This is a genomic window from Laspinema sp. D2d (genome assembly GCF_025370755.1).
GTDB lineage: Bacteria > Cyanobacteriota > Cyanobacteriia > Cyanobacteriales > Laspinemataceae > Laspinema.
In genome coordinates this window covers 1-57,671 of sequence record NZ_JAMXFC010000022.1, presented here as the reverse complement: position 1 = coordinate 57,671, position 57,671 = coordinate 1, and the positions used below count along the sequence as shown (strand labels likewise).

Annotated in this window: 44 protein-coding genes (1 of these 44 running past the window's edge); 20 read left to right on the top strand and 24 right to left on the bottom strand. The window is 47.5% G+C overall.

Annotated elements, in window-relative coordinates; all coding sequences use genetic code 11:
* The 4 genes from NG796_RS15620 to NG796_RS15605 form a co-directional block, all read right to left on the bottom strand.
* Positions 1 to 1,887: the 5' portion of a serine/threonine-protein kinase gene (locus NG796_RS15620; protein ID WP_261207780.1), read on the bottom strand. Its footprint begins 258 nt before the window's first position; only the first 1,887 of its 2,145 coding nucleotides appear in the window; its start codon is at positions 1,885 to 1,887; its stop codon lies off the left edge, out of view.
* Between the two features lie 136 nt (positions 1,888 to 2,023).
* A complete protein-coding gene (locus NG796_RS15615) occupies positions 2,024 to 4,780 on the bottom strand; it encodes a putative bifunctional diguanylate cyclase/phosphodiesterase (RefSeq protein ID WP_261207779.1) in 2,757 nt (918 codons plus the stop codon).
* Positions 4,765 to 5,571: an alpha/beta fold hydrolase gene (locus NG796_RS15610; protein ID WP_261207778.1), complete on the bottom strand. Its 807-nt coding sequence runs from the start codon at positions 5,569 to 5,571 to the stop codon at positions 4,765 to 4,767. Before NG796_RS15610 ends, NG796_RS15615 begins: the two co-directional genes overlap by 16 nt.
* Before the next feature lie 388 nt (positions 5,572 to 5,959).
* Positions 5,960 to 6,226: a DUF6737 family protein gene (locus tag NG796_RS15605; protein WP_261207777.1), complete on the bottom strand. Its 267-nt coding sequence runs from the start codon at positions 6,224 to 6,226 to the stop codon at positions 5,960 to 5,962.
* A 45-nt stretch (positions 6,227 to 6,271) separates the two neighbouring features.
* Between NG796_RS15605 and NG796_RS15600 the strand changes: the two genes are divergently transcribed.
* Together NG796_RS15600 and NG796_RS15595 are read left to right on the top strand one after the other, a co-directional pair.
* Positions 6,272 to 6,634 (top strand): VOC family protein, encoded by a 363-nt coding sequence (locus tag NG796_RS15600; protein WP_261207776.1) that lies wholly within the window; start codon positions 6,272 to 6,274, stop codon positions 6,632 to 6,634.
* The gene (locus NG796_RS15595) at positions 6,635 to 7,930 is read left to right on the top strand and encodes a recombinase family protein (protein ID WP_261207775.1); all 1,296 of its coding nucleotides are present in this window, start codon (positions 6,635 to 6,637) and stop codon (positions 7,928 to 7,930) included.
* Positions 7,931 to 8,025: 95 nt separating this feature from the next.
* Here the strand turns inward: NG796_RS15595 and NG796_RS15590 are convergent, their stop codons facing one another.
* The gene (locus tag NG796_RS15590; protein WP_261207774.1) at positions 8,026 to 9,036 is read right to left on the bottom strand and encodes a sensor histidine kinase; all 1,011 of its coding nucleotides are present in this window, start codon (positions 9,034 to 9,036) and stop codon (positions 8,026 to 8,028) included.
* Between the two features lie 332 nt (positions 9,037 to 9,368).
* Positions 9,369 to 10,883, bottom strand: a complete 1,515-nt coding sequence (locus tag NG796_RS15585) for a hypothetical protein (RefSeq protein WP_261207773.1) — start codon at positions 10,881 to 10,883, stop codon at positions 9,369 to 9,371.
* Between NG796_RS15585 and NG796_RS15580 the strand changes: the two genes are divergently transcribed.
* Together NG796_RS15580 and NG796_RS15575 are read left to right on the top strand one after the other, a co-directional pair.
* Positions 10,882 to 11,313 carry a hypothetical protein gene (locus NG796_RS15580; RefSeq protein WP_261207772.1) on the top strand — a complete coding sequence of 144 codons (432 nt, stop codon included), beginning with the start codon at positions 10,882 to 10,884 and terminating at the stop codon, positions 11,311 to 11,313. The two genes, NG796_RS15585 and NG796_RS15580, sit on opposite strands and share 2 nt — an antisense overlap.
* Positions 11,314 to 11,674: 361 nt before the next feature.
* Entirely contained in the window at positions 11,675 to 13,303 is a 1,629-nt protein-coding gene (locus NG796_RS15575) for an ArnT family glycosyltransferase (protein WP_261207771.1), read from the top strand.
* A gap of 137 nt (positions 13,304 to 13,440) precedes the next feature.
* On the opposite strand, the gene NG796_RS15570 is transcribed toward NG796_RS15575, so the two are convergent.
* The 3 genes from NG796_RS15570 to NG796_RS15560 form a co-directional block, all read right to left on the bottom strand.
* Positions 13,441 to 13,842, bottom strand: coding sequence for a transposase (locus NG796_RS15570; protein ID WP_261207770.1), 402 nt, complete (start codon positions 13,840 to 13,842; stop codon positions 13,441 to 13,443).
* 474 nt (positions 13,843 to 14,316) lie between these two features.
* Positions 14,317 to 15,114 carry a 5'/3'-nucleotidase SurE gene (surE, locus tag NG796_RS15565; RefSeq protein WP_261207769.1) on the bottom strand — a complete coding sequence of 266 codons (798 nt, stop codon included), beginning with the start codon at positions 15,112 to 15,114 and terminating at the stop codon, positions 14,317 to 14,319.
* Between the two features lie 182 nt (positions 15,115 to 15,296).
* The gene (locus tag NG796_RS15560; protein ID WP_261207768.1) at positions 15,297 to 15,683 is read right to left on the bottom strand and encodes a hypothetical protein; all 387 of its coding nucleotides are present in this window, start codon (positions 15,681 to 15,683) and stop codon (positions 15,297 to 15,299) included.
* A gap of 546 nt (positions 15,684 to 16,229) precedes the next feature.
* On the opposite strand from NG796_RS15560, the gene pheS reads away from it, so the two are divergent.
* Positions 16,230 to 17,234, top strand: a complete 1,005-nt coding sequence (gene pheS / locus NG796_RS15555) for a phenylalanine--tRNA ligase subunit alpha (protein ID WP_261207767.1) — start codon at positions 16,230 to 16,232, stop codon at positions 17,232 to 17,234.
* A gap of 101 nt (positions 17,235 to 17,335) precedes the next feature.
* On the opposite strand, the gene NG796_RS15550 is transcribed toward pheS, so the two are convergent.
* Positions 17,336 to 18,349 carry a hypothetical protein gene (locus tag NG796_RS15550; RefSeq protein ID WP_261207766.1) on the bottom strand — a complete coding sequence of 338 codons (1,014 nt, stop codon included), beginning with the start codon at positions 18,347 to 18,349 and terminating at the stop codon, positions 17,336 to 17,338.
* 78 nt (positions 18,350 to 18,427) lie between these two features.
* Here NG796_RS15550 and NG796_RS15545 point away from each other — a divergent pair, with 78 nt between their 5' ends.
* Positions 18,428 to 19,693, top strand: coding sequence for a hypothetical protein (locus NG796_RS15545; RefSeq protein WP_261207765.1), 1,266 nt, complete (start codon positions 18,428 to 18,430; stop codon positions 19,691 to 19,693).
* Between the two features lie 11 nt (positions 19,694 to 19,704).
* On the opposite strand, the gene NG796_RS15540 is transcribed toward NG796_RS15545, so the two are convergent.
* Complete coding sequence (locus NG796_RS15540; protein WP_261207764.1) at positions 19,705 to 19,944, bottom strand: hypothetical protein; 240 nt, start codon at positions 19,942 to 19,944, stop codon at positions 19,705 to 19,707.
* Positions 19,904 to 24,415, bottom strand: a complete 4,512-nt coding sequence (locus NG796_RS15535) for an EAL domain-containing protein (protein ID WP_261207763.1) — start codon at positions 24,413 to 24,415, stop codon at positions 19,904 to 19,906. The genes NG796_RS15540 and NG796_RS15535 overlap by 41 nt, the downstream gene beginning before the upstream one ends.
* Positions 24,416 to 25,384: 969 nt before the next feature.
* On the opposite strand from NG796_RS15535, the gene NG796_RS15530 reads away from it, so the two are divergent.
* Together NG796_RS15530 and moaA are read left to right on the top strand one after the other, a co-directional pair.
* Complete coding sequence (locus tag NG796_RS15530; protein WP_261207762.1) at positions 25,385 to 25,966, top strand: Npun_F5749 family FMN-dependent PPOX-type flavoprotein; 582 nt, start codon at positions 25,385 to 25,387, stop codon at positions 25,964 to 25,966.
* Between the two features lie 159 nt (positions 25,967 to 26,125).
* A complete protein-coding gene (moaA, locus tag NG796_RS15525; RefSeq protein WP_261207761.1) occupies positions 26,126 to 27,202 on the top strand; it encodes a GTP 3',8-cyclase MoaA in 1,077 nt (358 codons plus the stop codon).
* Positions 27,203 to 27,517: 315 nt separating this feature from the next.
* On the opposite strand, the gene rpsD is transcribed toward moaA, so the two are convergent.
* Positions 27,518 to 28,126, bottom strand: a complete 609-nt coding sequence (rpsD, locus tag NG796_RS15520) for a 30S ribosomal protein S4 (protein WP_261207760.1) — start codon at positions 28,124 to 28,126, stop codon at positions 27,518 to 27,520.
* 153 nt (positions 28,127 to 28,279) lie between these two features.
* Here rpsD and NG796_RS15515 point away from each other — a divergent pair, with 153 nt between their 5' ends.
* Positions 28,280 to 28,900 carry a hypothetical protein gene (locus NG796_RS15515; protein ID WP_261207759.1) on the top strand — a complete coding sequence of 207 codons (621 nt, stop codon included), beginning with the start codon at positions 28,280 to 28,282 and terminating at the stop codon, positions 28,898 to 28,900.
* A gap of 168 nt (positions 28,901 to 29,068) precedes the next feature.
* Here NG796_RS15515 and NG796_RS15510 read toward each other — a convergent pair whose 3' ends face one another.
* A complete protein-coding gene (locus NG796_RS15510; protein WP_015148782.1) occupies positions 29,069 to 29,236 on the bottom strand; it encodes a metallothionein in 168 nt (55 codons plus the stop codon).
* Between the two features lie 749 nt (positions 29,237 to 29,985).
* On the opposite strand from NG796_RS15510, the gene NG796_RS15505 reads away from it, so the two are divergent.
* A complete protein-coding gene (locus NG796_RS15505; protein WP_261207758.1) occupies positions 29,986 to 31,524 on the top strand; it encodes a YcjF family protein in 1,539 nt (512 codons plus the stop codon).
* 64 nt (positions 31,525 to 31,588) lie between these two features.
* On the top strand, positions 31,589 to 32,986 hold the full coding sequence (locus tag NG796_RS15500; protein ID WP_261207757.1) for a GTP-binding protein: 1,398 nt from the start codon (positions 31,589 to 31,591) through the stop codon (positions 32,984 to 32,986).
* 291 nt (positions 32,987 to 33,277) lie between these two features.
* Here the strand turns inward: NG796_RS15500 and NG796_RS15495 are convergent, their stop codons facing one another.
* Positions 33,278 to 36,634 (bottom strand): glycoside hydrolase family 15 protein, encoded by a 3,357-nt coding sequence (locus NG796_RS15495; RefSeq protein ID WP_261207756.1) that lies wholly within the window; start codon positions 36,632 to 36,634, stop codon positions 33,278 to 33,280.
* 264 nt (positions 36,635 to 36,898) lie between these two features.
* On the opposite strand from NG796_RS15495, the gene NG796_RS15490 reads away from it, so the two are divergent.
* Complete coding sequence (locus NG796_RS15490) at positions 36,899 to 37,636, top strand: WecB/TagA/CpsF family glycosyltransferase (protein WP_261207755.1); 738 nt, start codon at positions 36,899 to 36,901, stop codon at positions 37,634 to 37,636.
* Positions 37,637 to 37,760: 124 nt separating this feature from the next.
* On the opposite strand, the gene NG796_RS15485 is transcribed toward NG796_RS15490, so the two are convergent.
* A complete protein-coding gene (locus NG796_RS15485) occupies positions 37,761 to 39,659 on the bottom strand; it encodes an ABC transporter ATP-binding protein (protein WP_261207754.1) in 1,899 nt (632 codons plus the stop codon).
* A gap of 335 nt (positions 39,660 to 39,994) precedes the next feature.
* On the opposite strand from NG796_RS15485, the gene NG796_RS15480 reads away from it, so the two are divergent.
* Positions 39,995 to 40,741 (top strand): pentapeptide repeat-containing protein, encoded by a 747-nt coding sequence (locus NG796_RS15480; protein ID WP_261207753.1) that lies wholly within the window; start codon positions 39,995 to 39,997, stop codon positions 40,739 to 40,741.
* A 307-nt stretch (positions 40,742 to 41,048) separates the two neighbouring features.
* Here NG796_RS15480 and NG796_RS15475 read toward each other — a convergent pair whose 3' ends face one another.
* Together NG796_RS15475 and cysK are read right to left on the bottom strand one after the other, a co-directional pair.
* Positions 41,049 to 41,360, bottom strand: coding sequence for a hypothetical protein (locus NG796_RS15475; protein WP_261207752.1), 312 nt, complete (start codon positions 41,358 to 41,360; stop codon positions 41,049 to 41,051).
* 250 nt (positions 41,361 to 41,610) lie between these two features.
* Positions 41,611 to 42,573, bottom strand: coding sequence for a cysteine synthase A (gene cysK / locus NG796_RS15470; RefSeq protein WP_261207751.1), 963 nt, complete (start codon positions 42,571 to 42,573; stop codon positions 41,611 to 41,613).
* A gap of 595 nt (positions 42,574 to 43,168) precedes the next feature.
* On the opposite strand from cysK, the gene NG796_RS15465 reads away from it, so the two are divergent.
* Both NG796_RS15465 and NG796_RS15460 read left to right on the top strand, forming a co-directional pair.
* A complete protein-coding gene (locus tag NG796_RS15465; RefSeq protein WP_261207750.1) occupies positions 43,169 to 44,185 on the top strand; it encodes an AAA family ATPase in 1,017 nt (338 codons plus the stop codon).
* A complete protein-coding gene (locus NG796_RS15460) occupies positions 44,182 to 44,700 on the top strand; it encodes a hypothetical protein (RefSeq protein ID WP_261207749.1) in 519 nt (172 codons plus the stop codon). Before NG796_RS15465 ends, NG796_RS15460 begins: the two co-directional genes overlap by 4 nt.
* Positions 44,701 to 44,843: 143 nt before the next feature.
* Here the strand turns inward: NG796_RS15460 and NG796_RS15455 are convergent, their stop codons facing one another.
* Positions 44,844 to 46,049, bottom strand: coding sequence for a phosphoglycerate kinase (locus NG796_RS15455; protein WP_261207748.1), 1,206 nt, complete (start codon positions 46,047 to 46,049; stop codon positions 44,844 to 44,846).
* Positions 46,050 to 46,242: 193 nt separating this feature from the next.
* Here NG796_RS15455 and NG796_RS15450 point away from each other — a divergent pair, with 193 nt between their 5' ends.
* Together NG796_RS15450 and ylqF are read left to right on the top strand one after the other, a co-directional pair.
* Positions 46,243 to 46,656, top strand: coding sequence for a universal stress protein (locus tag NG796_RS15450; RefSeq protein WP_261207747.1), 414 nt, complete (start codon positions 46,243 to 46,245; stop codon positions 46,654 to 46,656).
* A gap of 256 nt (positions 46,657 to 46,912) precedes the next feature.
* Complete coding sequence (gene ylqF / locus NG796_RS15445) at positions 46,913 to 47,776, top strand: ribosome biogenesis GTPase YlqF (RefSeq protein ID WP_261207746.1); 864 nt, start codon at positions 46,913 to 46,915, stop codon at positions 47,774 to 47,776.
* Between the two features lie 27 nt (positions 47,777 to 47,803).
* Here the strand turns inward: ylqF and NG796_RS15440 are convergent, their stop codons facing one another.
* Complete coding sequence (locus NG796_RS15440; protein WP_261207745.1) at positions 47,804 to 48,709, bottom strand: calcium-binding protein; 906 nt, start codon at positions 48,707 to 48,709, stop codon at positions 47,804 to 47,806.
* A gap of 130 nt (positions 48,710 to 48,839) precedes the next feature.
* Positions 48,840 to 50,054: a glycosyltransferase gene (locus NG796_RS15435; protein WP_261207744.1), complete on the bottom strand. Its 1,215-nt coding sequence runs from the start codon at positions 50,052 to 50,054 to the stop codon at positions 48,840 to 48,842.
* 176 nt (positions 50,055 to 50,230) lie between these two features.
* Between NG796_RS15435 and NG796_RS15430 the strand changes: the two genes are divergently transcribed.
* Together NG796_RS15430 and NG796_RS15425 are read left to right on the top strand one after the other, a co-directional pair.
* Positions 50,231 to 50,530, top strand: coding sequence for a hypothetical protein (locus tag NG796_RS15430; protein WP_261207743.1), 300 nt, complete (start codon positions 50,231 to 50,233; stop codon positions 50,528 to 50,530).
* A 68-nt stretch (positions 50,531 to 50,598) separates the two neighbouring features.
* Positions 50,599 to 51,168 carry a GNAT family N-acetyltransferase gene (locus NG796_RS15425; RefSeq protein WP_261207741.1) on the top strand — a complete coding sequence of 190 codons (570 nt, stop codon included), beginning with the start codon at positions 50,599 to 50,601 and terminating at the stop codon, positions 51,166 to 51,168.
* Between the two features lie 126 nt (positions 51,169 to 51,294).
* Here the strand turns inward: NG796_RS15425 and NG796_RS15420 are convergent, their stop codons facing one another.
* Entirely contained in the window at positions 51,295 to 51,897 is a 603-nt protein-coding gene (locus NG796_RS15420; protein ID WP_261207740.1) for a fasciclin domain-containing protein, read from the bottom strand.
* Between the two features lie 59 nt (positions 51,898 to 51,956).
* On the opposite strand from NG796_RS15420, the gene NG796_RS15415 reads away from it, so the two are divergent.
* Positions 51,957 to 52,229, top strand: coding sequence for a hypothetical protein (locus tag NG796_RS15415; RefSeq protein WP_261207738.1), 273 nt, complete (start codon positions 51,957 to 51,959; stop codon positions 52,227 to 52,229).
* Positions 52,230 to 52,649: 420 nt separating this feature from the next.
* On the opposite strand, the gene adhE is transcribed toward NG796_RS15415, so the two are convergent.
* Both adhE and NG796_RS15405 read right to left on the bottom strand, forming a co-directional pair.
* Entirely contained in the window at positions 52,650 to 55,352 is a 2,703-nt protein-coding gene (adhE, locus tag NG796_RS15410; protein ID WP_261207737.1) for a bifunctional acetaldehyde-CoA/alcohol dehydrogenase, read from the bottom strand.
* An 869-nt stretch (positions 55,353 to 56,221) separates the two neighbouring features.
* Entirely contained in the window at positions 56,222 to 57,583 is a 1,362-nt protein-coding gene (locus tag NG796_RS15405) for an NB-ARC domain-containing protein (protein WP_261207820.1), read from the bottom strand.
* Positions 57,584 to 57,671 lie beyond the last annotated feature (88 nt).

Sequence of the window (57,671 nt, the reverse complement as noted above, 5' to 3'; positions counted from 1 at the left end):
AGGGGCGAGGGTTCCTGTAACCTGATGCCGAAATTGACCGTGGGAGAATTGAATGGTTTCTAAGGTTTTTCCTTCTTGTAAGGCGGTGAGTTGATCGGCAACGATCGCGTGCCAAATTTGGCCGACGGGTTGATTAATAAACTCGACCCCTTGCTGTTCAGGAAATTGATGAAAAAATTGAGCATCGGCTAAATCATAAAGTGCGCGGCTACTTAGTTGTAATCGATTCACCGCCATTGATACCCGATCGCGCTGTTGGTGATCATAAGTCCCCAAACCCCGGCGCGCTTGGTCACTTAACGTCGCTAAATAATCCAACAGTTCAGCGGCTAATTCATCCCAACGCGATCGCCACAGTTCATCTACGGGTTCATAACTTAAAATAACCTCCCGTTGGCTGGGATATCGTTCATAAAAGGCTTCATTAACCAGATTCACATAAAATTGATAGGAAATCCCCAGTTGCTCTCGGCGATCGCGTAGGGCTTCTTTTCGCTTAAATTCCTCGGGAGAATAACGGGAGGAAAATTCCGCTAAATCTGGATCAACATCTTCAAATAAATCCGGTTTCTCAGCAGAGCCCGTCGGTTGCATCGGATTATATTTCACCCACTGTCTGCCACCCCACCAACCCAGACTCCCGGCACCCACAACTAACATCATCACCAATAAGAGCGTACCCCACCAAGGCAGTCGCCCGAGGCGAGACTGGGGAATTGCAGTAATGGCCGCAGTCCCCGTCATTTCTGCCACCGATGCGGGGAAGGGAGATAATGACCCCGAATTGATATTTTTAGCCAAAGAAAGGTTCTCCGGGGGGAATTCCGTGGGAAACACCGTCCCGGGTGGGACAGAAGTGGGCCGGGTCGGGGGGGCCGGAGGTTGAGACTGGGGCCCTAGAGTGCCTGGGGATTGGACCTCAGCGATCGCCTGTAAAACCTGAATTGCGCTTTGGAAGCGATCGCCCACCCGACGGGCCAACATTTTTTTCAGGACCTGTTGCAAACCCCGTGGCATCTCCCCAAGTCCACCCTCTCCCCAATTCAACTCCTGGGGATCAAAAAAGGGCTGGGGTTCTTCCCCGGTCAACAAGACCAAAACCGTTACCCCAAGGGCATATAAATCACTGTGGGGATAGACTTGTCCCAACATCATCTGTTCTTCCGGTGCATATCCCACCTTACCCAGACGGGTGGCAACCGGCATGGGAGGACTCGTCACTGAGGGACTCATGACTTGGGACTCCACCTGGGCCGCTACTTGCTTGACCCCACCAAAATCAATCAAAACCGGCAACTGATCCAAATTCCTGAAAATCAGATTATCGGGGGAGATATCCCGATGAATCACCCGGCGCGAGTGGATGTAATCCAAAACAGGTAACAGTTGTTGGAGTAACTGCGTCACCTCGGCAACGGTGAATTTCTGCCCTTGCTGACGGCGTTGGGAGAGCAATACCCGGTAGTTTTGACCCGGAACGTAATCTTGCACCAAAAACAACCGACTGCGACCCTCAATGGGCGATCGGCACAGTTCCCGGAATTTCGGAATCTGCGGGTGTTGGAGTTGGTAGAGAACACCGGCTTCCCTGGCGAAGAGTTCCTCGGCTTTTTGTTGGGCGTAAGTGCCTTGAACCTTGGGGGCAAATTCTTTAAGAACGCACCGTTCGTTAAAACGATTGATATCTTCAGCCAGATAAGTGCGTCCGAAGCCCCCATGACCGAGTTCTCGCACCAGTCGGTAGCGATCGCCCACAATGGTTCCCGCAGAAATGGCTCCTATGGAGATTCCCTCCGCGCCTAGCACCTTTAAAGGTTCGCCACAGGACTGGCAAAAGCGACTTCCGGGGAAATTATCATGTCCTTTACTGCAAAAGAGGGGCTTCATCTGGATTTCGCTCTCCCACAGGGGGTCCGTATTGCTATAACAACTCACCCTTGATTGTACAAAGTGTTTCCTTCTAGAAGCTACCCAGATTCAATTCTTTTTTAGACTTGTTTTTTCTTCTGTACTCCCCTCCCATTTATCCTCCGTTAGGGGATTGACAAAAAGGTAGAGATATGCAGTTTAAACTCGGGGGGGTAACATTTTCTGCCAGAAGGGCATAGGCGGCGTTAGGGTCTAGGGGTTTAGAGAACAAATATCCCTGCCCAAATTCGCAGTTTAGATTTTGTAACTGTTCGAGTTGGGCAATGGTTTCGATGCCTTCAGAAATGATAGAAATCTGGGTATGTTGCGCTAAAATAACGATCGCTTCTACAATCGCTAATCCCTTGGGATTTCGGCTCATTTGGTGGATAAAAGAGCGGTCAATTTTTAAAGTGTCAATGGGAAACTGATGCAGACGACTCAGGGAAGAATATCCCGTTCCAAAATCATCGATCGCCAACTGAAATCCCATCGCCTTAAGCTGGTTGAGAAGGGTCATTAAAGCCGGGGTTTCCTTTAAGGAAGTTTCCGTAATTTCCAGCTTAATCGAAGTAGCCTCGACTCCGACTTCTTTCAAAATTCGGTCCAAACGCTCCACCATCCCCAATTGTTCGAGCTGCTTCCCAGAGAGATTAATACTCATGGTCAAACGGTGATAATAAGGGAAGCGCAATTGCCACTCCCGTAACTGGCAGCAAGCCGCCTGGAAAATCCACCAACTCATTGAGGTAATTAGGCCCGTTTGTTCAGCGATGGGAATAAATTCGGCAGGAGAAACTAGGCCCCGTTCCGGATGATTCCACCGGATTAATGCCTCAAAGCCGACAATTTCTCCATTAATCAGGGAGACGATCGGCTGGTAGTGTAAGCAAAATTCTTCGCGCTCAATGGCAAGGCGTAAATCCTTTTCCACTTGGATGATCGCCAGCGATCGATCTTGCATTTTGCGATCAAACACAACATAGCGATCGCGACCTCGATTTTTGGCGTAATACAACGCTTCATCCGCAGCGGCAATCAGTTCATCAGCGCTGGTATTCAGTCGCGGGATCAAAGTAGCAATTCCCTGGCTCAGACTGACGATTTCTCGTACCGTAGAGGTCTTATGTTCCAGATTAGCTTCTGCCACCGCTACTCGAATTTCTTCCGCCACTCGCACTGCCCCCGGTCCATCGGTTGCCGGTAAGATCACTACAAATTCTTCCCCGCCATAGCGGGCCACTAAATCCCCTTGACGTTTCACCACTGAAGCGATAGCCTGGGCAATTTTCTTTAGACATTCATCCCCAGCTTGATGTCCGTAAGTATCGTTATACCGTTTGAAAAAGTCTACATCAATCAAAATCACAGAGAGGGGAGATTGCGATCGCATTAATCGCTTCCATTCCTGTGCCAATACCGTATCAAAAATGCGCCGATTAGCAATTTGAGTTAATCCGTCAGTTGTCGCTAACTTTTCCAGTTCCGCATTGGCGATCCGCAGTTGTCGATATAACAAAGATTGTTGGATTGCTGCTTCATGAAGGTCTTCATTAGCTTGCGCTAAATCCTGAGAGCGGTCTAACAATGCCTGCTGTAACCAATAGCGATCGGTGATATCATCAATCACCCATAGCCGACCGGGAACATTACGAATCCGAGTCGCCGTAATGGATATGCTCAACACTTTACGTTCTGGTTTTGTAAAAACCCACTGCCAATTCCGAATCTCCATCCCCGGTTCTTGGAACAGTTTGGCCGCTTGTGCGCATAGGGCTTCCTGATTCTCCGCATTGGCTCGTAACTTCGCCATTGCGAGGGCGATTTCTAACGGTTTAACCTCTCCAGACTGCAAATTTAGGTGTTGCGCTGCACTCGGATTCAACCAACTCTGTTCCCCGCGATCATCGACAAAAATCACCCCTTGGGGAATCGTTTCCAGAATCGCCCCGAGGCGGATGGTCGTCCGTTCCAATCGCCAAGTTGTGTCTTGAAACTGGAGTAACATTCGCAGTTCCCCACGCAGGGATTCCAGACAGCGTTGTAGATCCGGTGTGAGGGTAACGTTGCGAGACCAAATGATTAAAATGCCCCCGCAGAGGCCCTCTGCCCCCTCCCTCACGGTAGGTTGCAAGGGCAAAACGGCCAAAGATTTTGTACCGGCAGCAATTAAACCGCGAATTGCCCCCGGGTGGTGGGGATAGTTCTGATAATACAAGCAGCGATTCAAGGCGATCGCCTCGGCAAACAGTTGGGGAGAGGTAAATTTATCGGCTAACACCGTTTGCGGCAGACAGACAACCGCCTCAGCGGTGACTTCATCCACTTGTCGCAAGGCGATCGCCCCATCGGCATCGACGAGAGTCATCAGCAAGCTTAAAGTCTGACTCAAAACCGTTTCCGGAGTCCCTACCGCCTGATCTTCAGCCAACTGGAGTTGCATCGATTGCAACGCCAATTGCCACTCCACCTGGCGCAAAAATTTCCCCAGTCCTACCCCCAGAAAAGCCACCCCCACCAAGGCTACACCGTAGCTATAGGCAAACACCCCCTCACCGGGTTGGAGGTCTAAAAAAGACACTAAACTGATTCCTAGAATTGAGACCGGAACAGCCAATAGGGGGCGAAAAATTCCCACCGTCAAGAGGGCTAAGGCGACGGGCCAAACCGGAGTCCATCCGAGTAGCCATCCCAGCACCAACAAAACCAGAATCGACGCCCAAACCCTGGACGTAAATCGGGGCAAGCGGTCTGGACGTAGTTGTTCCGGATAAGTAAGCTGAGTTAACTGAGTCAACCGAGAAAACTGAGTTAACTCAGTCCACTGAGTCAACCGAGAAAACTGAGAAAACCGAGTCAATTGGACAAACATGATGCGATCGCCCTCGATACGGTCTCTGGTGTGCTTAAGTGGGGGAAGTGTCCCTCTGACTTGATAGGAATCAGTCGGCTATTGGGAATTTTTTCGGACAGGTACTCCCCCACGACTGCCGGTACTGCCGGATCATGGGTAGACTGGAGAATCACCGTGGGAACTTGCACCCGCGATAAGTCCCCCCGGTGGTCCGACTGAAAAATTGTTTTGGCAATGCTTAAAGCAATATCCGGACGCATCGCTAAGAGGTTTTGGGCAAAATTGATTGCCAGTTCCGGTTTGTCTCTGTTCCCCATCATCAATTCCGCAAACCCACTGGCCCACGCGTGATAATTTGAGGACATCGCCCCATACACCCCATCGAGATCCGCTTGCTCAAATCCCCCCCTATATCCCTGATCGTTCAAATAGCGGGGAGATGGATTTAATAAAATCAATTGTTTAAAGCGTTTCGGTTCTGATAAGGCCGCCAGTATCCCCACCATCCCACTGACGGAATGACCCACAAAAATACAGTTTTGGAGTTTGAGCTCGTGGCACAAATCCAGTAAGTCCTCAGCATAGCTGTGCAAACTGCTGTAGCGACGCGGACTATAGGCGGATAAATCCGAGTTGCCACAGCCCACTAAATCAAATAAGACAATTCGATAATTGGGTTCAAATACCTTGACTTGCTTACCCCACGCGGTTTGATCCGTTCCAAAACCGTGGGCAAAAATCATCGTTTCAGTACCCTGACCCACCAGATTCACGTTATTTCGAGCAAGGATGCTAGTCGTAAGCAACATATATCTGTTTCCTTCACTGTTCTGACCTTTGAGGGAGTCCCCGTAGATGCACTCTTCGCGTTCTCCAAGCCACTCGGCTGGGAAATCAGACTCCTACACTCACTGCGACGAAATCGCTCTATAAATTATTAAAACAAAATTAAGACCGCTAGAAAGTTAAGATAAATGTATTGTAGGCGACTGCACTTGCTCAGAACTCCTTAGATAATTTTTCCCTTTTTTTTAGAGCAAATCACTTCGGCGATGAAGAGATAGGGGCAATTTCTCAAAAGTGCCTATCTCTCCATCAAGGACCGTCCCCCACCGAGGGCGATCGGCCCACCTAACCCTATCAAAAACTTGACAAAATTCCTGAGTTATGATAGAGAGTTAAAACCAATGACCCTCCCTATCCCTCCTTCTCACCTGTTCCCCCTGCTCTGAATTGAGCTTCGTAACGCTCCAAAATCCCACTTTCAATCATCAATCTCGGCCAAATTAATAAGAAAAACCCCATCCACGCCACCAAAGGGACCGCCACGATCGCCGTTACCCAAAGTTTGTGAAACACCAGCCAACTGCCCACAATCAACGTAACTCCCGTTAACAAAATTGACCAAGGCTGACACCACCAGGGTTTATAATTCCAAGGATTCAAAGTCGGTTCTTGTGACATAAAACTCTAAAATAAAGGACAAACTCACTTTGTTTTATCATAAATATGGAAATTACCCCTTATCTGCATACTGCTATCTTAGTTTCTGACCTACATCGGGCTGAACAGTTTTATAGTAACGTCCTTGGACTCAAAAAAGTCGATCGCCCTTTTAGCTATGCCGGAGTCTGGTATCAAATTGGGCCGATTCAACTGCATTTAATTGTCGATGAAACCCTCAATTTGGTCCCAAATAACCGGGAAAAACTGGGTCGGAATCCTCATTTTGCCTTGGGAGTCACTAACTTAGAAGCCGCCAAAACTCATCTACTCGCCCATAACTGTTTAATTCAAATGAGTGCCTCTGGACGGGCGGCATTATTTACCCAAGACCCTGATGGGAACGTGATTGAATTGACTCAGGTGTAAATGAAAATTATTGCCTATTTATATAGTGACCCCCTATTAGAATCGCCCAGTGATCCAGCAATTTGGGGATGGGAAGTCGATCGCGTGTATCGAGATTTAGGAACTCGTTCTCACCTGCAACAACTCCTGAAAGATTGCCAAGAAGAAACCGCCGATTATTTGTTAATTCGGCGCATCGAAGAACTGGGAGACTCCGTTCGAGAAGTCTGCGATCGCATGGCAGAATTGGAAGAACGCCACATCCAAATTGTAGCCACTGAAAATGCCACATCTACCCTAGATACCCCCCTCACCCGCAGCGAACTATTGAAACTGCTATCAGAAATTGAAAGCGTCCAACGATCGCGCCAAATTCGCAAAGGACACGCTAAAAATCGCCTGCAATCGATTCCCCCACCGGGAAAAGCACCCTTTGGATATCGACGCGGTAAGGACCGCTATGCCCTCGATCGCGCTGCTGCGGCTATGGTTAAAGACTTTTTTGAACAATTTCTTCTCTACGGGTCTTTGCGCGGTGCTGTGCGCTATTTAGAGCGAAAACACAGCAAAAAAATTTCGGTCACAACCGGGAGGCGATGGTTAACCAATCCCACCTATCGGGGAGATTTAGCGTATAAAAATGGGTTAGTGCTGTCTAATACTCATGTAGCGATCGTCTCCCGAGAGGAAGCGGCACAAGTGGATCGTCTCCTGCGCCGGAATCAACGAATGCCGCCTCGAACCGCCAGTGCCTCCCGTTCTTTAGCGGGTTTAGTTGTCTGTGGGGAATGCTATTGCTCAATGGCTATTTCTCAAGCGAAGGCGCATCAGGGGAAGCGGGAGTATTTATATTTGCGTCCGACAAACTGTGTGCGACACCCGAAATGTAGGGCGATTCCTTATGAAGCGATTTTACAGCAGGCGATCGCTCAAGTGTGTCAGGAGTTGCCGCGCGCCGTTGCGGGATTAGAAATGGGTCAAATTGGCAGCGTTAAACAGCAGATTCAAGAGGCGATCGCAACCAAGCAACAAATTCTCACCCAACTCCCACAACTGCGCCAAGACGGGATTTTAGATCCCGAAACTGCCGATCTGCGCCGTTACAAACTCAGTACAGAAATTTCTGAACTCCAAAGTCAACTCGCACAACTCCCCCCCGTCAACTTGCGCGAAACCGCCCAAGCTGTTTCTCTCCCTCAATTTTGGCTGGATTTATCCGAAACCGAACGGCGATTTTACTTTCGGGAATTCATTCGCCAAATCGAAATCCACCGCCAAGGTAAAGCATGGCAGTTGAAAATCATCTTTATTTTCTAGGGGTTAGGGTTAGATGAAATAGGACAAACAACTGGGTTCAAAAACTCCATATTTCCTCAACAAAGCCGGTTTCTAACGCTTCCTAAACCCAGAGCTTAAACCTGAACTGCCGGTTTTTCTGACTCCGCTCCTTCTTCAGCTTCCTTGGGTTGAGACACCGGTAGTTCTATCCGAAAGGTACTGCCTTCGTTGGGTTGGGAAGTACAGATAATCTGGCCGTGATGGTTTTCTTCAATAATTTTCTTAGAAATCGATAAACCTAATCCCGTTCCCACTCCCATTGCTTTTGTGGTAAAAAATGGTTCAAAAACCCGATTTTCGACATCCGGGACCATTCCGGGACCATTATCGGAAATGGTAATAGCAACTCGATTATTTTCTAAAGTTTCCGTGGTAATAATAATTTTTCGTTTTCCCGGTTTTCGTTCGAGCTTCTCTCCCCCAGAACTTCCTGAATTTTCTGGTTCTTCCAGGGCGTCGATCGCATTATTAATCAAATTCATAAAAACCTGATTAAGCTGATTAATATAACATTCTATTTTGGGAAGTTTTCCAAATTCACAAACTACCTCAATATTTTGTTTATATCGATTATTCAGCAGGACTAAGGTACTTTCCAATCCTTCTTGGATATCCGCAACTTTCATATCCGGTTCATCCAAACGATAGAAATTCCGCAGGGTCAGGACCAAATCCCGAATCCGTTCTGCACCCACTTTGAGGGAACCCATAATTCGAGGCAAATCTTCCAGAACGTAATCGAGTTCTACCTCTTCTAAGATTTCCTCTACCGCTTCCGCATTGTCCGGGTATCCTTCTTGATACGCTTCCAAAACTTTAAATAAATCTTCTACGTGTTCCTCAACGTAGGGTAAGTTGCCATAAATAAAGTTAATTGGATTATTAATTTCATGGGAAATTCCCGATACCATTTGGCCTAGCATCGACATTTTTTCCATTTGTAGCAAATGTTGTTGCAGTCGATGCAGTTCTTGTACACTATCTTGGAGCTGTTGATCTTGATCCGTTAATTGTTGAGTCAGTTGAGCAACTTTTTGCTCCAATTCACGATTTTGGTCTTCCAGTTCTTGAATGCGATCGGTCATTATGGACAGCCCCCTGTCACCTCAACACTCCAAATTATATCAATTTTTACCCTTCTATTTTATTCCCAAGGGAGATTGAAGGGGTCTGGAACGGGTTTCCCGTTGTCGAACCTTGTCCCCTCATGGGGATCTGGATAGTCCAGATCCCCACACCCCTGGTTCCAAAAGGGGGGATCAATCCCAAGTCTCTCTCTTTTTATGGGAAAGAGACGGCGGGTGAGGGTTGCAGCGATGCACCCTGGGTTGAATTCCCCCAGATGAGACTTGGGGATGCTGTCAGCGCAAAAAAAGAGCGGAGGTTGTGAAACCTCCGCTCTTTTGCACCGATGCCCTTACACCGATCGCGACGAGTGCTCATCCCTGGAATCCGACCCTTTCCCCGCATTGCGAACATTCACAATCTTACCCATGAGATCAAACCAAAAACTTGACCCCATTGAAATTGCAATCCCACTGATTAACCATCCTGCCAATTGCTTGACAAAGGGAACGCGCCAGTGGCGATTTTGAATCCGTTGTTCTTTAACGGTAATTTCACTCCACCCAATGGGTAAAGAGATATCCTGAAGGGATTTTCTGAGTTCTGCTTTGACCCCCTCTAATTCTCGGGGGTCTCGAATCGGTTGAGCATTGACAATACTCTGAGCATTTTGAGTCACAGTTGCCCGTAAAACTGGGTCTTTTGATAAGCTACTCACAATATAGATAGTATCAGCATTAGCGATCGCAGCCACCAGACATCCGATGAGAATTGCAATCCCTCTGGCATTGCGTTTGTACACACCCGAGGACCGTTCCATCGAGCGATCGAACCATGTTTCGATTTCTTGCTGAAACGTATTGAGCGTATCTTGAACCCCTTCGTTCTTCTGTTGAGCGCGTTTCGCTAAGACTCGTAAACTCTCCTTGAGAGATTCGGGCAATAAATCGATGACTTTCTCTAACTCTTTGAAGGCTGCTTCAATCCCTTGATAAGCCGGACTATTTTTATCTTCAAAGATTTCTTGAATTTCCAGATAAACTTCTCGATACCGGGGCAAACTCGCCATAATTTCTCGCGGCTCAGGCTTCAAATTTTTTAACAAAACCTTCTTGCCCGCCTCTCCATAAATTCGCTTGGCGATCGCACTGATTCGCTCCAGCAAAAACTCCAGACTTTCCCCTTCCCCTTCGGCGGCAAAAGCCAGCCGAGAGTTATCCACAAATAATCTAAACCGTTCTTCCATTAATTCAACGAACATGGCTAACGTAATTTCTTCTTGAGAATATTGGGTCACCAGTTCATTAAAATTCTGCCCGCAGCGCCTTAATTCTTTCGTGAAAATACCCGCATTAACTTCACTTAAGCTGGCAGTTTTACTTAAACTTACAATTTCCTTTAACTGCTCTTGCTTAAACTTTTCGACTCGGGCAATACTCAGAGCATGAGAGATTTTATCAATCCCTAAAATATCCAAAAGAGTCACCGCGAAAAAGTCGGGACGAATGTAAGAAGGTCCTCCTTCATTCTCTCCAAACACATTCTCGGTATTGGTCATTTTTTGATAAATTTTAAACAAGCCAGAACTGATTTTTCGGAATCCTTGGGCTAAAGCTCCTTTAGCCTCTTGATTGAGGTCTTTGATTAAGGGGTGAGCATACAGTGCATTGGCAAGAAGTCGAGCTTTTCGGCTTTCTTCACTTTCTTTAGTGCCGCCCATCATCACTTCAATCGATTTTTTTAAATGTTCGGCTCTCCACTGAAGCAGGGTGGTGATCAGTTCTTGAATTTCTGACGCCAGTAAGCTCAGAATCAAATAAACAAAAATTAGCCCGATGGCAAGGTCTAAAATAAAAGGAATGTTCATGATGAATTATCATTCAGGTAAATGCAGGACTGACTCAACTTGTTTAAAGTTTGTCATCGATTACTATACGGACCGACTCTTAAAAAATCGGACAAATTACAAAAATAGCAAGGCATTTGATGGGGAGGATGGGGGAGATGGGGGAGATGGGGTGGATGGGGGAGATGGGGAGGATGGGGGAGATGGGGTGGATGGGGAGGATGGTGATTTAGCTGAGATTAACAGCACTTCCGGTCCCCTCCCCTTGGCAAGGGGAGGGTTAGGGTGGGGTCCTCGTGACGTGGCGCAAGCCACGTCACGTCCTCTTTTTAAGGGCCTGTATGGAGGCTGGAGAAACCTCTTCTTCGTGAACAGCGATCGCACCTCACGAGGACCCTCTACCCACCCATTCCTCTTGCAGGGGATCGCCTGCAAGAGGACCCCACCCTAACCCTCCCCTTGCCAAGGGGAGGGGACCGGAAGCGCTGTTAATCTCCCCCATCCTCCCCATCCTCCCCATCCTCCCCATCTCCCCCATCCTCCCCATCCCCCCATCTCCCCCTCGGGACTGTTGACAATTTTAAAAAATCCAGTTTGGAATGTTAGATTTGCGAGTAGGGATGGGGAACTCTGAAACCAGTTGACCCGGAACTTCGGGGTCCAATCAAAATCCGTTAAAATTCTTTAAACCTTGCACGGTTTGGAGAGGGTCCGCTTCTGAAGGGTTTGAACCGCTCAAGGGGATTGCTCCCAGTTGCCACTACCCCCAACTGCCGAAACGCCGTCTTTGCTCTGGTTGCTCTTAAAACACCATGTACCAGGAAATTTTCACCCTGCACGAGTCAAATGAGAAAACAATTCGGACCCGCCATTGGGGCGAACAGCTCTGGGTCCTCCTGCTCCTGATCGCTGCGATTCTCCTCTATCAGATGGATCTCGGCATTCTCCCGTTACGAGACTGGGATGAAGGGATTGTTGCTGGGGTCGCTCGGGATATTTACCAAGGGTCGTTAGATTGGCTCTATCCGACGAGTGCAGGAGAACCCTATTTTAATAAACCACCCCTCATGCATTTGCTGATTGCATGGGCGTATCTTTTCGGGGGGGTGAATGAATGGACGACGCGGTTACCTGGGGCGATGCTTTCGGCGTTATCGGTGCCGTTGCTGTATGGCATTGCGCGGGAAGTGTTTCGGTTGCGATCGCCTGCTATTTTTTCGGCCCTCGTCTATCTCACCCTCTTGCCGGTGGTCCGTCACGGACGTCTCGCGATGCTGGATGGGGGGGTGCAATGCTTTTTCTTATTAATGCTCTGGTGTCTGCTGCGATCGCGTCGGAATTTGCGCTGGGGTCTAGGAGTCGGCATCGGTTTAGGTTTGATTTGCATGACTAAAGGCATGATGGGAGTCTTACTCGGCACGATCGCCTTTGCCTTTACCCTCTGGGATACCCCTCGCCTCCTCCGTTCTTGGTATCTGTGGATTGGTATCGCCCTGGGAATGACCCCGGTTACCCTCTGGTATGTGGCGCAATGGCAGCATTATGGGGATGCCTTTCTCTCCGCCCATTTTGGCATCCAGTCTTTACAACGGGTTTGGCAACCTGTGGAAAGCAATGCGGGTCCGCCCTGGTACTATGTCTTAGAAGTGTTGAAATATTCCTGGCCTTGGTTGTTGTTTTTACCCCAAGGGTTACAGTTAGCTTGGGAAAATCGCACCTTAAGTTGGGCCAAATTAATTGGGGTTTGGACCAGTGTCTATTTTGTGGCGATCACGGTAATGGGGACTAAATTGCCTTGGTATGTCTTACCCCTTTATCCGGCAATTGCCCTTGCTTGTGGTGCAAAACTGGCTCAAGTTTGGGCCGATCGCAAGACGGCGGAACCCTTCACCCGGGACCCTCTGTATCCCGTGGCTTGGATTGGGATTCTCGGTACGATCGCAGTCCTTTTGTGGGGCGGTAGCTTTTATTTGGGGGTGATGGAACCCAGCTATGGGACCTATTTGCCGGTGTTGTTAATTGCTGTAGCGTTAACCCTGAGTCTGGCAGCATTGCTGATTTATCACCAGGACCGACAATTTGTGCTGATTTTGTTCTGGGGGATGTTCGTTTCTCTCTGTTTATTCGTGGTGTCTCCCCATTGGATTTGGGAACTGAATGAAGCCTATCCGGTGAAACCTGTCGCTGAAGCGATCGCTCAACAGACTCCCCCCGGTCAAAAGATTTACACCTCGTTCCCCTATAATCGGCCTTCGTTAAATTTTTATAGCGATCGCCTAGTCATTCCCGCTACCCCAGACGAACTGCAACAGTATTGGCGGGAACAGAAGCAGCCCTATTTCCTGGTGGATCGCCCGACCCTAGAGGCCCTTGACCTCGGTCCGAGTTTGATTCAAAATGCCAATGAAGGTTGGCTGCTGGTCACTCGGCAGTCACCGTAAGTAAATCATGAGAAAATAGTCGCCCCAAACTCTCAAACTTGGGGCGATCGCAGTGAATGACCAATGACTAATGACTAATGACCAATGACTGTAGTGAAGTCGGGGAGTTGTGCTGGACCCATCCCCAGAATTAGGAGTCATTCCCCAGACTCGGGCAATGATTCCCGAACCTCCCCACTTTCTTCCATAAACTGCCCCGGCAATTGAAACTCGCCATTCCAATTTTCTATCGTCACAAAGGTTAAACCTGCCACCACTAGGCCCGCCAACACCGCCCAAACTGAAGGGCGTTTTTTAATTCCCACATCCCTGAGAATACGAGCCACTGGGCTGCTCTGACGTCGCAACAGCCGCGACACGGACAATTGTTTAAAGGTGAAGGGGTCTCTAACGTAATGACCGCTCCAACTAATCACTAATCGAGCTTGACAATGCGGGCAGGTATAGAGTCCGCCTAAAATCTCTCCTGGATTTCTGTGTCCAGAGCGATTGCATACGGGGCATAAGACAGAGTGACTCTCGAAGATATGCGCGTTCATTCGACTTTCCCGTTTTCCCAAAACCGTAATGGATCAATTGTGGTCAACACAACACCAGTGGCGTCGCTTTGGTGGTCAAGGCAAGCTCTGGGCTTGCCGGAGTTATCCCGCTCTTTTGCTACTCCCTTCACCGCTTCGGATGGGCGAGAAGAGGAATGGAGTGGGATAGCTTTGGTTCTTTAATTCTTAGTCTACTGTGCTTTTCTTTGTCGCGTAAATCTGCTGTCATATATCTCAATACATCAGCACGCGATCGCTGCCCTATTTTCAAAGAAATTTAGCCTTAACCATCAGGGATCAACCGGATGTTCGTCCAGGGATTACAAAACTTTACAATCAATCGGGTTTTACCTAACTTCATAAAGTTGACGCAGCTTCCACAGGGATAGCGATCGCCTCTCTAACAGCATTCCCTTATTCCATAACCGGCTATCACGTCCGGCATTCACCCCCACAACTCCCGACTCACCCCCGTTATTTCAACGGAAATTTCCATCCCTGCAACAACTCCACCCCCACCGGAGAGGTCAAATTGTAATGGAGGGGTGTCAGGGTAATGTAATTTTTACGAATGGCATCCACATCCGTGGGTAATGTCACCCCGAATTCCGGGTCCAGAGTCTGTTCCACCTCTTCTAACACTTCCCCGGCTAACCAATAATAGGTTTTCCCCCGAGGGTCAATCCGCTTTTCAAAAATATCCACATAGCGGCGAATCCCTTGACGAGTCAGGGCCACCCCTGCAAATTTCTCTGCGGGTCCTGGGGGAATATTGACATTGAGTAACATAGACGCCGGTAACGGGTTTTTTTCCAAAAATCCTATCAAAGACACGGCAAATTCTGCCGCCGGTTGGAAATCGTGGGACCCATAACTCGCCAGACTAAAGGCAATACTGGGAATGCCTTCGATAGTGCCTTCCATTGCCGCAGAGACGGTCCCGGAGTAGAGAATATCCGTCCCCAAATTTTGCCCTCGGTTAATTCCAGAGAGGACAAAATCCGGGGGACTGTCTAATAAAGCCCACAGCGCCAATTTCACGCAATCTGCCGGGGTCCCTGAACAAGCCCAGGCTTTGATTCGGGGGTCAAACACCGATTCCACCACCTCAGCGCGGATGGGATGGTGCATGGTTAATCCATGTCCTGTAGCAGAACGTTCGCGATCGGGACAAACTACCGTCACCTCATGGTTCGCACCCTGAAGAGCCTGGGCCAAAGCATAAACCCCAGGGGCATAAATGCCATCGTCATTACTAATTAAAAGTTTCATTCCGGAAAAGAAAACCAACAACAACCTATCTGTATCATCTTGCCTCAATTTCAAGATCAATGGGTAGGATGGGAAGTTTCGGGGTGAATTGGGCCAGTCCCCGAATCAGTTTTGAACAATTCAATCCTAGAAAAAATCGATTCAATTCTGATAAAATATTCCCCAAGAAAACTCCTATTTTTCTACTCCGATGAGAGTTTATAATTCAGGGGTTCACAAAAGGTTTCTACCCCCGTTTCCAACACGAAAATAATCACAGGGGTTGCTAAGATGGGCGGACAGAGACGAGATTGGGTCAGGGATTCCATGATTTGATTGAGGTTACCCGCCTCTAACGCGGCGCTGTTCTCAGCTTCACACAGAAAAGCGCGGCATCGTTTGGCAACCCCCTCTAACCACCGTTCCGAGGTATCCGGTTCTTGTCCGGCCTGAATCGCCAGCCCGATCGCCGCATCCTCTATATCGCCCTCACAATCCTCGATCGCATCTAAGGCAACGAGTGCATCAGGATAATTGGCTAATTCAGACCGATACCGGGCAATGTCTGCAAAGGATAGGACGATGGTCATCAGTTCATTGAACGCAAGTGGACATCTTTCATTGTGCCAGATCCCACGAAGTGCAATTGGGAACGGTTCAGGGTGCAGTCCATCAGCTTGATTTCAGCCCTGGCCCCAACTGCACCTCCCTCCGGTCCCCTCGCCTGTGTCTTGGGGAGGGCTAGGGTGGGGTTTCCGTGATATGGCGATCGCTCCACCTCCGGTCCCCTCCCCTTGGCAAGGGGAGGGTTAGGGTGGGGTCCTCTTGCAGGCGATCGCTACACCTCCGGTCCCCTCCCCTTAGCAAGGGGAGGGCTAGGGTGGGGTTCTTCTGACCTGGCGATCGCCACCTCAAGCACTCATAAGGAGGCGATCGCGCCTGTATGGAAGTTGGGAAACCTTTTTCTTCGTGACGCGCGATCGCCTAAGAGGGACCTCACCCTAACCCTCCCCTTGCCAAGGGGAGGGGACCGGAAGTGAGGACATCCTCCGGTACTGCTGCTCTCGGCTGATTCGGGGTAACCCTTTGCGCTAAACTCGTCATGGCGGGAACTATGGATTAACACTCGTTGCAGCATGACTACTCAGCTTAGTGATTTAGAGAACCAACTAGAAAACCTGCGTCAGGACGCAGTGGGGGCAGTCGCCTCGGTGAATACCCTGGATGAACTCGAACAACTGCGAGTCAACTATCTGGGCAAAAAAGGGCAGCTTTCTCAAATCTTGCGAGGCATGGGAAAACTAGATGCCGCAGACCGACCCCGAATTGGTTCTCTTGCCAATGAGGTCAAGGAAGCGCTGCAAGGCCAACTGGAAGGGCGGAATCAGGATTTACTCAAAGCCCAAATTCAACAGCAACTCGCGGCAGAAACGCTGGATGTGACGATGCCGGGAGTCTATCGTCCCCAGGGTCGGATTCACCCTTTGAATGCGGTGATTGACCGGGCGATCGATATTTTTGTGGGGATGGGGTACACCGTCGCCACGGGACCGGAAATGGAAACGGACTATTATAATTTCGAGGCCCTGAATACGCCTCAAGACCATCCGGCGCGGGATATGCAGGATACGTTCTATCTCCCCGATGGGAACCTGCTGCGGACTCATACCTCGCCGGTGCAGATTCGCTACATGGAAAACCATGAGCCTCCGGTGCGGATTGTGGCCCCTGGGCGGGTGTATCGCCGGGATACGGTGGATGCCACTCATGCGGCAGTGTTCCATCAGATTGAAATTTTGGCTATAGATAAGGGAATTACCTTCACGGACCTCAAAGGGACGTTGAAAGAGTTTGTCCGCCAAATGTTTGGGGAAGATTTACCCTTGCGCTTCCGTCCCAGTTATTTCCCGTTTACGGAACCTTCTGCTGAGGTGGATGTGCAGTGGAAAGGGAAATGGTTGGAAGTGTTAGGATGCGGCACCGTTGACCCAAATGTGTTAAAAGCGGTGGGTTATGATCCGGAGGTTTATACAGGATTTGCCGCTGGATTTGGGGTGGAACGGTTCGCGATGGTGTTGTATCAAATTGATGATATTCGCCGAGTTTATAGCAGTGATTTACGCTTTTTGCGGCAATTGTAGGGCGTCTAAATCATTGGGATAGGAAGTGCGGAGTGGGAGCAAGATGCTCCCACTCCGCAAAGAATTATCTAAATCTTATATCGCATTTACCAGGCAATTCTCTAAGCCAGAATTGCTTCTATACCCTGTCGGACCTCCTGGATTTTCTGGCGTTGTTCATTGATCCATGCCTTTTCCGCCTCCCGTTGTTCCGGGGTTTCCTGCTGGTATCGTTCCTGCTTTTCGAGCAATTCGTTATAGAAGGCCATACGTTCTTCGATCGCCTCAAGCGCGACTTGGATGCGATCGCTAAACACGGCTTTAATCATTTCTTCCAAAACGGGAAAAAACTTTTCGCAAAATTTTTCTAACCCGTCCAAATTCATGCCAAGCCTATTTTGGTTGCCGAAATTATTTAACTCTTCATTATAAATCTCGGTAAAATCGCGAAGACCATTTGGTAAATCTTTCGTGGGTTCGCTGAACTTCTGTTCAACCTTGCTCTCCGTTGAGTTAATCTGCGCTTGCCATTTTTCTTTACTGCGTTGGTCTAGGCGAGTGATACAATCATTTAGAGTATCAGCCGTAATGGATTCCACTTGTTGAAAAATTAGCTTTAACCCCGCTTGGGTAATTTCTATAAAATTTGCGTTCAAGCCTTCTAGGTCCAAACGCAGCTCCTTAAGCAAACTATCTTTTTCAAAGACATTAATTGATTTTTTGAATTCCTTCTTTTTGTCATCAAAAAACCATTTATTACGGAGTTGAGTCGCCTTTTTACTCCAAATTTCGTGAATTTTTGTAACAACTTCAAGTCTGGATTGCTCACCTAAGTGACGAATTCTGAAATTGCATCCACTGAGTTCGCCCACTTGTTCCCAAATTTCCGGTCTAGGTGCTTGACTAATCCAGGGTTTGCTCAACCAAACATCATTAGCACCTTCCAAATCCGTGACACAAACTTGGGTCAAGCCTTGGAGTCTCGCTGCCGATTGCCGTAACTCCTCAAAACAGGGCTGTAGCGATTCAGATAGCTGTTTTGCTGAGTTCTTGATCTCTAACGAACGTGACTGATCGCTCCCAATCTGATCGATAGCCTCGTTAGTAGCATGAAAGGTCGCCAAGTATTCATTCATATCAGAGCTTTTCCTTATTACTCATAACGATTATAATAAAACAATGATCACTAAATCTACCCCAATTTGGTAAAAATTATGATATTCGTCTTTCCTCCCAGCGTTCAGGCAGCGATCGCCTCTGGAGCCTATGAAGTCGTCAAGAATGGTGCAGGGGTTGCACTTGGGATGGCACGAGACACGGCAACGGGTCAATTTGTTGCTCATGCCGTTGGGGTGACAGCGCAGCCATTTTTATCATTCGCACCCCTACAAATAGGATTAACTGGGATGCAAATGGCTCAAACCCATCTCGGTTTTCAGAAAACCTACAGTATGCTTAATGATGTGCTAAACACTGTAGCCCTATTGCAAGCGAGTACAGCTTTGATTGGAGTGGGTACGGTAGCCGGAGTAGGATTGTCAGCGTTTAACATTTGGCAAACTTTGAAGTTGCGGGAAGATATTAAGCAACTCCGGTTAGAAGTCAAAGACGGTTTTATTGACATAAAACGCGCATTGCATGACCAGAGTCAAGAAATTCTTCAACGCATTGACCGAATGTCTGAAGATATTGAATTTAAACATCATCAGACGATTTTATCCGTGTCTTATGGAAAATTTATCGAAGGAATCAAAAGGCTAGAATATGCCTTAAAGTTAGAAGACTCCAATTCAAGAAGAGAAGCTCTTTTTGGGGTGGAAAATACGTTATATGATGCTCTAGCAAATTATAACAATCCGGCTTTATACCAACAGACTTCGGCGGCGGGACAACTGCGCCGGATGGAATGTAGTTGGGTGATTGACCAAACAATTACTACAATTTACCAGATCCGAGAGGAGCATCAAGTGGTGAGTGCTCGCCTATCTGATTTACGCAAAAAAATCCGAGACAGTTCTCTCCAAATTATCGATCGCTGCGAATGTGACAATGAACTCGATTTTCTGTTTCCGGAAGTCATGCGGATTCATACCCAAGATTTACCCTTATTAGAATCTTGGCAAAACCAAGTGGATTGGATGAAAAGTCTATCGCCCTCGGAACTCCAAGAATTAGCCAGCCTAGAATTACCCGCTGAGGAGAGTTCAGCCGCGACAGAAAATATCAATAATCCGGCTGAACCGCCTGTGGAATTGTCCCTCTATGAAACATTAAAGCAAAAATCTCATTATGATTCCCTGCGGGATCAACTTCGCTTTATTGTGAAACCGGAATTGCGTCAACATCATGAATCTTATGTGTTCCAGCGCGCCAATGCTACGGGATATCCGGCTTTAGCACCCTCAAATTGGCAAGAAGTACCCGATTTGACAGTGGCGAATCTTTATCACTATTTTAAACAACAAGAGCGTTACGCATAATAGGCAATGCGCTAATAACGTAACGAGCGATCGCAATTTTTGGGGTGCAAGTTAAGTGGCGATCGCTTAATGCTTAGGATACCATTGATGTTCCCGGGGTAGGACACAGTATTGAGACTTTGAAGCAGGAGGGCAACTGTATTAATTGCTCCTACAGGGGGATTTAGAGAATCCCAATGTAAGCTCAAAGCGATCGCCCTCGTTGGTCTTTTATAGCAGTCCGTGGGATTGTTCCAGCAGTTGGGTAGCATCTTCCGCACCTAGGGGAGGACTAAACAAGTATCCCTGCATTTCATAGCAGTTGAGATTCATTAAACAATCTCGCTGAACTGTCGTTTCGACTCCTTCCGCAACTACACTCATATTCAGCTTTTGTCCTAGGGTAATAATCGCTGAGACGATCGCCGCTTCTTTGGCATTAAGGGCGATATCCCAGACAAAAGACTTGTCAATTTTTAGAGTTTGGAAGCAAAATTTTTTCAGATAATTTAGAGAACCATATCCAATCCCAAAATCATCGATCGCCGTGGAAATTCCCATTGTGCGAAACTGCCGTAAGATGCTATCGGTTAAGTTCGGATCATGCATAGCGGTGGTTTCGGTGATTTCTAATCCTAACCAATGGGGGTCTAGCTTCGCCTCTGCGAGCATTTGGGAGACGATTTCGACTAAATCAGGATGGTGGAATTCCCGAGTGGAGAGATTCACCATCATCCGAATCGGAGGTAATCCGCTATCCTGCCATGCTTTATTTTGGACGATCGCCCGTTGCAATACCCACCAGCCTAATTTGATAATCTCACAATTGTCTTCGGCGATCGGAATAAAGGTATGGGGAGGAACTAATCCCAAGTGAGGGTGTTGCCACCTTACTAAGGCTTCCATCCCGACAACTGCGCCAGTTTTGAAATTTACCTGGGGTTGGAATTCCAAAAAAAACTCTTCTCGTTTTAAAGCTTCATGGAGTGAATTGTCCAGAACCAGTAACTCGGAAGCTTCAGAAGTCATGGCGGGAGAGTAAATCTGGTAGTTATTTCGGCCCTGTTCTTTGACCCGATAAAGGGCTGTATCAGCATTTTTAATTAAGGTTTCGGGGTCGCTTCCATCCTGGGGATAAAGCGCCATCCCAATACTACCTGTAATATAGAGTTGATTGCCTTCAATTTCAAAAGCCGGACGTAGACATTCCAGCAGCCTTTGGGCAATCTGCGCGGCATCTTCTGTACTGGTAATTCCTTCTAATAATAGGATAAATTCATCCCCGCCCCAGCGGACAATGATATCACTATCACGCAGACAACTTCGCAGGCGTAAGGCAGCGGTTTGGAGGAGTTCATCGCCGACAGCATGACCCAGGGTATCGTTAATGATTTTAAATCGATCGAGGTCCAGAAACATCACGGCCAGTTGCTCTTGTTCCTGTTTGGCAATTTCGATCGCCATCGGCAGCCGTTCATCCAATAATTGCCGATTGGGTAACCCAGTGAGACGGTCATGATAGGCTTGATGGCGAATCATTTCCTCTTGGTGATGACGCTGCAATGCCCCGCCTATACTAGCGGCGATCGCACTTAAAATCGAGACTTCGCTTTTGGACCAGGGTCGATCAATCTGAATGTCATCAAACCCAATGTATCCCCAAAATTCATTATTCACCAGGATCGGCACCATCAAACTCGATCGCGTGCCCTCTTCGGCAAACAATTTTTGCTCGGTTTGATTCAAGTTCTGGGCCAGCAAACTCACGGTTTCACCGACTAACAATGTATCCAAAAGGCTGGAGCGCAAGTGGACGACGGAACAAGCTCCTTTTTTCAAACCCACCTGGGGAGTTCGGGTCCACTCAAACCGAATCCACATGGGACAATGTTCCCGCGAGGCACAGTCGAAACAAGAGGAAAGGGTCGGGTGAGATTCGGACGGACTGCCGAAGTTATAGGCTGTGGCGGGATTAGATAACTCACAAATATAAACGCGATCGACCCCTGCCGCCTGTCCTAGGGTAGCAAGGGCATCTAATGCCGCTTGAGCGGTGTTGGTATTGATCAGCAAATGATTCATCGCTTGGGCGACCCCCAGCAATAAGTTGTCCCGTTGGTGCAGTTCTGCCTCAGCTTGTTTGCGCTGGGTGATATCGACTACGGTGCCCTCATAACCGATGATTTCACCGTTGCTATCGCGAATGGTCCGCGCACATTCAGAAATCCAGATGATGCGGCGATCTCGTCGATAAACCTGGGATTCAAAGCCCCAAACGGTCTCTTGTTCCTGTAACAAGCGGCGAAACTCGGACCGACGCTGGGGATGCACATAGAGTTGATGCTCAATATCGGTCAAGACTTCGATTAATTCTTCTGGGGAATCATATCCGTAGATGGAGGCTAACATGGGATTAGCGGTGAGATATTGACCACTGGGAGTCGTTTGAAAAATCCCCTCTACCGCATTTTCAAAAATGCTGCGATATTTGCGTTCCGCCTGCCGCAGGGCTTCTTCAGTTTGCTTGCGTTGATAATAACTGGAGAGCATTTGAGCAATGACCCGCAGGAGTTGAGCATGGCTGGCGGACCAATGGGGTTGGACTTGGCGATCGTCAAATCCTAGAAATCCGACTAATCGTTCTTCCTGGGAAATCAGGGGGACAATCAGCAGAGATTGGATATTTTGAGAGAGGAAGAAGGCTTTTTCGGCATGGGCGGCTTTCGGTAGCCATTCAACATTACAGACATCTACGATTTCTAAAACCGTGAGTTGGTCCATCAACCAGGGGAAATCAGCAGATTGCAGGTTTTGGCGGTTCGGGATTTGGGCGATCGCCGCAGTGGAACACCATTCATAAGTATTGCTAAATTCACTCAGGCGATCGTCAAATTCAAAAATATAAGCCCGTTCAACCCCAGCAGCAATGCCAACTCGGGCGAGGATTTTATTAAAGTTGGGTTCTCTAGTGGAGACGAACAACCGGGAAATCTGAGATAATGCCGCTTCGATCGCGAGTCGCTGATGAAGTTGTTCTTCCGCTTCTTTGCGTTGGGTGATATCCCGCGAATTGACGACAATTCCTTGGATACTGGGATCATCCAGGCGATTATTGGTTACAGATTCTAAGTAAACCCAAGTTCCATCGGCATGGCGAAACCGATACTCAATGGGTTTTAAGGAGAAGTCCGGACGACTGTTCAAGGTGACGGGAGAAAAATCTGCCATGATTTTCGAGGGGTGCGGGTTGTTAAATTTGCAGGAGTGTAGCGATCGCGTTCCTGTAGCTGCTTTGGGTCTAGGCATGAGTACCTCTCGAACCATTGCCACATCTTCGGGATGGACATAATCCAGGAGGCAGTGACCGAGTAAGCTATCGGGTTGATATCCTAAAATGCGATCGAGGGAGGGAGATCCATATAAAATCCGGCCCTCTGCGGACAAAATGGCGATCGTGTCTGAGGAGTTCTGCACCAAAGCCGCAAACCGTTCTTCTGCTTGTTTGCGATCGGTAATATCTTTTACGGTGCCTTCATAAGCAATGATTTTGCCATTGGCATCCCGGATCGTCCGCGCATTTTCAGAAATCCAAATGATGCTGCCATCTTTGCGATAGCACTGGGATTGGAAGTCCCACACCGCATCTTTTTCTTGTAACAAGTAATGGAGTTCAGTCCGTCGCAAAGGATCCACATAAAGTTGATGTTGGATATCCCGAATCGAATTAATCACTTCTGCTGGGGATTCGTAGCCATAAATATGGGCTAACGTCGAGTTGACCAGGAGGTATTCCCCAGACGGGTTACTTTGAAACATTCCTTCAATGGAACGCTCAAAAATATTCCGATATTTTTGTTCTGCTTTTCGTAAGGCTTCTTCTGAGCGTTTCTGGAACAGCGCGGATCCTAGTCCTCTGAGAATTTCCGAGACTAATTCAACGATCCCGCGATCTTCTGGGTGGGACTCCACCATAAAGAACACAAGGACCGTGAGAATTTCGTCATTGGCGAGAATCGGCACCCCCAGGGCCGCTTTAATGCCCAGTTTGCGGGCGAGTTTCGCCCGATGAAAAATGGCCTGGGGCAGTTCTGATACATCTTTGGCCCATTCCGGCTGTTGTTGAACCCAGACCCTTCCGGGTAAACCGATTCCGGGGAAAAACGTGAGGCTTTCGCTTTGTTGGCGGAATTTTTTAATCTCTGGAAAGGGTCGCCCAAGGGCATTGATTCTTCCCGCGTACCATGCGGGGCTACATTGTAGGTATCCACCTTCAGAATTGAAGGCCCAAGCTTCTCCATAATCCCATCCGGCGATTTCGCAGACCCGGCGCAGGGCCAAGCTTAATGCGGTGTCAAAATCCTCAGCTTGTGCAACACCGAGGGTCAGTTGTTGTAAAACAGAGGCGCGGCTTGGGTTCATGAGTTCTTTGCTGGATTCCCGTTTGCTGATGTCTTGGCACAAGCCAAGAATCCCGCAAATGCTGCCTTCTAGGTTTTGCATGGGTCGTCGTCTCACGCTATGGGTTTGGGATAGAGAAATCGGGAGGCAGGATTGGGCTAGAGTCGGTGTAGATTGCACAATTAAGCGAGTTTTCCTGCCTTTGGCTTCTGGGAAGAAGTCAGTCCGGGAACCTGTGGACTCACCCGATTGGGTCGGGCTGGGCTGCCGGTGCAAGAGGTTGAGGAAACTGAGGGTCCGTTCAGGTTGCCTCTGAACGGGGGAGAATCTGGCTGCAGTCCACATTCAGACAGTCTCCTGAATACCGTTCTTCCCTTGGGCAATGCGGCACTTTTTGGGTCTGAACCGTTGGCAGCAATCCAGCAAAATATCCATTGAACTGATTGGGCTCTTTCAATGGGGAAATGGGAAGCGCCATCATCTCTCCTCGGGAACGAGAACCTTTGAGAGAACGGTTCTAGCCTTACACACCTTGAATCGGCTAGGTTTCCGATTGCAGTATTGAAATCATTGGGTTGAACCACGGCACCGACTGTATCTGAATGAGACATCTGAAGGGCCAATGCTAACTGAAACAGAGAGAAAGTTTTTAACTTCTCTCACAGAATCTATCCTATATCTCGTTGTAATTTCGGCAACAAATGACACAAAAAAACAACTATTTTTAACCTATTCTAAAGAATTAGACCCTTACCTCAAAAATGGAGTTTTGGCAATATTTGATTTTTTAAAAAACGTAAACTTTTGTCAAGAATAATGTTGAGCAAACTCATCGGGGAAACAGAAGGGAAGGCAAAAGTCATACCCACAATTCCTGGGAATGATTGGATTGGGACTCCTGATTTTGAAGGATCAGCGATTGGCTTGAGTATGAGCTATCGGGTTTACAAATTTTTTGCAATCGATTTAATCCCAATCAAGCCGGTGAAATCCGGGGATAAATGTCACGAAGGAAAAGCTTTTTTCCCTCCCGATAGGCGAAGAAAGCGACTCCCCTCCATCCTGCCGAAATTTTGCATTAATAAAGTGAATGGTTCCCTGATTTTTTCCGCTCCACTCACCTTTCCTGCCGGGGAAAACGACCAGAAAGCCAGGAACTTATTGTTATTTGTAGTCTAAGTGAATCCCAGTCACTGGGGTGATTTCTACAGATTTAATTCATAATCGGGGAGAATCATCTCAGGTTGAAAGGGCGATCGCCTTTGCTATCGAGATAGAATAAAAAAGCCCCTCTAAGCGCCATCTCCTTGAATCATGTCTCTTGCACCGTGGCGATCGCCCCTATCTCATGCCCTTCATCGCAACCGTAGCCGCCCCGAGTCTCGCTACTTCCAACTCGCCACAATCCGCCCCGATGGCACTCCCGCTAATCGAACTGTCGTCTTTCGCGGCTTTTTAGAGGAAACCAACCAACTCAAAATCGTCACCGATGCCCGCAGCCAAAAAGCCCAACAAATCCCCGCCCATCCTCATGGCGAAGTCTGCTGGTACTTCCCCATGACCCGGGAACAGTTCCGCCTCCAGGGTCACCTGATCTTAGTAGACCCTCATACTCCTGACCCCGCCTTGCAACAAGCGCGTTGCCGGGAATGGCAGCAACTCTCCGACACTACCCGACGCCAGTTTTCTTGGCCCGAACCCGCTGCACCCTGTGGCGATCGCGATGATTTCTGTCCTCCGGTTCCGGATACCAGTCAACCCCTGGCCCAATTTTGTTTACTTTTACTCGATCCCATCACCGTAGATTGGTTAGAATTGCGAGGAGAACCTCAAAATCGCTGGCTTTATCAATTCAATGGCGATCGCACCTGGTCTCAGCAAGCCATTAATCCCTAAACATCAGGGTCAACCTGCGGCAAATCTCCCTGTGATTCGCCCCTCCTCACTGCCACTTATCAAAATTTTTGAGAGCAACTCATCAAAATTTTGATAGATAGAACCCCACACCTAAACGAGAGTCTGAAAGGGTTTTCGTTAGAATAAGCAAGATATCCGATGAAAGCATCTAGGGGTCAAATGGGCAATCTTGTGGAAACCAACCCGGTAAAAAATACCACTCAGACAATTGAAGTCCCGCCACCGCGAAATCGAGTGGATTATCTGAGGATTAGTTTAATTGACCGCTGTAATTTTCGCTGCCAATACTGTATGCCAGAAGGGGCAGAACTTGACTATATCCGGCAACAAGATTTACTCACTCGGGATGAACTGTTAACGTTACTCAAAGAAGTTTTTATCCCCGTGGGATTTACGCGATTTCGGTTAACGGGAGGAGAACCCCTTATCCGTCCAGATGTAGTAGAAATTGTCCAGGCGATCGCCTCTTTACCCCAAACTCAGGATTTAGCCCTTACTACCAATGGGTTTTTCCTAGCCCAAAAAGCTCAAACCCTCTATGATGCCGGACTGCGCCGGATTAATATTAGCCTCGACTCTCTGGAAGCCCAAACCTTTGATTTCCTAGCCGGAACTCGCGGAACTAGCCGCTGGCAACAAGTTTGGGACGGGATTCAGGAAGCTTATAGGGTTGGATTTAACCCTTTAAAATTAAATGTTGTCGTGATTCCTGGGGTCAACGATCGCGAAGTTTTAGATTTAGCTGAATTAACCATTGCTCGAAATTGGCACGTTCGCTTTATCGAATTCATGCCGATCGGGAATGGGGAATTATTTGGGGATCGCGGTTGGATTCCTTCAGAAGAACTGCGCCAACGAATTCGCGATCGCTGGGGATTAACCACCGGACAAGTCACCGGAAATGGTCCTGCCGATGTATTTCAAATTCCCCATGCTAAAGGCACTATCGGATTTATTTCTCAGATGTCGGAATGCTTCTGCGATCGGTGTAACCGAATGCGCTTAAGTGCCGAAGGTTGGTTACGTCCCTGTCTCCTCAACGAAACCGGCCAAATTAATCTCAAAACCGCCCTGCGCAACGGTATTCCCCTTACGGAAATCAGACAACAAGTCGCCCATTTACTCGAACTGAAACCGGAAATCAACTACAAACAGCGAGACTCCGGCACAGAAACCGGCAGCTACAGTCGTACCATGTCTCAAATTGGAGGATGAGGTTGGGAGATGGGGGAGATAGGGGAGATGGGGGAGATAGGGAGGATGGGGGAGATGGGGGAGATGGGGGCGAGTATGTTCTGGTGAGTCGGCAGAATCAAGTCAGGAAGATCCAATCCATCTTGATGGCAGTCCTCCCAATCTCCCCTCTCCTCCCCATCTCCCCCATCCTCCCTATCTCCCCCATCTCCCCCATCCTCCCCATCTCCCCCATCCTCCCCATCCCCAAACTAAAAGCCCCCTTGCTGACGGGTTTGGGGGCTTTGAAAAATCTCTAATTAGGCTGCGCGGTAAGAAGCAGCGAGACTTGAAACGTTAGGCTTGTCGAGAATAGTATTCAACCACCAGGAGCTCATTAATTTGTAGCGCGATCCATTCCCGCTCAATAACTCCATTGACCTTGCCTTCTAGTTTGTTCTTGTCAAACTCTAAATGGCTCGGCATATTAGCTAATCCAGGAGATTGCAAGTTAGCTTGGACCATCTGGCGAGATTTTTCCCGATCGCGGATGGCAATGATGTCTCCGGGACGGCAATTGTAGCTGGGAATATCCACAACCCGACCATTGACGGTGAGGTGACCGTGATTGACCAATTGCCGTGCTGCTGGAATCGTGGGTGCCATTCCCATACGGAAAATGGTATTATCCAGACGCATCTCCAGCAGTTGTAGCAGCACTTGACCCGTAGAACCCGTGACGCGACGGGCGCGACGGACATAGCGCAGCAGTTGCTTTTCGCTCAGACCATAGTTAAAGCGCAGTTTTTGCTTTTCTTCTAAGCGGACTGCATATTCTGAGCGTTTTTTGCGGGCTTGCCCGTGCTGTCCTGGGGGATAGGCCCGCTTAGGAGTCTTGCGCGATAATCCGGGCAGTTCTCCTAAACGGCGTACTATTCTCAGTCTCGGGCCTCGATATCGTGACATTCCTTTTCCTCGTCAGTTGTTACACAGTTTTCCCAGACTCTCTAGTATAGATCTTTACTAGGTTCAGTTTCAAGTCTAACTTTAGATGACTTTGTGCTCAGAAACATCGGTTTAGGCTCAAAAGTCCTGTTTTTTGTCATGAGGAGTCTTTAAATGATGATGATTCGGAAAATTCGCAGTCGCCTGGGGACCAGCGCCCCCACTCATCCCGACTCTCCGGCGCAACGGTGGCGCAAAGGTGGACTGTTGGGGCTTTCCCTGGTGGCTCTAACGGTGGGCCTCATCCCGTTAAACCCGGCACCGGCATCGGCTCGAAATAATGATTACAATCGCTGTGCGGCTGAGTTACTCGATCGCCAACTCTCGCCGGAAACCGTGGCCCTAGCTTGTGCATCGGCCCTCCGTCCCGAAGAACTTTCTGAGTGTGTAGTTGAGATCAATAGTCGCACGGATATTTTGGCCGAAGATGCCTTGACTCGTTGTCAGCAGGTGCGTCGCCCTCTGGAGTTGGCAACCTGTGTGGTGGAAATTAGCGATGGATCGACGGAAGGAGAAGCCCCTTTAATTCTCGATTTCTGTCGCCGCAGTTTGTTACCGGCGGAGTTTTCTGAGTGCGTAGTAGGGTTACAAAATCAAATTGACTTAGTGACGTCTCAGGCGATGTCGGTTTGCATTGATACTCGCGATCGCGTGGGTTCACCCTTGCCTAATTTTATCCCCGGCAGGGAGCCCCCAGCCCCAACTCGCCCCTCGCCAAATCTCCCCTCTACTTAATTCCCTAAACCTTCAAGGGTGCGGCTATACGAACAAAGTCCGCCTGCGCGGACTACTCTAAAAAAAAGACTGTTACCGCCGGATTGGGTTTATCAGCCCTTGCTTCCAAAAAAATGCCCTCATTCTCCTTGACTACAGGAATGAGGGCATTTTTGCTGATGATTAAGATTAAGAGTGACAGTCACAACCCGAGTGTCCACAACCTGTTCCATCTACATGACCATTGGCACAGGCATCAGAACAGTAGGGCTTGCCATCTTTCATGACGGCTTTATCCGTCGGAACCACGCACAGACAGGATTCACAGGCGCATTTCATTTGAGTTACGGTCGTCATTGCTCGACTTCCTCCATTAATTCTGAATTCATCTTAACACATGAACAACTATTCATGTATTTTTTTACTTTTTTTCTTAAATTAGGGTAGGGGTGCAAATCGCTGAGGGCGATAAAGGCTGGAAACCCTCTGGTAGCAAAGGATTTAAAAAAGTTTTACTTTAGGGGTTGTCAAAACACTTAAGTTCAGGTTATAGTAACTTCAGTGACGCGGGATAGAGCAGTCTGGTAGCTCGTCGGGCTCAATACGCAAGTTAACTACACGCTTGAGAGTTAGCATTGCGATGGGCTGCATACTAAGGAAACTGGTATGCGATCGCCTCTCAAATTCGGGGAAGCCGGTAGCGCGGTAATCCCGAGCCAAGCTCTGAACAAGAGAAGGTGTAGAGACTCGATGGGAGGCACCCTAACAGGTAACGCTGAGGGTGAAGGGAGAGTCCAGACCACAAACTGGAAAAATCCCAGGCAACGAAAGTTGTAGATGGTACGCATAACCCGAAGGTCGGTGGTTCAAATCCGCCTCCCGCCATTACTAAAACAAAACCCTGTAATCGTAAAAGATTACAGGGTTTTGTTTTGGAACCCTTTTACTGGCATCGTTATCGTAAAATCCGCACTGGAATAGTAGAGGTGGAACTGTAACCGTAGCCGTTAAAATGGAAATAGAAAAGAAGGGCGATCGCGTATCGGAAACTGTTTGCCCCCGGTTGCCCCACGAATCAACATCTATAAAAAAAGTGGGATAATTTTATGGCGGTTAAACTGCAACGACCTATTTTAATTGGCGGTTTGGGCTTATCCTTTGGACTGTGGATGATGGAAAGTTTGCATCATTCCTGGGGAGAAGCGGGGGAATTTGGGGTACTCGGCGCGATCGCGATCGGTGCCGGTTTTTGGTTATTCAAAAAGCGGGAACCGGCAACCATCAAACCGATCGCCGCTGAATCGGTAACCCCAGAGATGCTGGAAAAAGCCAAAACTCAAGCGGAACTGGCGATCGCCAAAATCGAAGCAGAGGCAGGGGATGCCAAAATCATTGCTGACTTAAGAACTCGCCTGATGCAACTCTCACCGGATGCAACTCGGAAGGCACTGCATCTGGCGATCGCCGGAGGTAAAAGTACCGGCAAAACCAAAGTCATGCAATGGTTACAGTCTAACTGGCAGTCCCAAACCGATAAAACCTTGACCTTTGCAGAAATTCCCGCCTTATTTACGGCGCGGGATGCGGATGAAGGGTTACCGTTACAAGCAACTGCGGCATGGAAACAGGCAGTTGCGGCGGATTTGGTGGTATTTTTGACCAGTGGTGATTTAACTGACTCAGAATTTCAAGCCATCCAACAATTGACGATAGCAGCGGTCCCGGTTTTGGTGGCGTGGAATAAAAAAGACCAGACGTTACCGGAACAACAGGCAGGAATCTTGCAGCGTGCAATTGATCGCCTGGGATTGACATTAAATCCTGAAAATGTAGTAGCAATTTCCGTCGCACCCAATCCGGTGAAAGTGCGGCAACATCAAAGTGATGGGACAATGGTTGAGACAATGGAACAACCGGAACCCGAGGCCACTGCTTTGATGACGCGATTACAGCAAATGGTGACACAAGAAAGCCAACAGTTTGTAATCGCCCAAAGTTACCGGCAGGCAGTGGCTTTAAAAGCGGAAGCACAACAGATATTAAACCAACTGCGTCGCGATCGCGCCATGCCAGTCATTGAGAAATATCAGTATATTTCCGCTGCGGCAACCTTTGCGAATCCAGTAGCAGCGTTAGATTTGTTAGCCACAGGTGCGGTTACGACCCAATTAATTGTGGAATTAGGGGAGATTTATCAGCATCCCTTTTCCTTTGACCGAGAAAAGGCGATCGCGGCTGCAATGGGGGAACAACTGGTGAAACTGGGAGTGGTAGAACTCTCTACCCAAACCATTTCCGCCATCCTCAAAAGCAACGCCGTCACCTACGTTGCTGGGGGAGTAGTCCAAGGAATTAGCGCCGCCTATTTAACTCGGTTAGCGGGTTTGAGTCTGATTGAATACTTCCAAGCGCAAGACGTGAGTGCGGAGTCCGGGATTAATTTGGAACAACTGAATCAGACTTTAAAAGCGGTGTTCCAGCAAAATCAGCGGATGGCATTTTTGCAAGGATTTGTCAAGCAGACGGTGACAAGATTCGTACCCGAATCGAAAAAGTCGGAAAGCCTCACTGCACAAGTGAAGGCTTTGCAGGAGAATAGAATAGCAGAGAGTGTAGCGATTCCGAACCTTGAGCCAAGCACCTAAAACCCCCAACCCCACCCCATCTACTGCCGATTTGAATGGTTCAAACCGGCAGGATGTCCAGTATATGAACCGAGCCCGCGCCAGCATTCGGCAGGCGCAGTCTTTCTATTCGCAACAGCGGCGATCGCGACAGCAGGCGATGGATGTCAAGCAGCTTGCAGCGATGCAGGCACAACTTGACAATCTGTCAGCTACCCTCGAACGACTCGATGGCGGAATGATTCGGATTGCCGCTTTTGGGTTAGTCAGTCGGGGTAAATCCACGGTGTTGAATACCTTGATGGGTCAGAAAATCTTGACAACAGGACCCATTCACGGGGTGACCCAATGGCCGCGATCGGTACAATGGGATGTCGGGGGGAATCTGGCGGTGGAGTTGATTGATACCCCCGGATTGGATGAGGTGGAGGGTCAAGTGCGATCGGAGATGGCGCGGAATATTGCTCGCGCTGCGGATTTGATTTTATTTGTGGTATCCGGGGATATTACCCGGACGGAATATGAGGCACTCTGTGAGTTGCGCCGGACTCAGAAGCCGTTGATTTTAGTATTTAATAAGATAGATTTGTATCCGGAACAGGACCGGCAGGCGATTTATCGACAGTTACAATATTTTGCCTCAGCCAAACAGAAGCGGAAACAGGCAGCGGTAGAGAGTGAGGATGATTGGGTGGAGGTGGATCAAACTCCAGGCGATCGCCTGCCGCATCAGGAAGATATTGTTATGGTAGCGGCAGACCCGGCCCCGTTGCAAGTGAGAATTGAATGGCCCGATGGTCGGGTGTCTTACGAGTTGGAAACCCCACCGCCGCAAATTGAGGAATTAAAGGACAAGATTTTGCAGGTGGTGCAGGAACAAGGGCGATCGCTATTGGCGATTAATGCCTTGGTGCAAGCGAAAGATGCTCAAGAAGAGTTAGCGAAGGCAAGTATAAAAGCGCGACAGGAACAGGCAGAGTCGTTAATTTGGCGATTTGCTCAATATAAGGCAGCAGCGGTGGCGCTGAATCCGTTAGCGCTGTTTGATGTCTTGGGAGGTGCGATCGCCGACTTGCTGTTAATTCGGGCATTGGCGCGGCTGTATGGATTACCGATGACAGGATATGAAGCGGGTAAGCTATGGCAGCAAATCCTATTTAGCAGTGGCGGGGTACTGCTGAGTGAATTGGCGAATGGACTGTTTATGGGATTTGGCAAGAGTGCCGCAGCGATTATCGGTGCATCGGGAGATGTCGGGGGGATGACTGGGTATGTCGGCGCTGCGATCGCCCAAGCATCTGTAGCCGGATTTGGAACCTACAAAGTCGGACAAGCAGCACAAGTCTACTTAGAACAAGGCTGCACCTGGGGACCATTGGGTGCAAATACTGTCATTCAGGATATTTTATCCCAAGTCGAACCCAACACCGTCTTATATCGCCTCCGGGAGGAATTGCAGCAACAATTAGAGGTAAAAAATTAAATCAATCCCTTTGAAAACCGGAGTTCGGATTACAATCCCTCTTTACCATACTTTTCGCAGGATTATAACTCCCCCTTGCTAAGGGGAGGGCTGTTTCATTCTCACGCTGGCCAAATTCATTTTTGGGTTGTTCATAAGCTTTTTCTGGCCGGGGACCCAGATTGATATCCTACTTTTTCGGTAAAAAGTAGGATATCAGGCCGAAAACCCTTGGGCTGTAAAGCTTACGGTGCTAAGGAAAATTTTAGAATGAAATAGCCCTAAGTTTCTGGTCCCCTTATCAGAGTTGAATTACCCGACGGCGATCGCCTTGCCAAATTTGGTCAGATAGCGGAAGGCTTTCACAACGAAACTGGCGCAAACATAGGGAGATGTATTGTAAAATGACGGCCATGCCAAGGCTTTATCTTCATCATAAAAGTCGCTGCGTTCGGGATGAGTCTCTATCCAAGCTAATCGCACGGCATGACCAATTAAGACATCCAGAACGATATATTCCTGAATCTGTAAATCGGGGTTGCGATCGCAAATTGCTGCGAGTTCCATCAAGGTTTCAATATTTACTTGTCGGTATTCGGGGGCCTGAATTTTATTCAGTAAATGTTCCACCCGTAGAGCAAAATTTTTCTCCCCAGGGGTCATTTCTGCTAAAATTAACTCGCTATCTAAGCGGTTGCGGCGTTCTAATTTATCCCCAATCACCAACCCTTTGCAATGTTGCATGACTTGCCATACCCGAGGATAAAACTCTTTGGGAACTCGTCCGGCAGCACCGTCTAACTGTCGCCGTCGCTGCCAATTTCCAGAGATTTCTTCGGTTTCAGTGGGGGATGGAAGCACTACCCATTCAATCTCTTGTTCCTGCTGTTGGACGTGCATGGATTCTTGTTTTTTCAGGAGTTTATTCATCCCGGCATATCCTTTCAAAACTTCTCGCAACCGGGTATTAATCTGAAAGGGACTTAATTCCATTACCCGTTCATAGGCTTCATCTTGGGTAAGGTTTAATTCTTTGGCGAGTTCACTGGTAATCAGCAAGATTAAGTAACTCACGCGCAGGGTAAGCAATCCATCAAATAAGTCCGGTTCGGCTTTGATTAATAACCCCAAATAGAGTAAAATCTCTTGAGTCAAGACACGATCGCGAATGTCTTCCCCGCAAAATAGTCGAATCTTGTCCACAATTTCTGTATAGGACATCGGACGAGAAATCAGGGATGCCTCAGTATAGGCTTTGCCGACGGTAATCTGCTTTTGCCGGACTAGGATATCTGTCACGGCATCGGATAACCCAATATCTACTTTATTTAATAACCCTGCTGCACGACGGACGACGGACCAATGAATCTGCTTTTCGCCGGTGTTTTCATCGGAACCCGCGATCGCCTCGGGTTTGGGAGTCTTTCTCGGTTTATTTCCGGCGATCGCACAATCCCCGATCGCCTTGCCTGTTCCCGCCTTGAAATAGACTTCATTGAGCAAATCTGCCACTGTCACCGGGCGTCCGGGTCCTGCCAGTCCTGTCTCAAACTCTAATCCCCGCAAGCGACAGAGGGTATGCAACAGTTCGATTTGTTCATAGAGATTACAGGAGGCCCGCAAACTGTCCAGCAACAATCCAGGATCGGTCTCACATTCTAGCATGAACTCTTGGGTATGACTCAAAGGCCAATTTTTCTCGGCATCGTAAGCCAAAAAATAACAAGCGGGTGCGGCATTACTCACCGGATTCTCACTAAACTGAAATTCATGGAGAAAATCAATTCGCTCAATGCTGCCGGTGAGCATCAGTTGATTCAGTCGTCCCAATTTCACCGGCGTCCCTTCGCAGTCCCCGTCCCGTAATTCTTTCATCAGTTCCAGCAATGCTGGGAGAAATCCCTCACTACTGCCATCGCTTTCCAACATGGCATGAGTCAGCAGTAAGGTGACTGTCGGACGTCCTACCCCATGACCCCCAATTTGCGGATAGCGCCACCAATGGCGATTGATATAGGCTAGTTCGCCCTTGATGTTTGATACCAAAAAGTGATAATCTAATGTGAGATAAAATTCTTGTTGATCTAAGAAGGACGGCAAGAATACAATCGTTTCCCCACGAATCCGAAAAATATTAGAGGTTGTGAGACTCCGCAATCGGCGCACGGGTCGTCCGGTTAAACCCAATTTATCGTTCCGGCCAATTTGTCGATAGACGCTGGAGAGGTCTCGTGCTTGTCGCACTTGAATCGGTTCGACTTCTGCTGGGGTTTGGGTGGCGATGCCGTGATAGGCGAGTTCGGTTTGCAGGTCTTCATCTTCCGCAAGCAAGGCGATTTGGACAACGGGTTTGCGGCGTCCAGCGAGGGTGCGGCGACGTCCTAACGGGTCGATGTCCCCTCGGTCTAATAATCCCTCATCGAGCATCAGACCCAGGAAATAGAGGCTTTGTGCCCAAACTAAGGGGAGATTTTCATTGGGGAGACGGGGTTGGGTCTGCGGATGGGTCCGTTCGGCTTCGACGTTCTCTGCGGGGACGTAATACAATTCGGGAAGGAGTTGCAATCCATAGGATTCGACAACGAGGGAGTTGAGGCGTTCTTTATAGTCTTGTGTTTGGGTGCGATCGCCTCTAAAAATCCCATCTAGGAACAAGTAGGTGAAAAATAACGGCCACTCACATTCAATATTCTCAAACTGTTTCAGTTCCCAAGGTTCGTAATGCAAGCGCCAGGGATCTTCCAAAACCGTTTGATGTCCATCGCGCAAAAACCGCTTGCAGCCGTATTTCCCTTGTAATTTAGTGATGACTTTCTGTTTGGTGCGATCGCATAAAGGACCATCTTCGATCGCAAAGGCCGGAAATGTGATAATACTCAACAACGCCGCATCCACTTCCTTAGAACTCGATTCCCGAGGTAGAATCGATTCCAGAGTCTGCCTTGCGCGGGCAATTTCATCCGCCAGAACATGAATCACCGAACTCTGAGACCCTTTGACCCCAAACAGATTCACCCCATTAATTGCTTCTAACGCCGCGAGTGCCATGCCAATGGAAGAAGCATTTAATTCGGGGTTGCCTTTATTAATTTTATTTCCCCGTTCCCAGATTCCGTAATCGGGAGTGCGATAAGCTCGGCCAATATAATAGACTAAGTTTTGAATAAAATTAACTTCATCGACGGTATAAATAATGGATAACCCTGAAACAGTCATTTGAGCTAACATCAATATAAAGATTGAAGTTGCATCAATTTGGAGATGTCCCCATTCATTATCTCCGACGACGGTATCTCCTGTGTGGGTATCGAACTTGGCGTGCAAACAATCCAGGAGGGATTGAGTTTCTTTGAACTGTTCCACCTTATCTGCTTGTCGCATCATACAGAACAGCAATCCCCGCATCAACTTCACCACACTATGTTCTAATTCATAAGTGCGTCCTTGGGAATCATCCATTTTGCGATAAGCGAGGGCCAACCCCCAGACGGCAAGAATGCTATAAACATTGTCGCGCACCCAGGCATCAGTATAGTCACCATGAGCATTGATAGCCGTAGAAGCCGGTAACAGTCCTGTAATCGGATTTTGGCGCACGAGAATGAGGGACTGAATCTGGTGATAGTAATACTCTAATCGGGTTTGACGTTCGGTCGAGGTCAGGCTCATGAGGTCGCTTGGGGTTGAAGAAACAGTAAGATTGGACTCGGTGGGGGGTTTATCCTCGTTGGTGCGCGGGGCTTTTACCTCGCCTAGAGAATATCCGGGCGCTTTGATGCCAATTTTATAAATAAGAGCGCACCTTATTATCCGTAATTTTTATAAAACTGAGGTTAATGGTAATAAAATTAAAATATAATTAAAATCCAATTTAGTCAAGAATAGGCTGAGGCGTTAGCAAGCTGGAAGTAAGGGTCTAAAAATAAAAGGGTTATGTTACAGGTGTTGCAAAAATTTTCTGTATTAGGACTGCCGATTCATATTACCACTCACTATCGAGACTGGTTACAGTCACGTTTGCAGCAACGCCAGGGTACTCATGTGGTGACGCTGAATGCGGAAATGGCAATGCAAGCGCTAGAGACTCCGGCCCTCGCTGAGGTGATTCATCAGGCGGATTTGGTGATTCCCGATGGTGCGGGAGTGGTGTTTTATTTTGTCGTCCGGGGTCGAAAAATCCAACGCTGTCCTGGTATTGAACTAGCGGAGTCCTTGGTGCAGTTAGCGGGGGATTTGGGGGAAGAGTGTTCTACCTTTTTCTTTGGGGGGAAACCGGGAATTGCTGAGATAGCGGCGAAGCGATGGCAAACGGAGTTACCAGGATTGACGATCGCCGGGACCCAAGATGGATACCTGTCGCCAGAGGATGAACCGGCGTTCAAAGCGCGACTCCAACAACTGCAACCCCGATTGATTTTAGTTGGATTAGGCGTTCCCCGACAAGAGTTTTGGATTCGAGAAAATCGCTATTTATGTCCCGAAGCAATTTGGGTGGGTGTTGGCGGCAGTTTCGACATTTGGTCGGGTCAAAAAGAACGAGCACCCGTCTGGTTACAACGCCTCCAGATGGAATGGGCGTACCGTCTCTATCAAGAACCCTGGCGTTGGCGACGGATGTTAGCATTACCCCAGTTCGCCTGGATGTCCCTAAAAACCGCCCTCCGGCAGTAAGAATGAAGGATGTTTTCCCGGGTTCAAGGTCCCAATAGCACTCAAAACCTTGAACCCCATCCACCCCATCTCCCCCATCCACCCCATCTCCCCCATCTCCCCCATCCACCCCATCTCCCCCAAACTACGCCGACACCTGCCGCTGTGCTTGTTGTTCTTCGATGCGATCAAGGGTGCCAGTGGGGATAGAGGCGATGAGCGATCGCGTGTAGTCTTTTTGAGGGTTGCTGTAAATGCTTTCTGCGGGACCTACCTCTTCTACTTTGCCTTTATTCATGACGAGAATGCGATCGCTCATAAACTTGACCACACTCAAATCATGAGAAATAAAAATATAGGTGAGTTTAAACTCATCCTGTAATTCTTTTAGCAAATTCAGCACCTGCGCTTGGACGGATACATCTAAGGCGGAAACCGACTCATCGCAAATAATAAATTTAGGATTTAGCGCCAATGCTCTAGCGATACAAATCCGTTGTCTTTGACCTCCGGAAAACTCATGGGGATAGCGATTCATCAATTCCGCATTTAATCCCACTCGTTCTAATAAATAGGCCGATCGCTCTCTGCGCTGCCGTGAACTCTCACCCACTCGATGTATTTTCAACGGTTCCATCACCAAGTTCCCAATGCTCATTCGGGGATTGAGGGAACTAAACGGATTTTGAAAGACAATTTGCATTTCTCGGCGCACTTGTCGTAAGCTTCTCCCTTCCAGTTTGCCCACATCTTGCCCTTCAAATAACACTTTTCCCGCAGTGGGTTCAATTAATCTTAATAAAGTGCGAGCCAGAGTGGTTTTACCACAACCCGATTCTCCTACTAATCCCAGAGTTTCTCCCGGATATACTTCAAAAGAAACCCCATTTACAGCCATTACATACCGTTGGGTTTCTCCAAAGATACCGCGCACGGGAAAAGCGACTTCTAGGTTACGAACTTCTAATAAGGGAGACTTTTGCTGTAAGGTTGTCAACCGGCGGTGGATGTCCGCCTCACTCACTTCTTGGCTATTTATTACCCCATCCAGGGAGTCGTCAGTTTCGCTATGTTTTTCCCGAATCTCGCGATCTCCGCTGGCGTTGGTGACCACTTCCATAAAATCCGAGACTGTCGGCAGATAAATTAACCGGCGATCGGGACGGGGACGACAAGCTAATAAACCTTTTGTATAAGGATGTTGAGGATTAGAAAAAATTTGGAGAACCGAACCCTGTTCGACAATTTTACCTTGGTACATCACCGCGACGCGATCGGCGATTTCCGCAATTACCCCAAGGTCATGGGTAATAAACATCATGGACATTCCCCGGCGATCGCGCAAATCCCGCATTAATTCTAAGATTCTCGCCTGGACTGTCACATCCAGGGCCGTTGTGGGTTCATCCGCAATCAGCAGAGTCGGGTCACAGGAAATCGCCATTGCAATCATGACCCGCTGAATTTGACCCCCAGAGAGTTCATGAGGATAGCGCTTCAAAATCGCCAACTTTTGCTGATTCACCTGTTGCATGATTTCCCGTTCCGTTGCCGTTTGGGGAAGCTGCACCTGTTCGCGCAACTCTGCATCACTGGGTAGTAATTTCACCTCTTGTAAAGCAGCGATCGCCCGTCTTCTGGCCTCCGATTCTGATACCTGATGATGCAGCAAAATCGCTTCAGTGAGCTGAAATCCGATATTATAAACCGGGTTCAAAGAACTCATAGGTTCCTGAAAAATCATCGAAATTTTGCCCCCGCGATACTGCTGCTTTGCGTGGGGAGGCAAGGTCAATAAATCGATGGGTTCTTCGTCCTGAGTTCCGCGAAACCAAATTTCGCCCCCGGAAATTCGTCCCGGAGTCGGCACTAATCCCATCACCGCCAGAGAGGTGACGGATTTCCCAGAACCCGACTCCCCAACGATCCCCACAGTTTGCCCGCGTTGGACGGTAAAGGAAATTTGGTCAACCGCTTTAATGGGTCTTCCTTCGGTGAAAAATTGGACTTGCAGATTGCGAACATCAAGAACGGTGTCTGTCATGGAGAATTAGGGGGAAAAGGTAGGAAGATTGTAACAGGGTCAGTTCGATAGATATTGTAGTGTAAGCGGTAATGTTAGAAGAAAAACTGCATCCGTATGCTCTCAATAGTAACCCACTCCAGAGCAGGAGCGATCGCCGCGTACTCTCTCAATCGCGGATCCTGGCACTAAAAACTGCATCAAAGCCTGGAAAAGCCCCCACGGTCGCTGCCTCCACCCGATTAATCGAGTTGATTGGGTGAAATCTTCTCCTCCTTCTATTAAAGGCTGCATGAGAAACATCTTTTGATAAAATTAGAAGGAATGTAATTGCCTTCAAGGAAAGCATCGAGATAATGGATATTGATGAACTTCTCAGCCGATATGATGCCGGTGAAAGAGATTTTAGCCGGATTAATCTCCAAGACGTCAATCTAACGGGATTAGTGTTAGAAGGAGTCAACCTAACCGGAGCCGATCTAACTGGATCCAACTTAACCGGCTCTAGCTTAAGTTACGCCGATTTGAGCGGAGCCAACTTAACCAGGGCAACATTAAATCATATAGATCTTTATCAAGCCAATCTGAGTGGAGCAATCCTATCTGATGCCAGTTTATACCAAGTTAACTTCGGCCAAGCTAATCTATCTGAAGCAATCCTACCCGGACAACTATCTCAGGCAAACCTAAGCGAAATCCAGCTACCCGGAGCTCAGTGGCATAAAATTATTCTCAATGAAGCCAATCTAAGTCATAGCAATCTGAGTAAAGCCATTCTCAGTGAAGCAGATTTGAACTGGTCTAATTTAACGGGTATAGATCTCAGCGGAGCAAACCTTCGGAATGCTCAACTATATAACGCCATTCTTATTAAGAGTAACTTAACTGGAGCTAACCTAGCTGGAGCCAATCTAGGGGGAGCCAACTTAAGTAATGCACGCTTAATCAATGCCAATCTAGGTGGAGCGATTTTATCCGGAACAAACTTGACGAATACAGATTTTAGTCAAGCGAGACTGCGTGGAGCAATGCTGGATATTTCGGACCTAAATAAAGCCCTCTTGACAGGTACGCAAATGCCTGATGGTAGTATTCACGATTAAGCCGTTCCAGAAAACATTTCCCCTCGGGTGATTTCCTTTTCTTAATGGTAAGATGTGGGACTCCTGATCGCCCTAGGGATGATATTAATAACTGATTTATTTGAAGCATCCTATGCAAAAGTTGTAATGTTGAGACGCTTGAGATCCGTTTGAAAAGCAGAGGCTAAGGGTGCGGAAAAACAGAAAGAGGCGATCGCTCGCCTCTCTATCAACAAAATCTTTTAATACTTGGATTCATCCAGGGGATTGACTAAGGGATGAACTCGAAGGATTCACCTTTTCCTTAGAGGGCGATCGCTTCTTTTAGTTACTGCGGGGTAGGGTTTTGATGGTTTTGATGCTCTTCAGGGTTGGGGGTATCTTCTCCACTGCCCATCATGCCACCATTCATTTTGGCTTTGCAGCGTTCTTTCATTTCTTGCATTTCTTGCATTTGCCCCCTCATTTCCTCCATTTGCGCCCTCATTTCTTCGTGTTGTTGCTGCATCTGTTCAAGAGTCATGGGGGGGACCTGTCCTGTGGGTCTTTGTGCGAATAAAGGACTTGCACTGACGACTAAAAGGGTCAAACCTGCGGCGGCGGTTCCTAGGACGGTTTTGGTAAATAAACTTGCGTTCATTTTGACTTCTCCAGGGCTTAATTTTTTCCTGTTAAACCCAGGATAAACCCTCCGCTTAAGGGGAGAGTCTAGGGGTTTTCACAATTCTTTACAATGGGGTGGATAATGATGCGGGGGCGATCGCCGCTAGGGGGTTTTCCGGTCCCTGGTGTCTGCATGGAAGGCCCCAAGGCGAACTCGACACTGTACCACAGAAATCAGATTTCTGGGTCACCGTGTCGAGTGGAGGAAAAAAATCAATGAACAGAGATTAACTAATCGCCGCTGCCTCTTGGAGTTCAGGATCCTGGAAGAGGGGAGTGCTCAGGTAACGTTCCCCAAAACTTGGCTGAATCATGACAATCAGTTTCCCTTGATTTTCTGGCCGTTGGCCGATGCGGATAGCAGCGCATAAGGCAGCACCGGCAGAAATACCCGAGAGGAGCCCTTCTTCCCGGGCCAACCGACGACCGTAAGCCATTGATTCCTCATCGCTAACGATAATTACTTCATCAATGAGTTCTACCTTCAAAACATCAGGAATGAATCCCGCTCCAATGCCTTGGATTTTATGAGGACCGGCAGATCCGCCGGAGAGAATGGGACTGCTGGTGGGTTCAACGGCGATCGCCTTAAAACTAGGTTTGCGCGCCTTAAGCACTTCTGCCACTCCGGTTAAAGTCCCACCCGTTCCAACCCCAGCAATCAAAAAATCTACTTCCCCATCCGTATCTTCCCAAATTTCTTCCGCTGTCGTCTCCCGATGAATCTGCGGGTTGGCGGGGTTGCTAAACTGTTGCAACATATAGGCATCCGGGGTACTGTCCACAATTTCTTGAGCGCGACCGATCGCCCCTTTCATGCCCATATTCCCCGGAGTCAATTCTACCTTAGCCCCATAAGCGCTTAACATCAATCGGCGCTCTTGACTCATGGTTTCTGGCATCGTTAGAATCAGTTGGTAACCCTTTGCAGCAGCAGCCATTGCTAGGGCAATTCCAGTATTTCCCGAGGTTGGTTCAACTAATATGGTTTTTCCGGGAATAATTTTCCCCTCCTCTTCCGCGACATTAATCATATTGACGCCGATGCGATCCTTCACGGAAGAGGCGGGGTTCATTCCTTCTAATTTCACCACAATTCTAGCCACACAACCTTCGGCTTGGGGAATGCGGTTTAAATCGACTAAAGGTGTACGACCGACGAGTTCTGTAATATTTCGAGCTATTTTCATGACTTTACTGAATGGATAGGGTTAGTGGGATGATTGACTGTTGAAAACGGTACAGCGCCAGGTTGCACTCACCGATTCCAGAGGGTTTCCCTTGGGGAATTTTGGGGGTTAACCCGACTCCAGTAAACGCTTGAGAATGGGGGATGGTCAAGGTTGATGTAATAAAACTTTACTCATCAAACGTCCCATTATGTGAGAGGCGACTGCCAAGTTTTGATAAATGAATCAATCCAAACCCTATTTCTCTAAACTGTATGGGAGTCGTCGTTAACCCGTAAAAATGACAAAAGATTATTATAGCGCAATTTAGAATGATTGGAGTTTGGGATTAGGGCGATCGGCATCCATTTTGATTGCTTTTGGCTAGAATTAAAGGAGCAATTGCGGCAATTTACAGGATGGCTTGATTGATTCCTTCAAATTTAGGCGGGCATCCCCTAGTTCAACGATTTGTGCAAAAGCTACTATGAGGATTCCCCCACAATTCTGATCAGGGTATAATGGAAAGAGTAGAAATTCTTAAGAGGGAAGCAAAGCTATCCCTTAAGATTACAATAATTGGATGTATCTAATGCAATTTTAAGGAACAAAATCGATGATAAATAGCTTTGAACTCAAGAACTTTGGACCCATTCAGCAGTTCGCCTGTCCCAGGGCCAGCCATATAAACATCATTATTGGAGGGAATGGCACAGGAAAAACTATTTTCCTGAAAGCACTGTACACCGCCATGCGAACGATAGAAGACTATAAACGAGGTAACGAGCCCCGTAGTGCTTCGGCAATTTTATCGGAAAAACTATATTGGACTTTTGAGGTAGACAAAATAGGCGATTTAGTTCAAAAAGGAGCCGATGGACCCCTGTCTTTACAGCTAACTTTTAAGGGAAATTCATTTTCCTATGAATTTGGTAAAGATACGACTCGAACCATTAATTACCTAATAAATCAGGTGTCTCCCCGCGAAAGTAACTCGATTTTTTTGCCGCCTAAAGAAATTTTTTCTCTTCAACCTTTGATTTTACAATCCCGCGAGCAAAATAAAACTTTTGGCTTTGATGATACCTATCTCGATTTAGCACGGGCTCTGCGACAAGCTAAAACCAGGGGGGGGGATTATGCTGAATTTTATCAGTCAAGGAAAAGCTTAAAAGATATTATAAGCGGCCACATTGAATATGATAAATCATCACAAAATTGGCAGTTCAAAAAAGGTAACCAAAAGTTTTCAATTGGCGTAACCTCCGAAGGAATTAAAAAAATTTCTATTATCGATACTTTACTGGAAAATCGTTATTTGGATACTGATTCTATTATCTTCATTGACGAAATAGAAGGGGCTTTACATCCCACGGCAATTTCCAAATTTCTTGACATTGTGGTGATGTTAGCCGAAAAAGGGATCCAATTTTTTATGGCAAGTCACTCTTATTTTGTTATTAAAAAGTTGTTTTTAATTGCTCAAAAAAACTATGATATTTCCATTTCTATCTTTTCTGCCTCTGAAAAAAAGTGGAATACTGGTAATTTAAAAGAAGGTTTACCCGATAATCCGATTATTGATGAATCAATTCGGTTGTATCAAGAAGAGGTAAGGCTGGCACTGGAATGACTTTAGACCCTATTATTGAGTCGGGGATGATTTTTGGACCTTATCCCGAAGGACATTGCTTTTATATTGAGCACAGTCAAACCTATCAAGCCATTCAATCTGATGTGAAAATGGCAGAGTTTCTGCTGCTGCGTGATTCAACCCGATCGCTGGTCTGGATTGTTGAGGCCAAATCTAGCTCTCCACGTCCTGAAACTCAACCTAACTTTGATGAATTTATCCAAGAAATTTGTGAAAAACTCACCAATGCATTGAATTTATGTATTGCAACTTGCCTCAAACGCCATGCTTCTACCTATGACGAATTACCTGTTCTCTTTCAGTCTCTTTCCTTGGAAAAAACTGATTTTAGATTGATATTAGTTATCAAAGGACATCAGGATTCATGGCTACCCCCACTCCAGGATGCACTGAAAAAAGCGCTCAAGCCTACGACAAAAATTTGGACATTATCTCCGACTTCTGTTGTCGTCATAAATGATAAGATGGCGCGGGATATCGGATTAATTCAGTAAAATGAGTCGGGTTTAAAACCCCGGGTTAAAGTAGGGGCAATTTATCAAATTACCCCTACTCAACTCCTGAACGAGTTATCCTCTGTTCAGGCAGCATTACACCCTAGGACTGGGTATTAAACCCGGTCTAACTATCCCAATGCTTAGGCTTCATCTAAGGCAGCAACTCCGGGGAGTTCTTTGCCTTCGAGTAATTCTAAGCTGGCACCGCCGCCGGTGGAAATGTGGCTCATTTTATCGGCTAATCCGACTTTCTCAACGGCTGCCACGGAGTCGCCACCGCCGATAATTGTGGTGGTACCTTTGGGGGTCAGTTCGGATAAAGTATGGGCGATCGCCTCGGTTCCTTTGGCGAATTTGTCGATTTCAAACACACCCATCGGTCCATTCCAAATCACCGTCTTGCAATCGGCAAGAGCGTCTTGGAAGGTTTTCACGGAATCAGGACCAATATCCAATCCCATCCAACCATCAGGGATGTTTTCTACACTGACAATTTGCGTATTGGCATCCGCACCAAATTTGTCCGCAATCACCACATCGGTGGGCAATAACATCGCTACGCCGCGTTCTTTTGCCTTCGCTTCCAAGGACTTGGCTAACTCTAGCTTGTCATCTTCCACCAAGGAATTCCCCACGCTGATTCCGCGCGCTTTTAAGAAGGTGAAAATCATCCCACCACCGAGGAGGAGTTTGTCACACTTTTCTAACAGAGTTTCAATGACGCCAATTTTGCTAGAAACTTTAGAACCGCCAATAATTGCCGCCAAAGGACGCTGAGGTTCTTCGATCGCCCCTTTCAGGTATTGCAGTTCTTTCTCCATCAAAGACCCAGCAACGGAAGGACTTAGGTAATGAGTCACCCCTTCGGTGGAAGCATGGGCGCGGTGGGCGGTCCCAAAGGCATCATTCACATACAAATCAGCCACAGAAGCCAGCTTTTTGGCAAATTCTGGGTCATTTTTCTCTTCTTCAGCATAGAAGCGGACATTTTCCAGTAAGGCAACTTGGCCGTTTTCCATGCCTTGGACCTTGCTTGCCACCTCATCGCCGATACAGTCATCACATTTGATGACTTCTTGACCCAGTAATTCCGAGAGGCGCTTGGCAACCGGGGTGAGGCGCATTTTTTCATTCACCTGACCCTTGGGGCGTCCGAAGTGGCTGGACAAAATTACCTTGGCCCCTTTACCCGTTAAATCTTGAATCGTCGGCAATGCGGCCCGAATCCGGGTATCATCGGTGATGTTACCAGCATCGTCGAGGGGTACATTAAAGTCGGCACGGACTAACACCCGTTTACCGGATAGGTCTGAGGCTGACAAATTTGCTACAGTTTTCTTGGGCATGAAGATCCCTCCTAATTGCGTTTTTTGGTCTGTTTTCTAGAAAATCGGCTTATAGCGCGTGGGATTTAACTCCTGCGCCGAGGCATACCCCAAAACTGACCTCATTGATGGGGTCAAGATAGATGAGTCTCTCTCTGTCTGGAAGGTTTGCCGTAAACATTTTATCGTTGAGTGCGTCCTAAACACGGCTGCTATGTTTAAAACTGTTCTTTTTCCGATCGATGAAAGTCGCGAATCCCGTGAAGCGGCAGATACGGTGGCCCAAATGGTCAAAACCTTCAACTCGCGCTTAATTTTGCTCTCTGTGAATGAGGTTCCGGTGGAAGGAGAGGAACCCCCACCTCCTGAACGGGTGATGACCCCAGAGGCGATCGCAGAATTACTCAAAAATGCTCAGTCGATGTTTTCTAAGCTAGGCATCGAAGCGGAAACCATCGAACGCGAAGGAAAACCCGCCTTTATCATTTGCGATGTCGCTGATGAAGTCAATGCAGATCTCGTGATTATGGGCTGTCGCGGCATCGGTTTGACGGAAGAGGGTCTCGCCGATAGCGTCACCAATCGAGTCATTAATCTCGCCCCTTGTCCCGTGTTGATTGTCCCGTAGGGGATGGGGGAGATAGGGGAGGTCGGGGAGATGGGGGAGATGGGGGAGATAGGGGAGATGGGGGAGGTCGGGGAGATGGGGGAGATAGGGGAGATAGGGAAGCAAAATTTCTCCAATCCTCCCCATCCCCCCCATCCTCCCAATCCTCCCCATCCTCCCCATCTCCCCCATCCTCCCCATCCTCCCCATCCCCCCCATCTTCCCCAACCTCCCAATCCTCCCCATCTCCCATCCTGCATTTACCAAGTATTGAACAATGACAACTCCTGACATTCAATGGTATCCCGGCCATATTTCTAAGGCGGAAAAACAACTGGCGGAACAATTGAAACTGGTGGATGTGGTGCTGGAGGTCCGGGATGCGCGGATTCCTTTGTCTACCCATCATCCCCAGGTGCCGCAGTGGGTGGGGAGTAAAAGCCGAGTTTTGATTATTAATCGGGTGGATACGATTTTGCCCCCTCTGCGCGATCGCTGGCATCTGTGGTTTCAACGCCAGGGAGAAACGCCTTACTTTACCAATGCTCAAGATGGAACGGGGGTGAAGGCGATTTTCAAGGCGGCGAAGGAGGCGGGGATTGCCCTGAATCAACGTCGTCTCGATCGCGGGATGCGCCCTCGCGCGGTTCGGGCGGTGGTGATTGGGTTTCCCAATGTGGGCAAATCTGCGTTAATTAATCGATTATTGGGTCGTCGGGTGGTGGAAAGTGCCCGACGTGCAGGGGTGACCCGCCAACTGCGTTGGGTGCGGATTTCTGATGAACTGGAACTGTTAGATGCGCCGGGGGTGATTCCCAGTCGGTTAGAGGACCAAGATGCTGCCTTAAAGTTAGCTATTTGTGACGATATTGGCGAAGCTGCTTATGACAATCAACGGGTGGCGTCGGCATTTGTGGACATGGTGAAAGAGATTGAGGAAATAGGGACCGGACTGGTGCCTAGGGAGGCGTTGCGATCGCGCTATAAAATTGACCCTCTCCCCATTACGGGGGAAGATTATCTGCATAATTTTGCCGAATCCCGATATGAAGGAGATTTGGAACGGGCGGCAAGGCAAATTCTTAATGATTTTCGCAAGGGATTGTTAGGGCAAATTCCCTTAGAATTGCCCCCCGAATAACTGAAAGAGGGCGATCGCCAGGAAAAACTACCCCAGGGCTAAAGTCTCTGGCGGCACTGGGGTAATCGCCCTTCTCAGTTCGGTATCGGTCGCATTCAACACCAACGCTAACACTCGCCCTGTAGACTCCTGTTGAATTAATGTCCCATTAATCTCTCCATTCTCATTCGCGTTCAGTTGGCCGGTGGATAATCCACTTAACACTAAAACATCATCGGTCGTATAGGTTTGCAAAATGGCGAGTTCGCTTTCTAAATTCAGAGTAAGCGGTTGAAATATCAAATCATTAGTTGTTACGCCTCCCGTGAGTCCAATTTGATCGTTATTAAAATCTAAAATAATATCCGCTTCTTCGGGATTAGTCGAGGCGGCATCAATGCGAAGCACAAATAAATCCGTACCACTTCCCCCCACCATGCGATCAACTCCAAAATCACCAATGAGGGTATCATTTCCTTCCCCACCTATCAGCAAATCATTGTCTTGACCCCCGCGTACGAGATCGTTTCCTTGACTTCCAGAAACTAAATCATTTCCGCGATTGCCATTGAGAATATCATCCCCTTCTTCTCCATAAACGCCATCATTATCCTGTCCCCCGCGTAAGATGTCATTACCCCCTCGGCCAAATAATAGATCGTTGCCCAAATTGCCGTTGACCAGTTCATTGGATGTGGCACCGATGACCGTATCATTCCCTGCTAAAGCTCTAACTCCCCCGGGACGTTCAGCGAGTTGTCCTGCACTCAGCCTAAAATCATCGGGGCGATCAGGGTCATCCCGGAGGTCCAGAAAGTCCTCGGGGTTGAATACCTCACCTGGGGGAAGTCCCGGTTCTGTAGGCCCCGGTGTGGCTCCCGGGGCGGGTTCTTCTGGAATCAGTGTACTTAGGCAACCACAGGCTAAATCTCCGGGTAACATTCCAGGTACCATCTGTTTTCCTCGCTGTTGAAACTCACGTTATTGATTCTTTTTATTGTATGGCCTCATCGATAATCATCAAGTCCACAGGTGAACCTAAAGACCCGCTGGGCAATACTTTTCGGTAGATTTTGGGGTGTCCTCAGATTTTAAATCCCATATCTTTTAAACTTTGGCGCAATGCTGGACCCGCAGGGGATTTCCGTTTTTCATAGAGGGAAACTGCGCGGCGAAATGCTTCTAATCCGTCTAAAATATTGCCGCCTTTGAGTAAGGCAACCCCCAGATTTTGGTACGCTTCGGCATAGTTAGGATTGAGTTGAATGGCTTTTTGATAGGCGGCGATCGCCAGGGGAATTTGCTTTTTCTCTTTCAAGGCAATTCCTAGGTTAAAATAGGCGGAACTCAGGGAGGGGTCAATTTGTAACACTCTTTGATAGGTGGCGATCGCCCCGGTCAGATTTCCGGTTTCCAGGAGGAGATTCCCCAAGTTATTATACGCCCCCAATTTGATGGGTTCTAAAATGGGTAAAGCAATCGCTTTTTCATACTCCGCTTTCGCTTTACTCAGTTTCTGCTTGCGTGTATAAGCAATTCCCAAATGATAATGCAGTTCATACAACACCAAGGATTCTAAGCGCGTACTCACGGCTAAACCCAGTTTTAATAACTGCATCCCCTGTTTAATTTCTCCCATCTGCACATATAATGCCCCGAGTTTGCTGCAAGTATAGGCGTCATTCGGATGGGCGGCGAGATAGGATTCCATTGATTCTCTAGCCCGGGTCAACTTATCCCGGGAGGCGATCGCTTCAGCTTGATACCCTTCATGTAAAATAGCTACTGCCATCAATGACCCCACTTGCCATTGATTGGATTGCTGCTGTAACATCCGTTGGACACTATCATCAATCATGGCATGATAGGGTCGTTCAAACTGGATTCCTGGTTGATTTCTAAACAAGCGTGAAACCAAAGAATAAGGCGATTGTTGCGCCCCAACTTCTTGGCGAATTAAGTTCATTAAAAGATAGGGTTTCGGTTGAGAGTTTCCCCCTCCGTTGATTAATTCTTTGATTTGGGGGACAACTTCGGGGGTCAACACTTCATCCGCATCTAAGACGAGAATCCAGTCCCCATGAGCATATTTGAGGGATTCATTTCGCGCCGCCGCAAAATCATTGCACCAGTCGAAGTGATGAACCTTCGCCCCAAACTCCTGAGCAATTTCTACCGTGCGATCAGTGGATCCGGTATCAAGAACCACCATTTCATCTACCAAATCCTTGACGCTGGTAAGACATTTGGGAAGGGTCGCTTCTTCGTTTTTGACAATCGTGCAAAGACTCAGCTTCATCGGAAACCATTTAACGGTAAGGGATCAATTTTATTGTACTGGTAGAGTCCCAGGAATGGTAGTCTAAGTTGAGGGCCGTAGCGATCGCTGCTTTCCGAGACCCTAGACAACAGCAGTCGCCTCAGTGAGGATGGATTGGTTTATACTGGGATAAGAGATCATGAAGAGGTAAGAATGTGGCAGAAATTATTCTCAAAACTGATAATCCGGACCGAGTAACCGAATTGATAAAAAGAGCGATCGCCTCAGAACTAGACCGCCTGAAAAAAAGTTTAAAATTTACTAAAAAAAGACTGGATTATTTTGAAGATAAATATAATCAACCCTCCAATCAGTTAAAAAATAGACTGAGGGCAGAAGATATGGAAGGGGGAGATTTAGAATATTTAGAATGGGCGGGAGAATATCAACTTTTTTTAGAGTTAGAGGAACAAATTAAAGTCCTCAAAAGCTTAGAATATGTCAATCCCCATTAGACTAGGATAGAGGGAGGGCAGTCCGCACTCACGTCATACCGTAAGAACCGTATTAAAAAATTATACTTATGACTCTATCCCTATATCCTGACTTGCCAACCCTAGAAAGCGATCGCCTCATTCTCAGAAAAATGAGCTTAGAGGATGCACCGGATCTGTTTGAGTATGCCTCAGATCCTGAAGTCGCAAAATACACAACCTGGCATCCGCATCAATCCCTAGAAGACAGCCATATTTTTTTAAATTCTATCCTTAAAAAATATCAAAACCATGAATGTTTTGATTGGGGTATTGTCCATAAAGCCGATATAAAATTAATCGGCACTTGTGGTTTGGTCAATTGGGTTCTACCTCATTATCATGCAGAAATAGGGTATGCCTTATCCCAACGATATTGGGGACAAGGATATATGACCGAAGCCGTACAAGCTTTACTCGCCTTTGGCTTTCAAAAAACTGACTTAAACCGAATTCAGGGGCGATGTAAACTGGCTAATCGACCCTCCGCAAGGGTTATGGAAAAAGTTGGCATGAAATTCGAGGGAATCCTCCGCCAACAAATGTTTATTAAAGGCAGCTTTCATGATATGAATCTGTATGCCCTTGTGCGGAAAGATTGGGAAAACTTATCAAAATAAACGCTTCCCTTTCATCTCAAAAAGGGAGTTTAGTTCTATCACCTCAGAACTAAACTCCCCACCAAACCGACTCAATCTGTTGGGGGATGATTTAGGCAATTAGGGCTACCGCAAGGGTAACTGATTTTACATTTGAGGAGGTAGGATTACTTGGTCAATGACATGAATCACGCCGTTACTGGCTTCGATGTCGGCTTGAACCACGTTCGCACTATTGACCATAACGTTATCCTCAGCGACTGTGACATTGATGGAACGCCCTTCAATGCTGGGAACTTCTGTGGTAGTCAAATCCTTAGACATGACTGAACCCTCTACCACATGATAGGTTAAAACTTGAACCAGAATATCGCGGTTTTCTGGCTGTAATAACTGCTCTAAAGTGCCTTCGGGTAAAGCTGCAAACGCCTCATCAGTGGGGGCAAAAACAGTGAAGGGACCTTCACCAGAGAGGGTATCCGTTAAACCGGCAGCTTCTAAAGCTTTGGTGAGAGTTTTGAAGGAGTCACTACTGGCGGCAATTTCAGAAATTGTCTGTGGACTCATTGCCATGTTGCTCTCGGGGGTTTCCGTCACAGATTCAGCGATCGCCTCGTTAGAATCCGTCATCGTCTCGGCAGTGGTGTCAACCCCTGCCACCACCGGCAATCCCATCAGTAAACTTGTCCCTGCAACACCCAAAAAGAGAGCAACTTTTTTGTTGAAACCGTTCCAAAATTTAGACTTCATCAGGCTTTTCCTTAATATGTGAACAATCGAAATATCGAGATATGAAGTAATGTTACACGATGGTTTTCGATTTGACCACTCCGGCAAAAAATTTATCAAAATTCCTAGGATTACAGGGCCTCTTCTCTATCATAAATAGTTCTCTGTGGGGGATTCAAGGGATGGCGATCGCCCGGATGAAGGAGGCGATCGGTCAAACTCTCCTCACCCCAAAAGCTCTAAAATTATTGCTAGATAAAGGATTGACTGATAAAAGTAAAAATTTTTGGGGGAGTCCCACCCAAAAAATTGGGGGATGGAAAATGCCCTTTTTTATAGAGGGATTTAGGTAACTTAGATTCGAGAATTCTTACTTAAATATAAAAATCTGGGGAGCCTTGAGGGATTAATTCCGCCCTCAAAGTTAGTCTCTCTGCATTTTTTTAGCTGATATTTAAGGGTTATCAATAAAAAATCACTTATGTTCTGCTTTAAGTGAAAATAATAATTCACCAAATATCTATCTAAGGGTAGAGAGGAATTATATCAAAATATCCTAGCTAAATTAGATTAGTTTTAGGGATGGAATTACCTTGACTAACGCCTATTAATTTAGAGTAATTTCAAGACCTAGCGATCGTCTCCTCACTTTTGAGTTAAAAATGTAGATGATGCAGAATGTTACTGTGGAAAAATGATGCTATTAACCGCTTGTTTCATACAAAAAAAGCCCACACAGGCGGGCTTTTTTCTTGTAGATTAGTAGATGGGCATTACGAGTTACTTTCCACCATCAGCGGCTGGATGATAGACGTTACAGCGTCAGCACCATTGCCTTGTAATACCTCTTCCTGAGATTCTTGATGATACAAAGCGGAATCAATGCGGCAACCCCGGTAGGCGAGGACATATAACTCCTTGAGGTCGCGAATCAGGGGATAGCGGGGATTTGCACCTGTACATTGGTCATCAAATGCCTGATCCGCCATTTCTTCCACTTCTTCATAGAAGGCTTTGTCATCGCCAGATAGGGCTTCTTTCAGGGTCAGCGGAATGTCTAACTCTTTCTTGAGGTTTTCGATCGCCTCGACCAATTTTTCGATTTTCTCCTCTTCCGTATTGCCTCCGAGTCCGAGATAGTCGGCAATCCGTGCATACCGCCATTTGGCATTGGGATATTTGTATTGCGGGAAGATTGCTTGCTTAAATGGCGTGTCCGTGGCATTATACCGGATGACGTGAGAAATCATCAAGGCGTTGGCTAATCCGTGGGGGACATGGAAGGTTGAACCCAGTTTATGTGCCATTGAGTGACAGACCCCCAGGAAGGCGTTAGCAAATGCCATCCCGGCGATCGTGGCGGCATAATGCACTTTTTCCCGCGCTTTCGGGTCTTTTGCGCCGTTTTTGTAGGCGGAAGGCAGATATTTAAACAGCAGGCGAATTGCTTCTAAGGCTAATCCGTTGGTAAACTCGGACGCACACACGGAAACATAAGCCTCTAAGGCATGGGTGAGGGCGTCAATGCCACCGTAGGCGGTGAGTTTTTTGGGCATATTCAGCACCAATTCCGGATCGACGATCGCCATGTTCGGAGTGAGGGCGTAATCTGCCAGGGGATACTTAATACCTGTGCGATCGTCGGTGACGACGGCAAAGGGGGTGACTTCTGAACCTGTTCCCGAGGTGGTGGGAATGGCAACCATGATGGCTTTGACACCCAAGGGGGGGAGTTCATACACCCGTTTGCGGATGTCCATAAACCGGGTGGCAAGTCCTTCAAATTCGATTTCCGGATGTTCATACATTAACCACATGACTTTTGCCGCATCCATCGGGGAACCTCCCCCGAGGGCGATAATCACATCCGGTTTGAAGGAGTTCATCCGCGCCAGTCCCTTGTTCACCGTAGTGAGAGAAGGGTCGGGTTCGACGTCGAAGAAAACGTCATATTTGAGTCCGATTTCTTCGAGGACATCTTCCACGGACTTTGTGAGGCCCATGTCATACAACGGTTTATCGGTGACGATGAAGGCGCGTTGTTTTCCGGCGAGTTCGCGCAGTGCGATCGGGAGAGAACCATATTTAAAGTACACTTTGGGCGGAATCCGGAACCACAGCATATTTTCCCGGCGTTCCGAGATGGTTTTGATGTTGAGGAGATGGTGAGGACCGACGTTTTCGCTGATGGAGTTGCCTCCCCAGGTGCCGCAACCGAGAGTGAGGGAGGGGTCGAGGCGGAAGTTATACAGGTCACCGATCGCCCCTTGAGAGGAGGGGGTATTAATCAGCACCCGCGCCGTTTGCATTTGCCCTTCAAATTCGTGGATATTCTGGGTATTCGCCGGAGATGTATAGAGTACGGCAGTATGTCCCCGTCCGCCAAATTGTACTAAGTCATGGGCTTTATGGACAGAATCGTGAAAATCCGTCGCCCGATACATGGCTAAGATAGCTGAGAGTTTCTCGTAAGCAAAGGGTTCGGCTTCGGAAATCTCTTCTACTTCACCAATCAAAACCCGCGTATTTTCGGGTACGGAAATTCCTGCAATTTCAGCCAGGGTTTGGATGGATTGTCCGACGATATCGGGGTTGAGTCGTCCATTGACAATGATTTTGCTGCCGAGTTTTTGCCGTTCTTCGGGATTGAGGAAGTATGCGCCGCGATCGCTAAATTCCTGTTTGACCTGATCATACACCTCATCTACCACAATCACAGACTGTTCTGAGGCACAAATCATCCCATTGTCAAAGGTTTTGCTCAGAATAATGGAGGAAACAGCCATTTTAATATGGGCCGTTTCATCAATCACTGCCGGGGTATTCCCTGCACCTACTCCTAAAGATGGATGTCCCGAGGAATAGGCAGCTTTAACCATACCCGGACCGCCAGTCGCCAGGATTAATTTAATCTCCGGATGCTGCATCAATTGCTGAGATAACGGCACTGTAGGCTCGTCAATCCAGCCGATTAGGTCTTCCGGGGCTCCCGCTTCTACAGCAGCTTGCAGGATGATTTTTGCCGCATCTCGGGTGCATTCTTTGGCCCGGGGGTGGGGAGAGAAAATAATCCCGTTGCGGGTTTTCAGGGCGAGGAGGGCTTTGAAAATAGCCGTAGATGTAGGGTTGGTTGTAGGGACAATTCCGGCGAGAATTCCCACAGGTTCGGCGATTTTTTGGAAGCCAAAAGATTTGTCTTCTTCAATGATGCCGCAGGTCTTTTCGTGCTTATATTTGTTGTAGATAATTTCTGAGGCAAAGTGGTTTTTGATTACTTTGTCTTCCACGACTCCCATGCCGGTTTCGGCTACGGCTTTCTTTGCTAGGGGAATTCGGGCAGCATTAGCGGCTAGAGCGGCTTTCTTGAAAATTTCATCCACCTGTTGCTGACTGTAGGTGGCATATTTTTCTTGGGCCGCTTTGACGCGCTGAATCAGTTCTTCGAGTTCTTGAGTGTTGGTGACTTTGCTGTTCATGTTAATTCTTTTCCTATCTCTCTAGTACCACAACATTAACATTTAGATAGGCTCGTTATGGATTCAATTGCCGGAGTTTTATGAGTGGTCTGGGATAACGATTCCTGCTCGGGCTGGAGCGGGGCAATTGTGATCTAGGCTACCCATTTTCAAAGTCTGACGGGGGGTAATTTATGGCTGAGATCAGGCGGTTAGTGCTGATCCGGGGGGGGATTTCTGGATCTTCCCTCGTTTCACCCTTTCTACCTCGTCCGTTAAACTTCTATACCTCTATCATAAACAATTTTTTTGATTTTACGACAAGGGCGGTTAAAATCTTTTGAACAGGGTTTTTGTTTAGGGAATCTCTCTATTTTAACATTGTTTTCAGCTTTTGCCGGAACTGAAATCTTAAATTTTTCTAGGGTTTTTAAGGAATCACTCCATCGATGCTCATGACGCAGGAACAGCCCGTTGAACTGATGCAGAAGCTCAAGTCAGGCTCTAAGCATAAGATGACCTGGGCATATCACCCAGGATTTTATTATAGTTAAAGATTCCTTGTGAGTGTGATAGAGTTGAGCCGAAGCTGTCTCAGACTGTTCCCTGGCGATCGCCCCTCCCGTTGCTACAACAATCAATCGGTGATGCATGATTCCTCATGCTGTATAGAAATTCACCAATTCTATCAATTAGTGAGCCCAAGTATCATAAAATCCGCCCCATTGAACTATGCCATCATGCCCCAATCCCGGAAATTTTTCACAAATTTATACTAAAGTATATAAACAAAAAAAGAAAGAATTATGCCAAACAGTTTGGCATTTGATTTGCTCAAGACTTATGCAATCTCTAATTTTGACTCTCAAAATACAGGGTTTTGCTAACCCTTAAAGACTCAACGTTCTGACATACTGTTGCATCACAGGGTCTAGGGTCAAAGTTGCAGATTTGTAGAGTAAATTTCGTTTTTTCAGGGATTGAATTGCCTTAAAAAAATCGGAATCTGATAAAAGTTCGTGGGGTTTTTGGCTAATCTTAACGGGCTTATCTTGGTTGGCTAACCAGCGAATCAGGACTTGCTCAGATTCACTGAGGCGTTGATAATGTTGTTTTAGGATCGGTTCTATGTTACCTAAATACAGGGTAGGATAGGAGAGAAATGTTTCCACACTCCCATCAAATAGATCCAGGATAGCCGTAGCAATGATATTTAACCATAAAGGGTTGCCATTATAAAGTTCAATCAGCCGTGACCATAGAGGTTTATCCTTAAGTTTTCTCGCCGTAAAGATTTGGCTTGCTGATTTTCCTAAACCTGCCAATGGTAGAGTTTTGCAGGAGCAGTCTTCGGCTTCTAGGGTGGCAATTTCTATAGGTTGTTCCCAACTGAGGAGCAACAAACAACTTTGATGAGAAAATCGACCGATTTCCTCAATAAAACGACCATAGTTTTGGTATCCCGGGCCGTAATCTCCGACTAACTCCCCAGGGTTCAAGGTGTCTTGAAAATCATCAAGAATGATTAAGCAGCGATGGTTTTTGAGATAATCTACAAACGAGTTACGAGAGTTTAAATAATTGATGAATGATTGATTTTGGATAGGGGAAGTTGGAGCAATAAATTCGATAATATGGCTTTGCAGAGCGTTGAGTGTGGGAAATTTGCGATGACTCCGCCACAGGATGCGATCAAAGTTATCTTTGATCTCTTCTACCAGTTGTCTAGCGAGGGCAGTTTTACCGATACCAGATAGTCCAGTGAGGGTAATGATCCGGCTTTGTTCGGTCAGAATCCATTGTTTGAGGGTCGCCAGTTCCTCCGTCCGGTTGTAGAAGCGGAGGTTGTCAGGGGCTTGGCTGAGATCGTGGCGAGGTTCTGATTGGGTTTTGGGGGTAGAAGGCGATCGGTTTTTCGGGTTTTTTGAGGTTTTGTATAAATCGTTACAGACATTTATGTTATTACCAACATGGACTGAATCCTCGTAATAAGAGAATATTTTATTTTCGATAAGCGATCGTAGATTCTTCTTTTTAACATCCTCTCCCAACAGATCCGACAAGAGTTTCCATAATTCCGATGCTGACTTCCGGACATGATCGTTGCTGCAGTGGTATTCCTCAGCGATCTCCTTATATTCCTTGTGTTCCCATACCCCCTCCAAAATAGCCCGTTGCAGCGAGTCCAGATGCTTCCCAGTTTTGGCAAAAATTAACTCATCAGTCCACTGCAAGGCTTCGTGAATCTCCATAGCTCCTCTATTAGACATCTCCAAAAACTCCAAAACATTACCAGAAAAAGATTCTAAACTTATCGGTTATTTTTCATCTGCATTGATT

Excerpts from the sequence above, each read along its gene's own strand:
- NG796_RS15615 (WP_261207779.1), bottom strand. The coding sequence starts at position 4,780 with ATGTTTGTCCAATTGACTCGGTTTTCTCAGTTTTCTCGGTTGACTCAG.
- NG796_RS15610 (WP_261207778.1), bottom strand. The coding sequence starts at position 5,571 with ATGTTGCTTACGACTAGCATCCTTGCTCGAAATAACGTGAATCTGGTG.
- NG796_RS15605 (WP_261207777.1), bottom strand. The coding sequence starts at position 6,226 with ATGTCACAAGAACCGACTTTGAATCCTTGGAATTATAAACCCTGGTGG.
- NG796_RS15600 (WP_261207776.1), top strand. The coding sequence starts at position 6,272 with ATGGAAATTACCCCTTATCTGCATACTGCTATCTTAGTTTCTGACCTA.
- NG796_RS15595 (WP_261207775.1), top strand. The coding sequence starts at position 6,635 with ATGAAAATTATTGCCTATTTATATAGTGACCCCCTATTAGAATCGCCC.
- NG796_RS15590 (WP_261207774.1), bottom strand. The coding sequence starts at position 9,036 with ATGACCGATCGCATTCAAGAACTGGAAGACCAAAATCGTGAATTGGAG.
- NG796_RS15580 (WP_261207772.1), top strand. The coding sequence starts at position 10,882 with ATGATGAATTATCATTCAGGTAAATGCAGGACTGACTCAACTTGTTTA.
- NG796_RS15585 (WP_261207773.1), bottom strand. The coding sequence starts at position 10,883 with ATGAACATTCCTTTTATTTTAGACCTTGCCATCGGGCTAATTTTTGTT.
- NG796_RS15575 (WP_261207771.1), top strand. The coding sequence starts at position 11,675 with ATGTACCAGGAAATTTTCACCCTGCACGAGTCAAATGAGAAAACAATT.
- NG796_RS15570 (WP_261207770.1), bottom strand. The coding sequence starts at position 13,842 with ATGAACGCGCATATCTTCGAGAGTCACTCTGTCTTATGCCCCGTATGC.
- surE (WP_261207769.1), bottom strand. The coding sequence starts at position 15,114 with ATGAAACTTTTAATTAGTAATGACGATGGCATTTATGCCCCTGGGGTT.
- NG796_RS15560 (WP_261207768.1), bottom strand. The coding sequence starts at position 15,683 with ATGACCATCGTCCTATCCTTTGCAGACATTGCCCGGTATCGGTCTGAA.
- pheS (WP_261207767.1), top strand. The coding sequence starts at position 16,230 with ATGACTACTCAGCTTAGTGATTTAGAGAACCAACTAGAAAACCTGCGT.
- NG796_RS15550 (WP_261207766.1), bottom strand. The coding sequence starts at position 18,349 with ATGAATGAATACTTGGCGACCTTTCATGCTACTAACGAGGCTATCGAT.
- NG796_RS15545 (WP_261207765.1), top strand. The coding sequence starts at position 18,428 with ATGATATTCGTCTTTCCTCCCAGCGTTCAGGCAGCGATCGCCTCTGGA.
- NG796_RS15540 (WP_261207764.1), bottom strand. The coding sequence starts at position 19,944 with ATGCTACCCAACTGCTGGAACAATCCCACGGACTGCTATAAAAGACCA.
- NG796_RS15535 (WP_261207763.1), bottom strand. The coding sequence starts at position 24,415 with ATGTGGACTGCAGCCAGATTCTCCCCCGTTCAGAGGCAACCTGAACGG.
- NG796_RS15530 (WP_261207762.1), top strand. The coding sequence starts at position 25,385 with ATGTCTCTTGCACCGTGGCGATCGCCCCTATCTCATGCCCTTCATCGC.
- moaA (WP_261207761.1), top strand. The coding sequence starts at position 26,126 with ATGAAAGCATCTAGGGGTCAAATGGGCAATCTTGTGGAAACCAACCCG.
- rpsD (WP_261207760.1), bottom strand. The coding sequence starts at position 28,126 with ATGTCACGATATCGAGGCCCGAGACTGAGAATAGTACGCCGTTTAGGA.
- NG796_RS15515 (WP_261207759.1), top strand. The coding sequence starts at position 28,280 with ATGATGATGATTCGGAAAATTCGCAGTCGCCTGGGGACCAGCGCCCCC.
- NG796_RS15510 (WP_015148782.1), bottom strand. The coding sequence starts at position 29,236 with ATGACGACCGTAACTCAAATGAAATGCGCCTGTGAATCCTGTCTGTGC.
- NG796_RS15505 (WP_261207758.1), top strand. The coding sequence starts at position 29,986 with ATGGCGGTTAAACTGCAACGACCTATTTTAATTGGCGGTTTGGGCTTA.
- NG796_RS15500 (WP_261207757.1), top strand. The coding sequence starts at position 31,589 with ATGAACCGAGCCCGCGCCAGCATTCGGCAGGCGCAGTCTTTCTATTCG.
- NG796_RS15495 (WP_261207756.1), bottom strand. The coding sequence starts at position 36,634 with ATGAGCCTGACCTCGACCGAACGTCAAACCCGATTAGAGTATTACTAT.
- NG796_RS15490 (WP_261207755.1), top strand. The coding sequence starts at position 36,899 with ATGTTACAGGTGTTGCAAAAATTTTCTGTATTAGGACTGCCGATTCAT.
- NG796_RS15485 (WP_261207754.1), bottom strand. The coding sequence starts at position 39,659 with ATGACAGACACCGTTCTTGATGTTCGCAATCTGCAAGTCCAATTTTTC.
- NG796_RS15480 (WP_261207753.1), top strand. The coding sequence starts at position 39,995 with ATGGATATTGATGAACTTCTCAGCCGATATGATGCCGGTGAAAGAGAT.
- NG796_RS15475 (WP_261207752.1), bottom strand. The coding sequence starts at position 41,360 with ATGAACGCAAGTTTATTTACCAAAACCGTCCTAGGAACCGCCGCCGCA.
- cysK (WP_261207751.1), bottom strand. The coding sequence starts at position 42,573 with ATGAAAATAGCTCGAAATATTACAGAACTCGTCGGTCGTACACCTTTA.
- NG796_RS15465 (WP_261207750.1), top strand. The coding sequence starts at position 43,169 with ATGATAAATAGCTTTGAACTCAAGAACTTTGGACCCATTCAGCAGTTC.
- NG796_RS15460 (WP_261207749.1), top strand. The coding sequence starts at position 44,182 with ATGACTTTAGACCCTATTATTGAGTCGGGGATGATTTTTGGACCTTAT.
- NG796_RS15455 (WP_261207748.1), bottom strand. The coding sequence starts at position 46,049 with ATGCCCAAGAAAACTGTAGCAAATTTGTCAGCCTCAGACCTATCCGGT.
- NG796_RS15450 (WP_261207747.1), top strand. The coding sequence starts at position 46,243 with ATGTTTAAAACTGTTCTTTTTCCGATCGATGAAAGTCGCGAATCCCGT.
- ylqF (WP_261207746.1), top strand. The coding sequence starts at position 46,913 with ATGACAACTCCTGACATTCAATGGTATCCCGGCCATATTTCTAAGGCG.
- NG796_RS15440 (WP_261207745.1), bottom strand. The coding sequence starts at position 48,709 with ATGGTACCTGGAATGTTACCCGGAGATTTAGCCTGTGGTTGCCTAAGT.
- NG796_RS15435 (WP_261207744.1), bottom strand. The coding sequence starts at position 50,054 with ATGAAGCTGAGTCTTTGCACGATTGTCAAAAACGAAGAAGCGACCCTT.
- NG796_RS15425 (WP_261207741.1), top strand. The coding sequence starts at position 50,599 with ATGACTCTATCCCTATATCCTGACTTGCCAACCCTAGAAAGCGATCGC.
- NG796_RS15420 (WP_261207740.1), bottom strand. The coding sequence starts at position 51,897 with ATGAAGTCTAAATTTTGGAACGGTTTCAACAAAAAAGTTGCTCTCTTT.
- NG796_RS15415 (WP_261207738.1), top strand. The coding sequence starts at position 51,957 with ATGGTTTTCGATTTGACCACTCCGGCAAAAAATTTATCAAAATTCCTA.
- adhE (WP_261207737.1), bottom strand. The coding sequence starts at position 55,352 with ATGAACAGCAAAGTCACCAACACTCAAGAACTCGAAGAACTGATTCAG.
- NG796_RS15405 (WP_261207820.1), bottom strand. The coding sequence starts at position 57,583 with ATGGAGATTCACGAAGCCTTGCAGTGGACTGATGAGTTAATTTTTGCC.